Genomic DNA, 57501 nt, shown 5'->3' with positions numbered 1-57501 from the left:
CAGTGCGAAGTGGTGGGAGAGAGCGGCATCGCCAAATTGCCGGAACCGTCCCAGGTGCAACTGCGTAGCGAGGCGAAGCTGTCCAATGCGATCCTGATGGATTGGAAGGACCGCTTTATCGGTGCCTATGACGTGGAGTTGCAAGCCTTTATTGATAGCGTACGCGCCGGCAAGGTGGGCGGGCCGTCGGCGTGGGACGGCTATGCGGCGGCGGTGGCGGCGGATGCGTGTATCGAGGCGCAGGGCAGTGGGCAGATCGTCAAGGTCAGCTTGCCGGAGCGCCCACGCTTCTACGGCTGACACTCGGTCAAGGTGGGGAGGGCTGGTTCCTTCCCCCTTTGGATTGGGTTTGCACTTCAATCAAGGAGTCAATCATGCGAATTGGACTAGTTGGCTATGGCCATGGAGGGCGCTTCTTTCATGCGCCGCTGATTGCAACCTTGCCCGGTGCCACGTTTGTCGGCGTGGTCACCCGTTCCCCCGAACGGCGCCAGCAATTGAATGCCGACCACCCGGGTGTCCAGGCATTCAACAGCATCGGCCAGATCGTCGAAGCCGGTGTGGATGCCTTGGTGATTTCCACCACGCTTAAAGGTCGCCCGGCACTGGTGCTCGAAGCCATCGAGCACGGTGTGACGGTGGTCAGCGACAAACCTTTTGCCGCCAACGCCGAGCAAGCCCAGGCGCTGATTACCGCGGCTGAGCGCCAGGGTACGCTGCTCAGTGTTTATCAGAACCGCCGCTGGGACTCGGATTACCTGACCCTGCGCAAACTTATCGATGCCGGCGCCCTGGGCACTATCAGCCGCTTTGAATCGCGGGTGGAACGCTACAGCCCGCAGGCGGTGGGCAACGCCAGCGGTGGCGGTTGGCTGCGGGATTTAGGCAGCCACCTGGTGGACCAGGCGCTGCAACTGTTCGGCCCGGTGGACAGGGTATTCGCGCAATTGCACTACAGCGCCGAACATCCCCATGTCGACCACGGTTTTTTTGTGTCTCTGACCCATGCCAACGGGGTGATTTCCCACCTGTGGGGCAATGCCTTGCAAAACAGCCAGGCGCCGCGCTTTCGCGTCAGTGGCAGCGCCGGCTGTTACACCGTCGAGGGGCTGGACGGCCAGGAAGAAGCACTGATGGCCGGCAAATCGCCGAAAACCGAGGGCGAGCACTGGGGCGCCGAAGAACACCGACGCTGGGGCTGGTTCGAGCAGGGCCCGGAACGTGAACGCGTGCCGTCGGAGAAGGGCTGCTGGACCCAGTTCTATCGTCAGTTGCAAGCCGCCGTACAAGGCCAGGGACCGCTGCCGGTCAACGCCTATGACGCGCTGGAAACCACCCGTATATTGGACGCCGCACGCCTGAGCGCCGAGCGCCAGCAGGTGGTTTCAACAAAAATAGAATAAAATTCTAAAACAAGTTGATATGGAAATTATTTTCCAATAAAGTCTTTTCCAGGTTGCAAAAAGTACGTCGCGGGCTCGATCCGCACGGCTCAACAAAAACAAGATCAAAAACAACCAGGTACCGTCAGATGAAAATCTTCAACGCTGTACTGCGAGTTTTACGCCCCATCTCCGCGCCGCGCGGTCTGCCCAGCACCCGCCCGTTCTACTTCTCCTTCCTTAATGTGCTGTGTGTCGAAAATAACGACGCGCTGGTGTGCTGCATTCCCGGCGCGCCAGTCGTACGACTGCCCACCTCGCTCTGAACAACGCAACGTCCAACAAAACCAACAAGAAAGTGGAGACAGACCGTTCATGAAGACCCCGATCCGTTTTACCGCGCTGGCCTTGTCCATGCTGCTGGCCAGTGGGTTTGCCAGCGCCGCCGATATCAAAGTGGGCGTGAGCATGTCCGCATTCGATGACACCTTTCTGACCTACCTGCGTGAAGACATGGACAAGCAAGCCAAGTCGTACCCCAAGGGTGATGGCGTGCAGCTGCAGTTCGAAGACGCCCGCGCCGATGTGGTCAAGCAACTGAGCCAGGTCGAGAACTTTATCAGCCAGAAAGTCGACGCCATTATCGTTAACCCAGTGGACACCGCATCGACCGCCAACATCATCAAGGCCGCCACCGCCGCGAAAATCCCACTGGTGTTCGTCAACCGCCGGCCAGATCAGAAGGACCTGCCCAAGGATGTCGTGGCCGTGACCTCCGACGACGTCGAAGCCGGCAAGCTGCAAATGCAGTACATCGCCGAAAAACTCGGCGGTAAGGGCAAGATCGTGATCCTGCTGGGTGACCTGGCGAACAACTCCACCACCAACCGCACCAAGGGCGTGAAAGAGGTGCTGGCCAAGTATCCGGACATCAAGATCGAGCAGGAACAAACTGGGATCTGGCTACGCGACAAGGGCATGACGCTGGTCAACGACTGGTTGACCCAGGGCCGCGAATTCGACGCGGTGCTGGCCAACAACGATGAGATGGCTATCGGTGCGTCCATGGCCTTGAAATCAGCCGGCAAGGAAAAGGGCAGTGTGTTGATCGCCGGTGTCGACGGCACACCGGACGGTTTGAACGCGATCGCCAAGGGGGACATGGCTGCGTCGGCATTCCAGGACGCCAAGGGCCAGGCCGTCGGCTCGGTGGAAGCGGCGCGCAAGATGGCAAAAAACGAGGCGACGGAGCAGAACGTGGTGATCCCGTTCAAGCTGATCACTCCGGACAACGTCAAAGACTTCAAGTAGCCCCGACCTCACAATAATAAGCCGGCAGGGCGGTCGTGCCCGCCCTGTCGATGGAGTACCTGTCTATGCTCGCTCAAGCCACAGCCTCGCAGCCTGCGGGTATCCAGCCCCGTGCGCTGGACGAACCCTACCTGCTGGAAATCCTCAACATCAGCAAAGGCTTCCCCGGTGTCGTGGCCCTGGACGATGTGCAGCTGCGCGTGCGCCCCGGTTCCGTGCTGGCGCTGATGGGCGAGAACGGTGCGGGCAAATCGACGTTGATGAAGATCATCGCCGGCATCTACCAGCCCGACAGCGGCGAAATCCGCCTGCGAGGCGAGCCGATCGTATTTGACACCCCGCTGGCCGCGCAGAAGGCCGGGATTGCGATGATCCATCAGGAACTCAACCTGATGCCGCACATGAGCATCGCCGAGAACATCTGGATCGGCCGCGAGCAGCTCAATGGCCTGCGCATGGTCAACCACCGCGAAATGCACCGCTGCACCGCCGACTTGCTGGCGCGCTTGCGCATCAACCTGGACCCCGAGGAACAGGTGGGCAACCTGAGCATCGCCGAGCGGCAGATGGTCGAGATTGCCAAAGCGGTGTCCTACAACTCCGACATCCTGATCATGGACGAACCGACATCGGCCATCACCGAGAAGGAAGTGGCCCATCTGTTTTCGATCATTGCCGACCTCAAGTCCCAGGGCAAAGGCATCGTCTATATCACACACAAGATGGACGAAGTGTTCGCCATCGCCGATGAAGTGGCGGTGTTCCGCGACGGTCAGTACATCGGCCTGCAACGGGCCGACAGCATGGACAGCGACAGCCTGATTTCGATGATGGTGGGCCGCGAGCTGAGCCAGTTGTTCCCGGTGCGCGAAACGCCCATCGGCGAGCGCTTGCTGTCGGTGCGCAACCTGCGCCTGGACGGGGTGTTCAAGGATGTGTCGTTCGACCTGCACGCCGGGGAGATTCTCGGAATTGCCGGGCTGATGGGCTCGGGCCGCACCAACGTGGCCGAAACCTTGTTCGGTATCACCCCCGCCGACGGCGGCCAGATCACCCTCGACGGCGAGCCGGTGCGCATCACCGACCCGCATATGGCCATCGACAAAGGCTTTGCACTGCTGACCGAGGACCGCAAGCTCAGTGGCCTGTTCCCCTGTCTGTCGGTGCTGGAAAACATGGAAATGGCCGTATTGCACCACTATTCGGGCAACGGCTTTATCCAACAGAAAGCCCTGCGCGCACTGTGCGAAGACATGTGCAAGAAGCTGCGGGTGAAAACGCCGTCGCTGGAGCAGTGCATCGACACCTTGTCCGGCGGCAATCAGCAGAAGGCGCTACTGGCCCGCTGGCTGATGACCAACCCACGCCTGCTGATCCTCGACGAGCCGACCCGCGGCATCGACGTCGGCGCCAAGGCTGAGATCTATCGACTGATCTCGTTCCTCGCCAGCGAGGGCATGGCGGTGATCATGATTTCTTCGGAGTTGCCCGAGGTGCTGGGCATGAGCGATCGGGTGATGGTAATGCACGAAGGCGAACTGATGGGCACCCTGGACCGCAGCGAAGCGACCCAGGAAAAAGTCATGCATCTGGCCTCGGGTATGACCGCAGTCCACTGACGCACCGCCGCGCGGGCCGGCGGTTGGCCTGCGCTTCAGAATAAAAAAGGTGAATGGTTATGAACGCAATAACGGATAACAAGCCAGCCTCGGCGCCGGTCAAACATCGGCGTCGAATGCCCACCGAGCTGAGCATCTTCCTGGTGCTGATCGGCATCGGCCTGGTGTTTGAGGTGTTTGGCTGGATCGTGCGCGATCAGAGTTTCCTGATGAACTCCCAGCGCCTGGTACTGATGATCCTGCAAGTGTCGATCATTGGCTTGCTGGCCATCGGCGTGACCCAGGTGATCATTACCACGGGGATCGACTTGTCTTCGGGTTCGGTGCTGGCGCTGTCGGCGATGATCGCCGCCAGCCTGGCGCAGACGTCGGACTTCTCGCGGGCGGTGTTTCCCAGCCTGACCGACTTGCCGGTGTGGATTCCGGTCGCCATGGGCCTGGGAGTTGGGCTGCTGGCGGGAGCGATCAACGGCAGCATCATCGCCGTTACCGGGATCCCACCGTTTATCGCCACCCTGGGCATGATGGTCTCGGCCCGTGGCCTGGCCCGCTATTACACCGAAGGCCAGCCGGTGAGCATGCTGTCTGATTCCTACACCGCGATCGGCCACGGCGCGATGCCGGTGATCATCTTCCTGGTGGTGGCGGTGATCTTTCATATCGCCCTGCGTTACACCAAGTACGGCAAGTACACCTATGCCATCGGCGGCAATATGCAGGCGGCGCGAACGTCGGGGATCAACGTCAAGCGTCACCTGATCATCGTCTACAGCATCGCCGGTCTGTTGGCGGGGCTGGCCGGGGTGGTTGCCTCGGCGCGGGCCGCCACGGGTCAGGCCGGCATGGGCATGTCGTATGAGCTGGATGCGATTGCCGCCGCAGTGATCGGCGGGACCAGCCTGGCGGGCGGGGTAGGGCGCATCACCGGCACCGTGATCGGCGCGCTGATTCTGGGCGTGATGGCCAGCGGGTTTACCTTTGTAGGGGTGGATGCGTATATCCAAGACATCATCAAGGGCTTGATTATTGTGGTGGCGGTGGTGATCGACCAATATCGCAATAAGCGCAAGCTTAAACGCTGAGCTGTAAGGCACAAGGCACAAGGCACAAGCTGCAAGCTGCAAGTCCGACGAGCTCTACAGCTTGTCGCTTGCAGCTTGCGGCTTATAGCTGCTCTACGAACTTTCCTGCTATAAACGCACTCCGATGACCATTCGCCAAGCCCGTCCTGGTGTCTTTGGGGGTTATATCGGAAAAAATGCCTGTCTTTTCAGTTGCTGCGCCCTCAAGTCGGCCTTAGACTGCCGCCCCTCGTAAATTGAGTGCCGGGTGGCGCTTGGAATGGATGGCGCCCTTCCGAGACCTGCACAGGTCGGCCGGAACGCTCCCTTATTCGCCTTAATGCACGTATTTTTTATAGAGAAATCAATGACAAAGGAAAAGTTGCTGGCCATGCCGGCGGATGACTACATGAATGCCGAACAGCACGCTTTTTTCGAGAAGTTGCTGCAAGACATGAAAGTGGAACACCACGAGCGCATTGAACAGAACCGTATCGCCATTGAAAGCCTGGACACCCCGGCTGACCCGGCCGACGCTGCTTCCGTGGAAGAAGAGCGCACCTGGCTGGTCAACGCCATCGACCGCGACCAGCGCATGCTGCCGCAGCTTGAGCGTGCACTGGAACGCATCAAGGAAGATTCCTTTGGCTGGTGCGACGACAGCGGCGAGCCTATCGGCCTCAAGCGCCTGCTGATCAGCCCGACCACCAAGTACTGCATCGAAGCGCAAGAGCGTCACGAGCAGATCGACAAGCATCAGCGCCAAGCCTGATGCGGTGAAGCCGGGGAGCCGTCCGCATGGTTCCCCGCAGGAATACCCGCCACACCCCGTCTACTATTGATCTACTGCACGGCACCCCACTAAAGGCCCATGGACAATGGCCGGATAGTGGCGTTTAATGCCGTGACAATAAAGACAATCAGTGGGGGTGACGAAATGGCTGGGGACGGATCTCTGATGGGCGCAGCAGTGCCGCCACACGCGGTGGCGCGCCGGTTGCCCGGCTGGCTGACGCCGCTGTTGCAGAGCACTGCTCTGGTGCTGATATTGTTAGGCCTGGCATTCGCCCAGCTGCCGATCTACCTGTGTCTGCCCATCGCCCTGTTGGTGATCTGGCTGCCTCGCTTGCGCAGCCGCCCGGTCGGCCCTGCGCCGGTAGCCGTCGATGCGATTGGCGAACTGACCCGGGATCTGTCCTACACCACCAGCCATAACGCACTGTCCGCTGCCGGCGTGGCCTATTCGGTCAAGCAATTGGCCGCGCGCCTGCAGTCGCAATTGACGGCGGCCAAACAGATTGTCAGCAATGCCGAAGTCATGATCAGCACCGAACAGGTCACTTCCCAGCTCAGCCGCCAGGCCTTGGGGGCCGCCAGCCAGGCCCATCAGCGCAGTACCGAAGGCCGGGAAGTGCTGGTGCACTCCATCACCCGCATGCGTCAGCTCAGCCAGCGCGCCAATGCCAGCCGAGAGCTGATCGAAGCCTTGAGCCAGCGCAGCGAGGAAATCCAGCGGGTCACCCTGGTGATCCAGTCCATCGCCAGCCAGACCAACCTGTTGGCGCTCAATGCCGCCATCGAGGCGGCACGGGCCGGTGAGCATGGGCGCGGGTTTGCGGTGGTGGCCGACGAAGTGCGCGGGCTGGCCGGGCGTACCGCCACGGCCACCGATGAAGTCGGGGTGATGGTGGCGGATATCCAGCAGCGCACGGCTCAGGTCGTGGAGCAGATTCGCCAGTTATCGGCGGATTTGCACACCGGCGTCGAGCAGGTGGAGCACGCCGGCGAACAGTTGGAAAGCATTGCCAGCCTCGCCGCCGATGTGGAAGGCCAAGTCAATGAAATCGCCCAGGGCACCGACACCAACCAGGCGCAGCTCGACAGCCTGTTCCATGCGGTGGAACAGATGCGCTGCGATTTGAGCATCAGCGACGAGCAAACCCGGCAGTTGGCCGACGCCGCGATCCAGATGGAAGGGCAGGCCGAAACCATCAGCGAGCGTCTGGCGGCGGTGGGGCTGGACGACTATCACCAACGGATCTACGACCTGGCCCGCGAGGGCGCCAGCCGCATCGCTGCGCAATTCGAAGCGGATATACAGCAAAACCGCATCAGCCTGGATGACCTGTTCGACCGTACTTATACCCCGATTCCCAACACCAGCCCGAGCAAGTACTACACCCGCTTCGACAGTTACACCGACAAGGTGCTACCGGCGATCCAAGAGGCGCTATTGCCGCGTCACGAAGGCTTGGTATTTGCCATCGCCTGCACGCCACAGGGCTACGTGCCGACCCACAATAATGCGTTTTCCCAGCCGTTGACCGGCGATGCCAAAGTGGATGCGGTGCAGAACCGCACCAAACGTAAGTTCGACGACCGCACAGGCATTCGCTGCGGCAGTCATCAGCAGGCGGTGTTACTGCAGACCTACACCCGCGATACCGGCGAGCTGATGCATGATCTGTCGGTACCGATCATGGTCAACGGCCGGCATTGGGGCGGGTTGCGCCTGGGTTATAAACCGGAAAGCGCCAAGCGCTGAGGTCGGGCGTGGCGCTCGCGTTACGCCTTGGCGGGCTCATGCAACAGCGCGTTCAGGTCGTCCACCGCCGGCGCCCATTCGGCGTCGACGTGCAGTTGCTCTTTGAGAAAACTGGCCTGTTGCGCGCTCCAGAACGGGGCGTCGACCAATTTGACGTCGTCCGGCAGGCGGTGCTCGGCGGTGAACCGCTCAATACCTTCTTGGGATGAATCCAGGCCAAGTTGATCGAACAGGGTTTCCAGGGTAGGGGGGGTGGTGTCCATTGGTATCTCCATGCAAAGTGAGCAGCGTTATGCATGGGAGGGCCCTGACACGGCAGAGTTCGAATTTGTTCGTCAGCAGGTCAGTGCGCCGGCATCCACGGCCGTCTTGAGGGCCTGGGCCGACTCTTTGGCGGCGCTGGCAGCGGCCTCCACGGTCTTGAACCAACGGTCTTTTTCCACTTGGTGGGTGGTAGTAGTGGTCAGGGGCGGTTTGGCACGCATTACGATGACCGCTTGAAATTCACCGTCAACTTCCCTGGCTTCGCCACGGATAAAAAATTCGCCAATATCAAATTCCGTCACGTATCGCCTTCCCTTCGAGGTATTCAACTGCACTGATGAAACCTGACCCGCCGGCGGGGCAAACTTCAATGGACGGGTCAGTATGGCAGTTGTTGGAGGGCTGTGGCGCGGTAAAGTCAACCAGGTGACGAAACGATCCCATCGTGCAGACTGGCTTCCAGTTGTTTGGCCAGTTCACACGCCTTGATATGGTTGCTGCGGAAACCCCTGATTCGGCCACTGGTCACTTCCAGGATATGAAAGAAGTTCCTCCCGGCAGGTACCACTTGGTAAAGAACAGAATTGGAGTACCCTTCCAGGCCTGGCAAGCAGTAATATTGGCGCTCGTCTGGACATGATGAACGAGTGCCGGAAGACGTAGCCTGATAGTGACGTCGTTGCATGGTCAGCTCCTATCGATCTTGTGACTTACCGCAAACGGTTCGGGTGGTTTGAACCCTATCGCTGTTCTACCATTGTCGTCGCGGGTCGACACTCGGTTCCACGCCAAGTAATTTTTGTGTGAACTGTCGGAAACTACGTTTTTGATTGGGGTTATTCTCTGAAGCGGTGCGACCCGTATTCTCGGGTCGTTGAACCTGTGATTTCCTGTCAGTCCCGGTGACCTTGCATAAGGTCCATCGTGTGCGCCCGTACGAGGCGTGCAATACGACAGGAAGTTTCTTCAGTTTTTTCAATAAGTGCATCAGGTGATCGTGCCGTATTGGCCGTTTTAGTGTGCTGCCTGTTTCTGCAGGCCGTACTTTTTTCGATGTGGGGGCTTTTCCTTGGCAGTCAGTAATCTGGATATGCACGCATTGTTCGTGCTGGGTGATTTGCGCGCAAAGTTGGTCAAACAGTTCCAATCCCGTTTTGTTTACATCACTGAGCAGACGCCGGAAGGCATCTACGTCGCCGAAATCGACACCGAAACGGCGTTGGTGGTGGATGACAAACAGCGTCTTGAACTCAAAGTGGGCGACCATTTTCGCGCGGCGGTATTGCCCAGCCGCGAAGGCGGTAAGTTCGAATTGAAGTTCCGCGACATCAAGTTGACGGTATATGGCCTGGGTGATTACGCCTTTGTTTCTTCGGCCGAAGGCGAGGGCATCGTGTTCAAGGAAGGCCACAGTGTGATGCTGGTGTTCGCCGCCCATGAACAATTGCAGGAGGGTCTGACCAAAACCCTTAAAACCGTGACCGGCAAGGCCGCCAAGTGGCGCAAGGGCGAACTGGTCACCTTCAAGGCCAGCGAGTAAAGCGTCCACAGCACACGCGTGTGTCGTCTTCCGGAACCTCTACTACAGTTGAGTTGACTTAACTATTCAGAGGCTTCGCGCGTTCGCGGCAAAGCCATCCGCTATGGCTGCATTACGCGAGGTAAGGCATGAAAGGTTTGAGAACCCTGTTGGTGGCGTCCCTGACGAGCCTGAGTCTATCGATGGCTTCGTTGCCCGCGGCGGCCGAGCAAACGCCGGTGCATTTTGCCGACCTGAATTGGGAAAGCGGCAGCCTGATCACCGAAGTGCTGCGGTTTATCGTCGAGAAGGGCTATGACTTGCCCACCGACACGTTGCCCGGTACCACCATCACCCTGGAGACCGCCCTGGCCAAGAATGACATCCAGGTGATCGGCGAGGAGTGGGCTGGCCGTAGTCCCGTGTGGGTCAAGGCCGAGGCCGAAGGCAAAGTGGCCGGTCTGGGCGATACGGTCAAAGGCGCAACCGAGGGCTGGTGGGTGCCTGAATATGTGGTCAAGGGGGACCCCGCAAAGGGCATCAAACCGATGGCGCCGGACCTCAAGAGTGTAAAAGACCTGGCGCGCTACAAGGATGTATTCAAAGACCCGGAATCTCCCGACAAGGGGCGCTTTCTCAACAGCCCCATCGGCTGGACCTCGGAAGTGGTCAACCAGCAGAAGCTCAAAGCCTATGGCCTGGACGACAGCTACGTGAACTTCCGCAGCGGCTCGGGTGCGGCGCTGGATGCCGAAATCGCCTCCTCGATCCGGCGTGGCAAACCGGTGCTGTTTTACTACTGGTCGCCGACTCCTTTGATGGGGCGCTACAAACTGATCCAGCTCGAAGAGCCGCCATTCGATGCCGAGGCCTGGAAAACCCTGACCGACGCAGACAACCCCAATCCAAAGCCGACTCGTTCGCTGGCGTCCAAGTTGAGCATCGGGGTGTCTACGCCGTTTCAGAAGGCGCACCCACAGATCGCCGGGTTTTTCGAAAAAGTCGAGTTTCCCATTGAGCCGCTGAACAAAGCCTTGGCCACCATGAGTGAAAACCATACTCCGCCAAGGGAGGTGGCTCAGGCGTTTCTCAAGGCCCATCCCGAGGTCTGGAAGGCCTGGCTGACCGACGAGGTGGCGCAGAAGGTTGAGGCGAGCCTGAAGTAGCAGGCCGTTCGCTCCCCGACGAAATACCTGCAAAAAAACCTCGGACGACTATCCTTTCCCGGACCTTTTCAGGGAGAGCCCGTGATGAGTTTTGTGATCGCACGCTGGATCGTCGGCATATTCACCGGAATCAGTGTGATCCACCTGTACTGGGCCGCCGGCGGCAAGCTCGGCAGCCTGGCGGCCATCCCGCAGTTGCCCGGCGAATTTGCCAGCGGCCCGCGCCCAGCGTTCAAACCGTCGGCCCTGGGCACCTTTTTGGTGGCGATGGGGCTGGTGGGGATTGCGCTATTGGTCTGCCTGCGCGCCGGCCTGTATTTCCCTGCGGTATCCCACCATGCGTTGCAATGGGGTATCAGCGCCATCGCCGTGCTGATGTTCGCCAGGGCCATCGGCGACTCAGAACTGGTGGGTTTTTTCAAAAAAGTCGGAGGGTCGCGGTTTGCGCGTTGGGATACGTATTGCTATTCACCGTTGTGCCTGGCTCTGGGGGTAGGGTTGTTGGTAGTGGCTTGGGCCTGAGCCGCGCCTGGAAAGACCCGTGTGCTTGTTGGCAAGCAACTGTCAGCCAGCGCTGATTGATTCTCAAATAAAAACCCCTCGCATCCTTACCCGATTTTCCAAGCTGGCCGTCATGGTAGATAGAACCTCAATTACGCAGGATTTATCATGTCGCGTCTTGCTCGTCCCTTGCATCCGCTGGCTTTGTCGGTGGCGATGGCTTTTGCCGCTGTGCCGTTGTTGACCGTCCAGTCCTCCTTCGCCGAAGAAAGCAGCGCCCAGCGCGGCTTCCAGGTGCCGGCCGGTGATTTGAGCCAGGCGCTCAATAACCTGGCCGAGCAGGCGGGGCTGGTGCTGGCGTTCGATGCAGAGCTGACCCGAGGCAAGCGCAGCCCGGGCGTGAGCGGGCAGTACGATATCGATGGGGCGTTGAACCAATTGCTGGCCGGCACCGGTTTGCAGGCGCTGAAACTTTCCGGCGACCGTTATCGCTTGGAGGCGATCCCGGACAGCGGCGGGGCCATGCAACTGCAGGCCACCACCATCAACGCGGCTTACCAGGCCGAAAGCCCCACCGGTCCGGTGCCCGGTTATGTGGCCACGCGCAGCCTGTCGGCGACCAAGACCGATACCGCGCTGATCGAAACCCCGCAGTCGATCTCGGTGGTCACTAAAGACCAGATGCGTGCCCAGAACGCCGAAAGCCTCAATCAGATCCTGCGCTACAGCGCCGCCGTGGTGCCGGAAACCCGTGGCGCCACCGCCTCGCGCCTCGACCAGTTGACCATTCGTGGCTTCTTGCCCACCACTTACCTCGACGGCCTGCGCATGCCGTCCAGCCGCGATGCCTTGCCGCAGAAAGATGCGTTCGATTTGGAACGGGTCGAAGTGCTGCGTGGCCCCGCCTCGGTGCTATACGGCCAGGGTTCGCCCAGCGGTGTGATCAATATGGTTACCAAGCGGCCGCTGGATGTGCCGTTCCATGAAGTGGGCGTCGAATACGGCACCTTTGATAAAAAGCGCACCACCTTCGACCTCAGCGGCCCGCTTGACGATCAAGGGGTGTATTCCTACCGTGTCGCCGGTCTTTTCGACGATGCCGATGGCCAGGTCGAACACACCGAGACCCGTCGTCAGTCGTTGTCCAGCGCCTTTACCTGGCGCCCGGACGAGGACACATCGCTGACCTTGCTGGGGCACTTTCAGAAAGACCCCAAGGGCGCATCCTACGGCTCGGTACCGGCTTGGGGCTCGGTGCTGCACAGCCCCACCGGGCGCAAGATCGACGTGGACTACTACGACGGTGAAAAGAACTTCGAGAAAAGCGATCGTGAGTATTACTCCGTCGGCTACGCGTTCGAACACCATTTCAACGACGTGTGGACGCTGCGCCAGAATGCACGCTATCTGCGTGCCGAGGGCATCTATCGCAGCATCTACAACAGCTATCTGCAGGCCGATTACCGCACGTCTACTCGCTCGACCATTGCCACCGATGTGGACATGGATGCCTACAACCTCGACAACCAGGTGCAGGCCAAATTCGACACCGGGCCGTTGCAGCATACGCTGTTGATGGGCGCCGATTACCAGAACACCAGCACCGATACCAAGGCGGGTTATGGCTCGGGGCCTTCACTGGATATCTTCGATCCCGTATACGGCGCCCCGGTGACCACGCCGGCCTTCGCCACGGACGCCACTTCACGCAGCGAGCAAACCGGGGTTTACCTGCAAGAGCAGATGAAGTGGGACAACTGGGTGCTGCTGCTGGGCGGCCGGTATGACTGGGCCAGCACCGATGGCACTACCAAGACGCTGCGCACCGGTGCCAAGAGCAAGTCCTCCTTGGACAGTGAGGCGTTCACCGGGCGTGTAGGGCTGGTGTATCTGTTCGATAACGGCCTGGCGCCGTATGTGAGTTACGCGGAGTCGTTCAACCCGCAATCGGGGACCGGCTACGGCGGTTCGGTGTTCAAGCCGACCGAGGGCAAGCAATATGAACTGGGCATCAAGTATCAGCCGCCGGGCAGCAACAGTTTTATCACCGCGGCGATTTTCGACCTGCGCCAGAGCAACGTGCCGACCATGGACCCGGATCCGACCCACCTGTGTGGTAACGGTCGCTGCCAGATTCAGGATGGCGAACAGCAATCCCGCGGCTTTGAACTGGAGGGCAAGGCCAGCCTGAGCGATAACCTCGATATCACCGCCGCTTACGCTTACCTGGACAACCGCGCCTCCAAGTCAAACAGCACCGTGCGCTATGCGCCAATCAGCGATATTGGCGTCGGCCCGACGGTCCCGGTGGAAGGCACCACCACCTACGGCGTGCCACGGCATACCGCTTCGGCATGGGCCGACTACACCTTCCGCGACGGCCACCTCAAAGGCTTTGGCGCGGGGGCGGGTGCCCGCTATGTTGGCTCTTCCTGGGGCGATACCGCCAACACGTTGAAAGTGCCCGGCTACACCTTGTTTGACGCTGCGGTGCATTACGACATCCCAAATATCGTCAACCTCAACGACAAGCTGCGCCTGGCATTGAACGCCACCAACCTGGCCAATAAAGAGTACGTCGCGTCGTGCTACTCGTATTCATGGTGCTGGTATGGCTCGCAGCGCACGGTACAGGCGAGTGCCACCTACCAGTGGTAAAGACGTGACGTGTGCCAAGCTCGCGCCCCACAGGGAAGTGGGCGGGCCGAGGAGCCTGCGATAAGGCATTTTAATGGCCCCTTTGTAACAAAATCCTCGCCAGAATCGCGTTTATTTTCAGGTGGTTAGGTGGGATGCAAATGCGCAATGTTGGAATCATGCTGATCGCCTGCTCCCTGGCAGGCGGCGCGACGGCCGTGCAGGCACGTGAGTTGCGTGAGGGTGACAAGTACATGTGCAGTTGGGGCGCCGGCACCGCCGCCAGGGCCCAAGAGCTGAAACTGTCGGGTGTGTCGCTGTATGCCGCCCGTCAGAAAATCCAAACCCTTAAATTCAGCAAATCGTGGATGCGCATGATGGCCATGGGCATTACCGAGCAAACCTACGACAGCCGTTCGCGGCTCAAGCCTGAAGCCATTCGCCAGAGCTTTTATCAGGACTGCGTGCGTTACAAAGTGGCGCGTAAGTAAATACGCGCACCCGGATTACAAATCCACCACAAATCCAGTATGTCCGTTTGCATACAATTGCGTCGTGATTGCCACGAGAGCAGGGCGCAAACGGTCATGCAGCAGCCAGAACACTCCTCATCCAACAGCGTGCTCTACCTGGTCGCCGGCGTGGTCGGCGTGGCGCTGATGCTCGGCGCCTATTTCATGCAGATCAACGCCGAAGCGGACCGTCAGCGACAGAGCGCCGCCGAGCGTCTGACCCTGTGTCGGCAAGTGGCGCGGGTGGCTAGTGCGACGGCGTTCGGCGGGGCGGATGTGCGCGATACGTGCGAACAACTGAACGAAGAATCGAAGAAAGCGAGCGCGCCGTTATAAGTAATAACCCTTTTTTATAAGTGGACTAGTTGCACCAAAAGGTGGCACTTAATATCCGCTAAGACATAAAAAACATGTGGATATTGAAGCACTTACAGCGTTTTTAATCCGACGAAAGGACGTAAATAATGTTGTTACAGCTTTTTGCAATGGTTACCATAGCCGTGCGTTCACCTCCCACGGTTTATGCATTTTTAAATCCCAAGTTTCCATCAGCTACTTGGGATTTTTTTTGCCTGTGATTTGGCCGCAGGCCGGGTTCAATCGTCGGCAAACGCCGCACGCATGCGGCCATCATGCTTGGCCTGATACAGCAACTTGTCGACCTCCTCGACGAATTCCAGCGCTTCGCTACCCGCTGTGACTAGCCGCGTGCCGACACCCAGGCTCAACGTTAACAGGTGGGACACGGAGGAATGCGGATGTTCGATCTCCTGTTGGCAGATCAGGTGCAGGCAGCGTCGTGCCACTTGCCGGGCGGATGCAGCGTCGGTTTCCGGCAGCAACCACACGAACTCTTCGCCGCCGATCCGCGCGATAAAGTCCCTTGGCCGATTCGCGGCCAGTGCCAATGTGCGCGCTACTTGGCGTAGGCAGTCGTCGCCTTTGATGTGGCCGAAGTGGTCGTTGTACTGCTTGAAAAAATCGATATCCAAAATGATCAACGACAGCGGCAATTGGCTGCGCTGGGCGCTGGCCCATTCGCGTTCCAGCACGGTGTCGAACATGCGCCGGTTGGCGATGCCCGTCAGGCCATCCTGATAGGAGTATTCCTCAAGTTGCTTTTGCAGGCGGATCAAGTGCTCTTCGGTCTGCTTGCGCTCGCTGATATCGAACATAAAACCAATCAGTGCTTCGACTTCGCCGTCCTTGCGTATCACATGCACCACATCGCGAATCCACACGTAATCGCCATTCACCGTCAGGGCGCGGTAATCGGCCTCATGGTCGACGCCGGCACGGGACTGCGAGACGCAGAAGTTCACCACATACTCCCGGTCGTCCGGGTGCATGCGCTCGACCCAGTCGTCCACGCTGACCCAACTCTGCTGGCTCCAGCCCAGCACTGTTTCGATCTGCGGCCCGATGTAGCTGAAGGTCATGCTCTGCCACTCGATACGCCAAGGTATGGCTTTAGTGGACTCCAGCAGCGTTTTGTAGACATCACTGTCGGTTTGGCTCGAAGGAATATGGCTCATTACGGACTGCTCGAAATGATGGCTAAGTGCCAAGAGCCTCTTGTGATCCACGCCGGGAGTCAAGTGTTGCGCGAGGCAACGGACGGGAGGTCACGGGCGGTGCTGATCAGCGGTCGGCAGTGCGGAAGGATAGATAGTGGTTTGGAACTGGATGTTTCGAAGGCGCCACGAAGACGGTACTCGAAGATGCCCGGCACCCCGTCGGTCAGAGTAGGAAGGAAAAAAATATGAACAGTGTTTCCCCAGTGGCCGCCTCGGCATACGACCAGGTTCAATCCAACTCGTTGGATGCGATTACCGATTTTGGCGGTGAGCAGGTGGACAGCCTCCCGGAGCACATCCGGGTAAAACGTGACGATCAAGCGTCAAGCGATACCGCGTCTGCACCTCAGATTACCTATTGAGACCTGCTGCACGGCTCATCTGACTGCTGCGGTGGGAGCTTCAGCCGGCGCCCACCGCAGCGCCCGTTACTAGAGGCGCCGCAGAAAGGATTTGACGATATGACGCGTGGCATCCGTAGTGTCCAGCTGGTCCATGGCGGTATAGGCATGCCACTGGCAATCGACGATCTCGTTGCATGGCCGCGCGTCTTCAATGTTCACCACCGAAGCTTCGAACACATGGTGCACGGTGTCGCGGGCCTTGAGTTCCTGAAGGTACAGCAAGCCATCCACATTCAACCCGGTTTCTTCTTCCAGTTCGCGTTCGGCGGCGCCCACCGGGCGTTCGTCGCGTTCAACCTTGCCGCCGGGCAAGGCCCATTTTGATCGGGCTTTGCGCACGAAGAGGATACGCCCCTCGTGTTCGCAAATGACCGTTGCCCGGATTTTCATGGTCTGTGCCTCGTAAGAATCAACTGTCACAAAAGTGTAATGCAATTGTCATGCTAAGTGGTTATGGCGCGTGGCCGTGGGTATGTGGATACTGCCCGATTGATCAGAACGCACGAGGTAAACCATGACGACCGTACGCTGGGGCATGATCGGCTGTGGCAGTGTCACTGAAGTAAAGAGTGGACCCGCCTTTTACAAAGCGCCAGGTTCGGCCCTGGTCGCGGTGATGGGGCGCCGTGAGGAGGCCGTGCGCGATTATGCGGCACGTCATCAGATTGACCGCTTCTACACCGATGCCCAGGCGCTGATCAACGACCCCGACGTGGAGGCCGTGTACATTGCCACACCCCCCGACAGCCACTTGGAATACAGCCTGATGGTGGCCGCCGCCGGCAAGCATTGCTGCGTCGAAAAACCCATGGCCCTGAATGCCGAGCAAAGCGCGCTGATGCAGCGCACCTTCGAGCGCGCCGGGCTGCACCTGTTTGTGTCCTACTACCGGCGTTCCCTGCCGCGTTTCCAGCAGGTGCGGCAGTGGCTACAGGACGGGCGCATTGGTGAGCTGCGTCACCTCACCTGGACCCTATGCAAGCCACCGGGTGCCGAGGATGCCAGCGCCGCCAACTGGCGCACCGATCCGCTGATCGCCGGCGGTGGCTACTTTGCCGACCTGGCCAGCCATGGGTTTGATCTGTTTCAGTACCTGGCCGGGGATATCGTCGAAGTGTCCGGTTTTACCGCGCGTCAGGCCGGGCGCTATGCAGCGGAAGATGCTGTGACGGCCTGCTGGACTTTCGGCTCGGGCGCGCTGGGCATGGGCTGCTGGAACTTTGTCGCGGATCGCAAGGAAGACCGGGTCGAACTGATCGGCAGTCGTGGGCGCATTGTGTTCTCGGTGTTCGAGGAGCAACCGCTGCGCCTGGAAGGCGAATTCAACGAAGTGCTAGACGTGCCGTGCCACGCGCATATCCAGTGGCACCATGTGCTGGCCATGAATGCCCATATTCGCGGCGAGGCCGAGCACCCTTCGTTGGCCATCGAGGCGCTGAAGACCGATCGAATCTTGGATAAGGTGTTGCAACGTAACCCCAATCACCCTGGCTGAACGCGGTACACCTGGTTTTTTTCAAGGAATCGGTAGATGAAATACTGGATGTTGATTTGCCTGGTGCTCTCCACGGGCGCATTGGCGGCACCGCGTGATCAAGGCACGCCGGGGCAGTTTGATTTTTATGTGCTGTCGTTGTCGTGGTCGCCGACGTTTTGCCTGACCCACCCGGACAACGAACAGTGCTCGGGCAAGGGCTATGGTTTTGTGCTGCACGGGCTGTGGCCGCAATACGCACGGGGCGGTTGGCCGGCGTCGTGTGCGCCGCAATCGCAACTGAGCCGTGAGGCGCTGGACAAGGGTGCCACGTTGTTTCCGACCCGTGCGCTGCTCAGGCACGAATGGGCCAAGCATGGCACCTGCAGCGGCCTGGAACCGTTGGCGTATCTGGACAAAACCGACGCGGCATTAGGGGCAGTGGTGATCCCCGAGCAATTGCAGCCCTTCAACACGCCGCCGACGCTGCAGGCCCGCGATATCGAGGCGCTGTTTCGCGAAAGCAATCCACGCATGGGTAATCACGGGCTGGCAGTGATTTGCAAAGGTAAGGTGCTGTCGGAGGTGCGCGTGTGCCTGACCAAGGACCTGGCCTTCGCCGGCTGCCCACGCAGTGTGAAAAGCCAATGTCGCGGGGGCGATATCCGCATTCCGGCGCAACGCTAGAATGTCCAGGGTTCACTGGCTGGAAGTGATACAGGCGCTAAACTTTCAAAGACTGCCTTCAGGCAAAAGGAACATCGCTTGGACACTGACTTTGAAAGTAAGACAACCTTTCAGGGACTGACCTTCAAGTTGTATCGCGCAGAGGGTAGCGCACTACTGGCATTCGACTTGGCGCCAGACCTCGCTACCCGTGATTTTGTCGGCTTCAGCATCGAAGTGCGTTACCCCGGTGCCGACCACTGGGGTGCACTGCACAATCGCCTGCATTTCGACTACCCACCCACGCCGGAGCGGCCGCGCAGCTTTGCTTCTACCGAGGCGCCGTTCCAGAAATTCCGCTGGATTCACGTGCCCAGCCAGATCCTGCCGGGTGTCTATCGGTACCGGGTCACCGCCTGCTACATGGGCGCCGACGGCGCGTTGCGCAAGGGCGTGGCGGTGGAAAACCAGATTTGCCTTGAGGCCCAGACGATCAGTGGTTTCCTGAATGTCGGGTTTACCCGCGGTTTCGCCTCGTCCCAAGCCTACGGTGATCGGTTCGACAATGAGACCCGCATCCTGCCGCCGGCAGGGGCCGCCCCCAGGGCGTATCTGGATCTGGATATGGCGCCCTTCGAAGCCCATTACCAATGGCTGGGTTTCGAGGCGCGACGATTGATTTTGCAAGTTCTGGATCAGGTCGCCAACGACCCGCAGTTAACCCTCGATGCGCTGATCTACGAAAGCAAAGAACCCGACATCCTGCGCCGCCTGGAGCAACTCGGCCCGCGCCTGCGCGCGATCATTGACGACCACGGCGAGCAGGGCGCCGCCGACAGCTGTGAAAGCCTCAGCGCTGCGCGCCTCGCCAGCGCGGGGGCCCAGGTCAAGCGCCTGCATTTTTCCAGCCAGCAACACCATAAGGTGTTGATCGTAAGGCGTGACGGGCGGGCGATACGGGTGCTCGGCGGCTCCACCAACTTTGCGCTGCGTGGCTTGTATATCCAGGCCAACAACGTGTTGCTGTTCGACGATGAGCGCGTGGCCGGCAAGTTCTCCGAGGTATTCGAAGCTTACTGGGCCGCGCCCATGGCCTTTCGCAAGAACCCGCTGTCGCAACGCTGGTGGGTGGTGCGCGACCGGCCGGGCTCCAAGGTCTCGCTGTGTTTTGCGCCCCACGCCGACAGTGGCTTGTCCCTGGACGCGATTGCCGCCAGCATTGAGCAGGCCAGCAGTTCGGTACTGTACTCGGTGGTGTTTCTCAACCTGATCAGCGGCAATGTGCGCCATTCGCTGGATGAGTTGATGCAGCGCGCGCTGTTCTCCTACGGTGTTGCCCAGCGTAAGGGCCAGTTGGCTGTGCGTAAGCCGGATGGCTCAGTGGGCCTGCTGCCGTTCGCTTATCTGGCCAGCAATGCCCCGGCACCGTTCAAGGCCGAGTGGTCAGGCAATGCCGGGAACATGGTGCACAGCAAGTTCGTGGTCACGGATTTCAATGGCGTAAATCCCACGGTGTACACCGGTTCTTCCAACCTCGCCGAGGGAGGGGAGAAAAACAACGGCGACCACCTGATCCGCATCGAAGACCGCAGGATCGCCGTGGTGTACGCGGTTGAAGCGTTGCGCCTGTTCGACCATTTCCACTTCCGAGTCAATGCCAGTCAACCTGGCGCGCTGGATACCTTGCGCCTGGCCAAACCACCGGCACCCGGGGACAAACCCTGGTTCGATGCCTATTACCGCACCGGTCATGTGAAGATGCGGGACCGTGAGTTATTCGCGAAATAGCGCTTTAGGGGGGCATTTTATTCAATACCAGATGCCGTCGTCCCTTTACCGTGACGTTATCTTCACTGTCACAGGGATTCGTCATGAGCTTGATTCTTTCCATGGCCGCTTTCGCGCTGGCCACCTCCATCACCCCCGGCCCGGTCAATGTGGTGGCGCTCAGTTCGGGCGCGCGCTTCGGTTTTGCCGCCAGCCAGAAACATGTATTCGGCGCCGCCGTGGGCTTTACCGTGCTGTTGGTGCTGATTGGCCTGGGCCTGCATGAGGTGCTGCTGCGCTGGCCGATCCTGACTCAGCTGATTCAGTGGGGCGGGGTGGCCTTCCTGCTGTACATGGCTTGGAAACTGGCGGTGGATGATGGGCGCTTGGACGCCCAAGGCCGTGCTACCGCGCCATCGATGCTCTACGGCGCAATCATGCAATGGCTCAACCCCAAAGCCTGGCTGGCTTGTGTTGCGGGGATGGGGTTGTTTGTGGCGGACGGCGCCAGGGCGCAGGTCTGGGTGTTTGCCGGCCTCTATCTGGTGATCTGCTACCTGTCGGTGGCGTGCTGGGCCTACGCCGGCACCTTTTTGCGCCGCTACCTGAGCAACCCCCAGGGCGTGCGGGTGTTCAACCGTTCAATGGCCGCGTTGCTGGTGGCCAGTGTGGGTTATTTGCTGATGGCTTGAGGCGGTCGCGGTATTGCCCCGGCGTGGCGGCGAAGTGCTGCTTGAACGCGCGCTGGAAATGCGCCTGGTCGGCAAACCCGGCGGCCAGGGCCACATCGGCGATCAGCTCGCCCTGGCGCAATTGGGCGCGGGCAAATTGAATGCGTTGGTTAACCAAAAAGGCATGGGGCGTCAGCCCGTAATACTGCTTGAACGCACGGATCAAGTAAGAAGGCGACAGCTCGGCCGCCTGGCAAATAGCTTCGAGCTTCAACGCTTGAGTGCAGTGTTCCCGGATGTATTCGGCTGCCCGTTCCAGCTTGTGGTTCACCTCACGCACCGGCGTCGGCGACGGGTTCAGGCGTTGCTGCACGTCGCTGAAGTAACTCACCAGCGCGCTCTGCTTTTGCAGGTGTTCGGCCTGCTCATCCACGACGATGCGGTACAGCTCCAGCAAGCCACGGTACAGCAGTGGGTCGCGGGTATACGGTGTGTCGAATGGCCGGTAGCCCTGATCGGTGCTGAAACCCAACTGATATTGCAGCTCGGTGAGCCAGGGCGTGTCGATATACAGCATCTGGTAGGACCACTGCTCGTTGGCGATGGGGTTGCAGGCATGGACATCGCCGGGGTTCATCAACACCACGGTGCCAGCGCTGATTTCAAACGTGTCGGCACCGTAGTGGTAATAGCTGCGTCCGGTGGTGATCGCACCGATGGAAAAGTGCTCGTGGGCGTGCCGTGCATAAGTGACTTTGCGCCCGTCGGCGATGGTACGCGCTTCGATAAACGCCAGCGCTGGGTCGCGCCAGAAAACAGGGGCGGTCGCGGTGGTCATGGGCAGGGCTCCTGGCGCAGATCGAGTGAGCAACTTTATATCAAAGCGCCGACTGTTCAAGCGTCAGTCTGCCTTGAGCGCCATTTCCAGCAAAAAGTCGGCCCACGGGTCGGTGCCGCTTGCGGCTTCAAGCAGCGTCAGTGGTCGCTTGGCTTTTTCGCGCAAGGCCAGGCCATCGTGCAATGGGTGCTCCAGGATAACGTCGGCCACTGCATGGCTGCGCGGTGAGTCCAGCGTGCGTGGCACGCGTCTGCCCAGGCTATCCAGTGGCGGCACTTCGGGCGCCTGGGGCAGGTTATTGCCGAGCGGGGTGAGGAGCAAATCAGTGGTCGCTGTCGACGACCCTGGGTCTTGTGGCCACGCACCCTGTGCATAGGCTGCCCAGTCGAAGTGGCTGGCGGTGTCGACGCCCTGCGGCAATTGCCGGGCATCGAGGTCGAGGCGAGGGCGTATAAGCAGTTGCCTGGGGAAGCATTCGTAGACATACGTGGTGCTGACATAGGTGACGGCCATCAGCACACCGAATCGTCCCACTTGGGCGGCGGCACTGCTTGAGGCGCTGGGGCGGCTGAGCTGGAAAAATCGCACCTGACCGTATTCCAGCGCCTCTCGGCGCGGCAGGGTCAGTTGCGACAACCCAAAACAGATGGACTCGCGATAAGCCGCCTTGAGCTGTTGCAACTTGTGATCGAAGGCTTGGAAAAATACCTGGCTGACCGACCCCAGCAAATGAAAGCGCTTGGCCATCTGTCGATATTTGACGGCTGGCTGGGACGAGTGCCAATGCTGGGAGGTGGCGTCCAGGTCGCCGGCCATATGCAGATCGGTGAACGAATATTTAGGGCCGGTATGGATACCTTCGAAGCGCTTGTCTTCAGAAAATGGCGAGTCAAGCGGCAGCCACATCAGGATGCGCGCCTCCAGCCAGCCGTTGTCGGGATACACGCGGCGCAGGTCGTTCAGGGCGGTCTGGCGCAGCCATACCACGGGTTCGGCGAACGCTTCCAGGGTGCTGCGCAGGCGTGTCCGCTGGGCATTGATCGCATCGACCGCGTTTTTCACGGACTGTGTGCCATAGCGCCGTTGAGGCGCCAGCACGCCGTTGACCACGGCCCACTCCAGCACCGCCGTGGTGGCCTGAGGGCTGTCAAGAAAGGTCTGCCAGCGATCTTCGGGTGGCAGGTACGCGAGGGCCATGATCTGCGCGTGGGTGAATTGACGGGACGAGCCCGGCAGGCTTTTTTCCAGGTACATAACGTACTGACAGAACAGCGTCCAGGTATGTGAGCCCAGGTAGGGCTCGTCTTCGGGGATGTCGCGCACCAGCAACTGTGGGCCTTTTTCACTGAGGATCAAGTGCGCCGCCAGGGCCGCCGTGGGTCTGTCCAACACACCCATAGCGGTTTCGATGTCCCGGCGCACGAACGGTATGGACTCGCCCCAATAGAAGTCGCCGTGCCAGTCCAGCACCTGGATACCCGTGGGATGTGCCTCGAACCTTGGGTCCAGGCTCAGGATCAGCGCGGCCAGTATCAGCGCGTTGCGGCTGCCGCTTTCGCCCCGTTCGCTGGCGTGGCCGCCATGCCAGTGCAGGGTGTTGGACAGCACTTCGCCCAGTTGTTGGGCCAGGGGCGATGCGAGCAGGCACGGGATCAGGTAATCGGCTTCGGCTCTGACGTCAGCCACAGTCTTGCCGGTCAGCAGGGGCTGGCTCAGGTATTCGAACAGCGTGCCGGGCTGGCCCTGCATAAAGTCGAGGCTGAGCGCGACGAGCTGTTCACGCTCCTGCGGGGACAGGGTCCAGGCCGAAGGGCGCGCGTCGCGCGGCTTGAGTGCACGCCAATACGAGCCCTGGCTTGACCGTTGTGGCAGGCTGACTTCCAGGCGTTGCAGCACCCGCCGAGCATCCGCCAGGCTTTGCGGCACACGAAAACCGTACAACCGCAACGCCTGCTGCACGCTCACCGTGTCGTTGGTGCGCAACTGGCCACCCGTTCGGGCGGCCAGCGACCGCAATTGCGATACCCGCTCCAGCAGGTGGTCATGCTCGGCCACGGCATCGTTCAGGGACTTCCAGACGCCGTCCAAGTCGCGTGCCTCAATGTTGCCGGATTCGCTCAGCAGCACGTGGCTGGCGGGATCGATGCGCAGGCGGGTACGCAGGGCCAGAAAGGCCGGATCGTCGGTCACCAGGCGTAAGTGGCGGTAGGCACTCTTCACTGTGGCCCGGAGCGCGTCCGGGTCGCCACTGATCACCTGATCCAGGCCGTCAGGCCCTTGTAACAGGCCGCTGCCGATCATTTGCGTCAGCACGGTACGCAGGCGGTGGCGGTCATTCATCATGCCCACATAATGGCGAAAGCGTCTGAGTGTTGCCGCGGTACGCACAGCCTTGAGCACCACCGGTTGCGCGGGCGTCGGCCATTGGCGCAAGCGCTGGATCAACGCACCGATATGTGCGGGCCCTTGCACAGGTTCGAAGCCGTAGGCCGTCAGGGCGTCGGTGAGGTCGACGGAGTGATCGGGGTAGATGCGCACCCCCAGTTGCGCACCCAGCAGCACCAACCGTTCCCAATGTGGCGTCGGTGAGGGCAGCAGCGTGCGTTGTTCCTGGGCCGTATCGCGCTCGGTCACACAGATCAACTGGCGCGCGAAATCGTAGTGGGCCTGGGCATCGACGAGGTGGTGCTCATCCAGGATCAAGTACAACAGCAGCGCGGCTTCCTTGACGCTTTTGGCCAGCGTCGAGTGGGAGGTCAGGTCCACGCGGGTATGGCTGAGCTCGGTAGGTGTTCCGTCACATTGCTCCAGGGCAGTGGCCAATCGCTGAAAATCGAGCCGCTGTTGCGTCAGTTCCGCGTGGATGATCGATTTGCTGCGGCCGTTATCGTCAAACGCCGGAAAGGCTTGCAGCGCACGCAATTCCTCAATGATCGCCAGTGCCGCGAGGCGATTGGTTGGCATAGGGTAGCCATGGAACGCCAGTACGAGGTTCAGCGTCAGTGTGGTGATGCCGTCATTAGATTTGGTGCCGATGTATGGCATGCCCAGCGCGAGCGGGTCGAGCAGTTGGCTGATGAAAATGATGGGTTTGGCCAACGTCCACCATTTGGACGTGCCCGCCAGGGTAAACACCTTGGGCACGCCGTGTGCGGTGACGTGGAGGTTGCTGTCATGTACCCGCAGTGTGCTCAGCACCATGCCTTCTGTAGCGGCCCAGGCGATAAAGTCCTTGCTGTTGACGGCCTTGCTGAACGCCGCGCACCACTGACCCAGCAGGGATAGTTCGGGGATGGGTACCGGCGTGGTTGCGGCGGGCAAGGCTGCGTCTGTCGTGCCGGAGAGCAGGCTGATCAACCGCGCGATCAAGGCGGCGTCGCCGCTGGGGTGTGTCTGGGGCTCAAGCGGCGTGGCGCTGGAGGGACCGACGGTGACTGACATCGCAATGCCATCGTGCGGGTCGGCCCCGCTCAGGGCCAGGCTGGGGAAATCGTCCATGAAGAGGGCTCCGGGTGGCTAAACCCGGATCATCCCTCCGTTGGCGGTCGCTTCAGTAGCAGGGCTTTCCGCACCGGTTGTGGTGTGGTTCCGCCAGGGCAGTCAGGGAGCGCTATGCGTCGGGCAGTCGTCGGGCGCCGCCAGAAACGCGGCTTTGAGCAATTGCTGGGTATAGGCATGTTGTGGATCGGCAAAGATCGCCTGCGCATCACCTTGCTCCACCACTTGGCCCTGCTTGATCACCATCAATTGGTGACTCAGCGCCTTGACTACCGCCAAGTCGTGGCTGATGAACAGGTAGGTGAGGTTGTACTTGGCTTGCAGGTTGCGCAGCAGCTCCACCACTTGGCGCTGCACCGTGCGGTCGAGGGCCGAGGTGGGCTCGTCGAGCAGGATCAAGCGCGGCTTGAGCACCAACGCGCGGGCAATGGCGATGCGCTGGCGCTGACCACCGGAGAATTCGTGGGGGTAGCGATGGCGCGAGTCGGGGTCCAGGCCGACTTCCTTGAGCGCCGCGATAATCGCCGCTTCCTGCTCGGCCGGGGTGCCCATCTTATGGATGCGCAATCCTTCGCCGACGATCTCGCTGACGCACATGCGTGGGCTCAGGCTGCCGAACGGGTCCTGGAACACTACCTGCATTTCCCGGCGCAGCGGGCGCACCTGCTGCTGGTTGAGGGCGTCCATTTGCTGGCCTTCGAAACGAATGCCGCCGCGGCTGCCGATCAAGCGCAGAATCGCCAGGCCCAGGGTGGATTTGCCCGAGCCGCTTTCGCCGACGATGCCCAGGGTTTGGCCCTGGGGCAGGCTGAAGTGGATGCCGTCCACCGCTTTGACGTAATCGACGGTGCTGCGCAAAAAGCCCTTCTTGATGGGGAACCACACTTTGAGGTCATCCACCACCAGCAACGGCGGCCCGACGGCATTGGTCGCCGGCCCGCCGCTGGGCTCGGCGGCCAGCAGTTCCTGGGTATAGGGGTGCTGCGGGGCCTGGAACAGCGTCTGGCAATCGGCCTGCTCAACGATGCAACCTTGCTGCATCACGCACACGCGATGAGCGATGCGTCGCACCAGGTTCAGGTCGTGGCTGATCAGCAGCAAGGCCATGCCCAGGCGCGCCTGGAGTTCCTTGAGCAGTTCGAGGATTTTCAACTGCACGGTGACGTCCAGAGCGGTGGTGGGCTCGTCGGCGATCAGCAGTTCCGGCTCGTTGGCCAGGGCCATGGCGATCATCACGCGCTGCCGCTGGCCGCCGGACAATTCATGGGGCAGGGCCTTGAGGCGCTTGTGCGGTTCAGGGATGCCCACCAGCTCCAGCAGCTCCAGGGTGCGCTGGGTGGCGACGTTGCCGGTGAGGCCCTTGTGCAGGCCAAGCACCTCGTTGATCTGCTTTTCGATGTTGTGCAGTGGGTTCAGCGAGGTCATCGGCTCTTGGAAAATCATCGCGATGCGGTTACCGCGAATGTGCCGCAGGGGTTTTTCCTTAAGAGTCAACAGGTCCTGCCCCGCGTACTGGATGGTGCCGGACGGATGCCGCGCCAGCGGGTAGGGCAGCAGGCGCAGGATCGAGTGGGCGGTCACCGATTTGCCGGAACCGCTTTCGCCCACCAGCGCGAGGGTTTCACCGCGCTTGATATCGAAGCTGACGTTGCTCACCACCCGGTGATGATGCTCGCCGGTCACAAACTCGACGCTGAGGTCGCGGATTTCGATCAGATTGTCCTGATTCATCTCATTTCCTCGGGTCGAAGGCATCGCGAGCGGACTCGCCGATAAACACCAGCAAACTCAACATGATCGCCAGCACGGCAAAGGCACTCATGCCCAGCCACGGCGCTTGCAGGTTGGATTTGCCCTGGGCCACCAGTTCGCCCAGGGACGGCGAGCCGGCGGGCAGGCCAAAGCCGAGGAAGTCCAGGGCGGTGAGGGTGCCGATGGCGCCGGTGAGAATGAACGGCATAAAGGTCATGGTCGAAACCATGGCATTGGGCAGGATGTGGCGGAACATGATTGCGCCGTTCTGCATACCCAAGGCCCGCGCCGCACGCACGTATTCCAGGTTGCGCCCGCGCAGGAACTCGGCGCGCACCACATCCACCAGGCTCATCCACGAAAACAGCAGCATGATCCCCAGCAGCCACCAGAAGTTAGGCTGCACGAAACTGGCGAGAATGATCAGCAGGTACAGAACCGGCAACCCCGACCAGATCTCCAGAAAGCGCTGCCCGGCCAGATCGACCCAGCCGCCGTAGAAGCCCTGCAACGCGCCGGCGATCACGCCGATGATCGAGCTGAGTACGGTCAGCGTCAGCGCGAACAGCACCGACACGCGAAAACCGTAGATCACCCGCGCCAGCACATCGCGCCCCTGGTCGTCAGTGCCCAGCAGGTTGACGCTTGAGGGCGGAGCCGGCGCCGGCACCTTGAGGTCGTAATTGATGCTCTGGTAGCTGAACGGAATCGGCGCCCACAACGTCCAGGCGTCCTTGGCTTTGAGCAGTTCCTGGATATACGGGCTCTTGTAGTTGGCCTCCAGAGGGAACTCGCCGCCGAACGTGGTCTCCGGGTAACGCTTGAGCGCAGGGAAATACCAGCCGCCGTCGTAATGCACGGCCAAGGGCTTGTCGTTGGCGATCAGCTCGGCGCCCAGGCTGAGCACAAATAGAATCAAGAACAGCCACAGCGACCACCAGCCACGCTTGTTGGCCTTGAAGCGTTCGAACCGACGGCGATTGAGGGGGGACAGGTTCATCTCAATGCTCCCGGCTGGCAAAGTCGATACGCGGATCGACCAGGGTATAGGTGAGGTCGCCGATCAGCTTCACGATCAACCCCAGCAGGGTGAAGATAAACAGCGTGCCGAACACCACCGGATAATCGCGGTTGATGGCGGCTTCGAAGCTCATCAGGCCCAGGCCATCGAGGGAGAAAATCACTTCCACCAGCAACGAGCCGGTGAAGAAAATCCCGATAAACGCCGAGGGGAACCCAGCGATCACCAGCAGCATCGCGTTGCGGAATACGTGGCCGTAGAGCACGCGGTGATTGGTCAGCCCCTTGGCTTTGGCGGTGATCACATACTGCTTGTTGATCTCGTCGAGGAAGCTGTTTTTGGTGAGCAGGGTCATGGTGGCGAAGTTGCCGATCACCAGCGCCGTGATCGGCAACGCCAGGTGCCAGAAATAATCGAGGATCTTGCCGCCCCAGCTCAGCTCGTCGAAGTTGTTGGACGTCAGCCCGCGCAACGGGAACCAGTCGAAATAGCTGCCGCCGGCGAACACCACGATCAGCAGGATCGCAAACAGAAACGCCGGGATCGCGTAGCCGACGATGATCGCCGAGCTGGTCCACACATCGAAATGGCTGCCGTGCCGCGTGGCTTTGGCGATCCCCAGCGGGATCGACACCAGGTACATGATCAGCGTGCTCCATAAACCGAGGGAGATGGACACCGGCAGTTTTTCCTTGATCAGGTCGATGACCTTGGCGTCGCGGAAAAAGCTGTCGCCGAAATCCAGGCGCGCGTAGTTCTTGACCATGATCCACAAGCGTTCCGGCGCCGATTTGTCGAAGCCGTACATCTTCTCGATTTCCTTGACCAGCGCCGGGTCCAGGCCCTGGGCGCCGCGGTAGCTGGAGCCGGCCACGGAGACTTCGGCACCGCCGCCGGCAATTCGGCTGGTGGCGCCTTCGAAGCCTTCGAGCTTGGCGATCATCTGCTCCACCGGGCCACCGGGAGCCGCCTGGATGATGACGAAGTTGATCAGCAGAATTCCGAACAGCGTCGGGATAATCAGCAACAGGCGGCGAACAATATAGGCCAGCATTCAATCGCCTCCGCTTGCCGAGTCGGCGCTGGGGGTGGTGTTGTCGGGGGTTACCGGTTGGACCTCGGGTTTGGCCCACCAGGTGGCGGTGCCGACGTCGTAGCGCGGCGGTGTTTTTGGATGGCCGAGGTGGTCCCAGTACGCCACGCGGAAGGTTTTGATGTGCCAGTTGGGGATCACGTAGTAACCGAACTGCAGCACCCGATCCAGGGCCTTGGCATGGGCCACCAGGCTTTTGCGCGAATCGGCGTCGATCAACGCTTCCACCAGTTGGTCGATGGCCGGGTCCTTGAGGCCCATGTAGTTACGGCTGCCAGGCTTGTCCGCGCTGGATGACTTCCAGAACTCGCGTTGTTCGTTCCCCGGCGAGGTCGATTGCGGGAAGCTGCCCACCAACATGTCGAAGTCTCGCGAGCGCAGGCGGTTGATGTATTGCGACACATCGACGCGACGAATCACCAGGTCGATACCGAGGTCCGCCAGGTTGCGTTTAAATGGCAACAGCACGCGCTCGAACTCGGTCTGGGCCAGCAGGAACTCAATGGTCACCGGTTTGCCTTGGGCGTCGACCATCTTGTCGTCGACGATGCGCCAACCGGCCTCTTGCAATAGCTGATAGGCCTCGCGTTGCTGTGCGCGGATCATGCCGCTGCCGTCGGTCTTGGCCGGTTCGAAGGCTTGGGTAAAGACTTCGGGAGGGATTTTGTCCCGCAACGGCTCAAGGATGGCCAGTTCATCCGGGCCCGGCAGGCCGGTGGCGGCCATTTCCGAGTTTTCAAAATAACTACGGGTGCGGGTGTAGGCGCCGTTGAACAGCTGTTTGTTGCTCCATTCAAAATCCAGCAGCAGGCTGATGGCCTTGCGCACCCGCACATCTTGGAACATCGGTCTGCGCGTATTGAACACAAAGCCCTGCATGCCGGTTGGGTTGCCGTTGGGGATCTCTTCCTTGATCAGCCGGCCCTGGGTGACCGCCGGAATGTTGTAAGCGTTGGCCCAGTTCTTGGCACTCATCTCTTGCCAATAGTCGAACTGCCCGGCCTTCAGCGCTTCCAGTGCCACCGTGTTGTCGCGGTAATAGTCGGTGACACGGTAATCGAAGTTGTAAAAGCCCTTGGCCACCGGCAGGTCCTTGGCCCAATAGTCCTTGACCCGCTCGTAGCGAATCATGCGTCCGGCCTTGACCTCGGCGACCTTGTACGGTCCGCTGCCCAGGGGTATTTCCAGGTTGCCCCGGGAAAAGTCGCGAGTAGCCCACCAGTGCTTGGGCAATACCGGCAGTTGGCCGAGGATCAGCGGTAATTCGCGGTTATTGGTCCGTTTGAACTTGAACAGCACCCGCAGCGGGTCTTCGGCCACCACGTCGTCGACATCGGCGTAGTAGGTGCGGTAGATCGGTGCGCCGTCCTTGATCAGGGTCTGGAAGGTAAACACCACGTCTTCGGCACGGATAGGGTGGCCATCATGGAAGCGCGCTTCGGGGCGCAGGTAGAAGCGTACCCAGCTGTTGTCCGGGGCTTTTTCGATCTTGCCGGCCACCAGGCCGTACTCGGTGATCGGTTCGTCCAGGCTTTGCATGGCCAGGGTGTCGTAGATCAGGCTGATATTGTCGGCGGGCACGCCCTTGCTGATGTACGGGTTGAGACTGTCGAAGCCGCCCATGCTCGATTCGCGGAAAGTGCCGCCCTTGGGCGCATCCGGGTTCACGTAATCGAAGTGTTTGAAATCGTGGGGGTATTTCGGCGGTTCGTTATACAGCGTCAACGCATGTTGTGGCGCGGCGTGGGCCGCGGTGCACAGCAACAGGCTGACGAGTGCAGTACGCAAATACATCATTGGGCTTTCTCCGAAGCTTTCAGCCACCACGCGCTCAGACCCAGGCTATAGGGCGGCGTGGTGACAAAGGCGAACCGGTTGCGGTAGGCCAGGCGATGATAGTTGAGGTACCAGTTGGGAATGCTGTAGTGCTGCCACAGCAGCACCCGGTCCAGGGCGCGCCCCGCGGCCAGTTGTTCTTCGCGGGTTTGGGCCGCCAGCAGCTGTTCCAGCAGATGGTCGACCACCGGGTTGGCGATGCCCGCGTAGTTCTTGCTGCCCTTGATCGCGGCTTGGCTGGAGTGGAAGTACTGCCATTGCTCCAGGCCCGGGCTGAGGGTCTGGTTGAGGGTGATCAGGATCATGTCGAAGTCAAACTGATCCAGGCGTTGCTTGTATTGCGCACGGTCGACGGTACGCAGGCGCGCATCGACGCCGATGCTGATCAGGTTCTCGACGTAGGGCTGCAGAATCCGCTCCAGGTTCGGGTTGACCAGCAGGATCTCGAAGCGCAGCGGCTGCCCGTCCTTGTTCAGCAGACGCTGCCCCGACAATGTCCACCCAGCTTCACCGAGCAGGGCCAGGGCATGGCGCAAGGTCTCGCGCGGGATACCGCGTCCGTCGGTTTGGGGCAGGCTGAAGGCTTGGGTGAACAGGTTAGGCGGCAGTTGATCGCGATAGGGCGACAGCATCAGCCATTCATGCCCGACCGGCAGGCCGGTCGCGGCGAACTCGCTGTTAGGGTAGTAACTCAAGGTGCGTTTATAGGCGTTGCTGAACAGCGTGCGGTTGGTCCACTCGAAGTCGAACATCAGGCCCAGGGCTTCGCGCACTTTGATCTGGCTGAAGGTCGGGCGCCGCGTGTTCATGAACAGGCCTTGGCTCTGGGTCGGGATCTGGTGGGCAATCTGTGCCTTGATCACCTCACCACGGTTGACTGCCGGGAAGTTGTATCCATTGGCCCAGTTTTTGGCCTGGTGTTCGATATAAATGTCGAACTCGCCGGCCTTGAAGGCTTCGAAGGCCACGTCGCTGTCGCGGTAGAACTCTACGTCGACCTTGTCGTAGTTGTAGAACCCCCGGTTGACCGGCAGATCCTTGCCCCAGTAGTCCTTGACCCGTTCGAACACCAGTTGCCGGCCCGGCGTGACCTTGCTGATACGGTACGGGCCACTGCCCAGCGGCGGCTCGAAGGTGGTGGCCTTGAAATCGCGATTTTTCCAATAGTGCTGGGGCAGCACCGGTAACTCCCCCAGGCGCAGGATCAGCAACGGGTTGCCGGCGCGCTTGAACACAAAGCGGATTCGATGGGGGTTGAGCACATCCACACGCGCCACTTCCTGCAGATTGGTGCGGTATTGCGGGTGGCCTTCGGTCAGCAGGGTGCGATAGGAAAACGCCACATCGTCGGCGGTGATCGGCTTGCCGTCATGGAAGCGCGCTTGCGGACGCAGATTGAACACCACCCAACTGCGGTCATCGCTGTATTCCACCGACTGCGCAATCAGGCCGTAGCTGGATGTGGGTTCATCGCCGGACGGCGCATATTCGCCAGTGCCGACCATCAGCGGCTCGTTCAGCTCATTGATGCCGTATTGCGAGAAGTTGGGCGTGGAAACCGGGCTTGAGCCCTTGAAAGTATAGGGGTTGAGAGTATCGAAGGTGCCAAACCCCATCACCCGCAAAGTGCCGCCTTTAGGCGCCGCAGGGTTTACCCAGTCGAAGTGGGTGAATTTGGCCGGGTACTTGAGCGTGCCGAACTGCGCATAACCGTGGCTTTCGGTAATCGTCGCGTTCGCAGCGAAGCTCAAGGCCAGACTTATTAGTAGAAGGAGGGGACGCTTCAAGTCAGAGATCCGATCCAGGCGGCTTGGGCTTTATGGTCGGTACAGTAACAGCTTGTTCCGGTTGGAAAAAGGCAGTCGCAAACACTGGAGAGCAATGTGGGAGGGGGCTTGCCCCCGATGACAGTGTGCCAGTCACCAGATTCACTGGCTGACACACCAATATCGGGGGCAAGCCCCCTCCCACATGGTTTCTGCGGCGTTCTTCAGGCGTTAGCGCGGCCCAGACACCACCAGCATTTGCCCTGGCTTCAGTGCCTGGCCGGTGCGCGGGTTCCAGCGCTTGAGATGCTGCATCTCGACGTTGAAGCGCTTGGCGACGATGTACAGCGAATCACCTTTCTTGACCTTGTACTGCACCGGTTTCTTGCTGTCGGCCTTGGCCACCACCTTGCGGGTGTCCTGCATCACCAGGGTCTGGCCGACTTTTAGGGCCTGGCCGTTGAGCTGGTTCCAGCGCTGCAGGTCGTGCACATCGACTTTATTGGCTTTGGCGATCAGCGTCAGGTTATCGCCACTGCGCACTTTATAGGTGCGGGTGCGGCCGGCCACCCGCGCGGTCTCGACTTCGTCGAATACCTGTTTTTTCGGACGCATCGCCAGCAATTCTTCAGGCTTCATCGTCGACAGGGTGCTGGTGAGCAGTTGCGCCTTGGAACTGGGCACCAGCAAATGCTGCGGCCCGTCCAGGGTGGTTCGTTGTTTCAACGCCGGGTTGAGCTGGAACAGCTCGTCTTCGTCGATTTCAGCCAGCGCGGCGACCCGGGACAGGTCCATGCTTTGCTTGACTTCAACCACTTCGAAGTACGGCGTGTTGGCAATCGGGTTCAGGTTGACGCCGTAGGCTTCGGGCGCCAGCACCACTTGGGACAGCGCCAGGAACTTGGGCACGTAGTCCTTGGTTTCCTGGGGCAGCGGCAGGTTCCAGTAATCGGTTGGCAGGCCGAGCTTTTCGTTGCGTTCGATGGCGCGGCTGACGGTGCCTTCGCCGGCGTTATACGCGGCAAGGGCCAGCAGCCAATCGCCGTTGAACATGTCGTGCAGACGGGTCAGGTAGTCCAAGGCGGCGGTGGTGGAGGCGGTGATGTCGCGACGGCCGTCGTAGGCGCGGGTTTGGCGCAGGTTGAAGTAGCGCCCGGTGGAGGGGATGAACTGCCACAGGCCGACCGCATCACTGCGCGAATAGGCCATTGGGTTGTAGGCACTTTCGATCACTGGCAGCAGTGCCAGCTCCAGGGGCATGTTGCGTTCTTCAAGACGTTCGACAATGTAATGAATGTAGAGGCTGCCGCGCTCACCGGCGTTTTCGAGAAAGGAAGGGTTGCTCGCGAACCACAGACGCTGTTGCTCGATGCGCGGGTTGACGCCTACACCCTCCTGCAATTGGAAGCCTCGGCGCATGCGCTCCCAGACGTCCTGGGGTACTTCAGGGCTGGGCTTCTCGGAGAGCCAGATAGGTTTCTGTTTGATTTTGGCGGCAAGATTGGGTTTGGGTTGCACGGTGGATTGTGCGGCGAAATTCGTCGATTGGCAGCCCGCCAGTGTGGCGGACACGGCCACCGCCACAGCTTGAGCCAGGCGGGTCAATGCGTCTGAATGGTTGGATTTACGAATAGATGACGACATTGGCTGGAAGTAAGTTCCGGGCAAAAATGTCGGGCGATTCTAGAAAGCACTTAGGTTCCGGTCAACCATTCAGAAATTGCGTATCAGATTGCATCGACTTAGAACTTATCTTTCCATGCCCTCAAGCTGGCAAACACCTCGGCCCCAGAGCGGTTGTCGCGTCCGTTCCGTTCGTCCGCTTTTTGTTTAACGGATGTTTCAGCGGTGCGCAAAAAGGGGTTGGTACGCTTTTCCAGGGCCAGATTGGACGGCAGCGTCATTTCATTGCGAGACCGTAGCTGGCGCACATGCTCCACTCGTTCGGCAATGTCGGTGTTGTCCGGCTCCACCGCCGCGGCAAACTTGAGGTTGCTCTGGGTGTACTCATGAGTGCAGTACACCTGCGTGTCGTCGGGCAAGGCGGCCAGGCGTTGCAGCGAGGCGTGCATCTGCTCGGGGGAGCCTTCGAACAGGCGCCCGCAACCGGCGGCAAACAGGGTATCGCCACAGAACAGCACGCCCTCATGGTAGTAGGCGATATGGCCGAGGGTATGGCCGGGTACGGTATATACGTCGAAATCCCAGCCCAGCACGCTGACGCGGTCGTTGTCGCGCAAAGCCACATCCCGCGCCGGGATGTTTTCATCTGCCGGGCCGTAGACGGTGGCCTCTGTTGCACTTTTCAAACGCTCGACACCGCCGACATGGTCGTGGTGGTGGTGAGTGATGAGGATATCGGTGAGGGACCAACCTGGATGCTGCTGCAACCAAGCCAGTACCGGCGCGGCATCGCCGGGGTCGACCACCGCGCAGCGCTGGGTGCCGGGGTCTTGTAACAACCAGATGTAGTTATCGGTGAAGGCGGGCAGGGCACTGATCTGTATCATTCTTCGATTCGCCAAGCTGAACACATTGGTGCATCTTAGAACGTCTAGGCAAGTTGGAGAATGCAATGACTGATAAAGCGTTCGCCCAGGCCGATCCTGAGTGGCTGGCTCTGATCAGCGCGGCCCGTGAATGGTTGTCCGGACCGGTCGGGCAATTTTTGCTGGATGAAGAGCGGCGCATGCTCGAAGACGAGTTGGGCCGGTTTTTCGGTGGTTATCTGGTGCATTACGGCCCCTCGGCCCAAACACCGCCCGCCGCGCCGCAGGTGCAGCGCAATGTGCGTCTTGGCGCGCCATTGCCGGGCGTGGAAATTGTCTGCGAGGAACAAGCCTGGCCGTTGAGCGAGCACGCCGCCGATGTGGTGGTGTTGCAGCATGGCCTGGATTTCTGCCTGTCACCCCATGGCTTGCTGCGCGAAGCGGCGAGCAGCGTCCGCCCTGGCGGGCATCTGCTGATTGTCGGCATCAACCCCTGGAGCAGTTGGGGCCTGCGCCATGTGTTCGCTCACGATGCCCTGCGCCAGGCGCGCTGCATCTCCCCCTCGCGGGTGGGGGACTGGCTCAACCTGCTGGGCTTCGCGCTGGAGAAACGCCGCTTCGGGTGCTATCGTCCGCCGCTTGCCTCGGCCAAGTGGCAGGCTCGCCTGGCGGGCTGGGAGCGCAGGGCGGGTGCCTGGCAGTTGTCGGGCGGCGGCTTCTATTTATTGGTGGCGCGCAAGATCGCGGTCGGGTTGCGACCGGTACGCCAGGCGCGACGCGAACCCCTAGGCAAGCTGGTGCCAATGCCGATGGCCAAGGTCAACCGCAAGCAAAGCCAATCGTAAAACTTCTTTTGATTTCAGACCGAGCAACCGATGACCGATAGCGTAGAACTCTTCACCGATGGCGCCTGCAAAGGCAATCCCGGCCCAGGCGGCTGGGGCGCCTTACTGGTTTGCAAGGGTGTCGAGAAGGAATTGTGGGGCGGCGAAGCCAACACCACCAACAACCGCATGGAACTGATGGGCGCCATTCGCGGCCTCGAAGAACTCAAGCGTCGCTGCAACGTGTTGCTGGTGACCGACTCGCAGTACGTGATGAAGGGCATCAACGAGTGGATGGTCAACTGGAAGAAGCGCGGTTGGAAAACCGCCGCTAAGGAGCCGGTAAAAAATGCCGACTTGTGGCAATTGCTCGATGAGCAATGCAATCGCCATGACATCACCTGGAAATGGGTGCGCGGGCACATCGGCCATCCCGGTAACGAACGCGCCGACCAACTGGCCAACCGGGGTGTCGATGAAGTGCGTGGCTACAAGCAGGGCTGATGCCGGTCGACATGTTAATATCGCGCGCTTTGAACCACCCCACACCGTTGAGAGCTGAACCCTGATGGCCATTCGATCTGTTGTACTCGATACCGAAACCACCGGCATGCCGGTGACCGACGGCCACCGGATCATTGAAATCGGCTGCGTCGAACTGATGGGGCGCCGCCTTACCGGTCGTCATTTTCACGTCTACCTGCAACCGGATCGCGACAGCGACGAAGGCGCGATTGCCGTTCACGGCATCACCGACGAATTCCTCAAAGGCAAACCGCGTTTTGCCGAAGTGGCCGATGAATTTTTCGAATTCATCAACGGCGCCCAGTTGATCATCCATAACGCGGCGTTCGACGTAGGCTTCATCAATAACGAGTTCGCCCTGATGGGGCAGACCGACCGCGCTGACATCTCCCAGCACTGTTCGATCCTCGACACCCTGATGATGGCCCGTGAACGGCATCCGGGGCAGCGCAACAGCCTGGATGCCCTGTGCAAACGCTATGGCGTCGACAACTCCGGCCGTGAACTCCACGGCGCCTTGCTCGACTCGGAAATCCTCGCCGACGTTTACCTGACCATGACCGGCGGGCAGACCAGCCTGTCCCTGGCCGGTAACGCGTCCGATGGCGCCGGCTCGGCCGAAGGTTCAGGCAATCGCCCTTCGGAGATTCGCCGCCTGCCAGCCGACCGCAAGCCCACCACTATCATTCGCGCCAGCGAGCAGGACCTGGCAGAGCACGCGGCACGCCTGGAAGCCATTGCCAAGTCGGCCGGGGCGCCGGCGTTGTGGACCCAACTGACCCAACAGTAATGCGCGAGGGGGGCTCGCTCCCTTCCATCGCTGACCGTCAAAATCTTCATTCGCCACATCCGCTCCCAGCTTCTACCCTTGAGTGCATAGCCCTCAGGACTACAAGCTCTCATGTACAAAGACCTGAAATTCCCCATCCTTATCGTGCACCGCGACATCAAGGCCGACACCGTTGCCGGTGACCGGGTAAGGGGGATTGCCCAGGAGTTGGAACAAGAGGGGTTCAGTATTTTCTCCGCCGTGGACTACGCCGAAGGTCGGCTGGTGGCGTCTACCCATCACGGGCTGGCGTGCATGCTGATCGCCGCCGAAGGTGCCGGTGAAAACACCCATCTGCTGCAATACATGGTAGAGCTGATCCGTCTGGCCAGGTTGCGTGCGCCGAACTTGCCGATCTTCGCCTTGGGTGAGCAGGTCACTCTGGAGAACGCCCCGGCCGATGCCATGAGCGAACTCAACCAATTGCGCGGCATTCTCTATCTGTTCGAAGACACCGTGCCGTTCCTGGCCCGGCAAGTGGCGCGTGCGGCGCGCACCTACCTGGATGGCTTATTGCCGCCGTTCTTCAAGGCGCTGGTGCAGCACACCGCCGACTCCAATTATTCCTGGCACACCCCCGGCCATGGCGGCGGCGTGGCCTATCGCAAAAGCCCGGTGGGGCAGGCGTTCCATCAGTTTTTCGGGGAAAACACCCTGCGCTCGGACTTGTCGGTCTCGGTGCCCGAACTCGGGTCGTTGCTGGACCACACCGGCCCTCTGGCCGAAGCCGAGGCCCGTGCTGCGCGCAATTTCGGCGCCGACCATACCTTTTTCGTGATCAACGGCACCTCCACCGCCAACAAGATCGTCTGGCATTCCATGGTCGGTCGCGATGATCTGGTGCTGGTGGATCGCAATTGCCATAAATCGGTACTGCATTCGATCATCATGACCGGCGCCATTCCCCTGTACCTGTGCCCGGAGCGCAATGAGCTGGGGATCATCGGCCCCATCCCGCTCAGCGAGTTCAGCCCCGAGTCGATCCGCGCCAAGATCGATGCCAGCCCCTTGACCCGAGGTCGGCCACCCAAGGTGAAGTTGGCGGTGGTGACCAATTCCACTTACGACGGCCTGTGTTACAACGCCGAACTGATCAAGCAGCAACTGGGCAGCAGCGTCGAGGTGCTGCATTTCGATGAAGCCTGGTACGCCTATGCGGCGTTTCACGAGTTCTTCGCCGGACGTTACGGCATGGGCACCTCGCGCACCGTAGACAGCCCGCTGGTGTTCACCACCCATTCCACCCACAAGCTGCTGGCGGCCTTCAGCCAGGCGTCGATGATCCATGTGCAGGACGGCGGCGCGCGCCAGTTGGACCGCGATCGGTTCAACGAAGCGTTCATGATGCATATCTCCACCTCACCGCAATACAGCATCATCGCCTCGCTGGATGTCGCCTCGGCCATGATGGAAGGCCCGGCCGGCCGCTCGCTGTTGCAGGAAATGTTCGATGAGGCCCTGAGTTTTCGCCGCGCCCTGGCCAATCTGCGTCAGCATCTTCCGGCCGAGGATTGGTGGTTTTCCATCTGGCAACCGCCCTCGGTGGCCGGCATCGACCGTGTTGCCACGGCGGATTGGCTGTTGCATCCCGAAGATGACTGGCATGGCTTCGGCGACGTGGCCGAAGACTACGTATTGCTCGATCCGATCAAAGTCACCTTGGTCATGCCCGGTCTCACGGCCGGCGGTGCGTTGAGCGATTGCGGGATTCCCGCCGCAGTGGTCAGCAAATTCCTCTGGGAGCGTGGGCTGGTAGTGGAAAAGACCGGGCTGTATTCCTTCCTCGTGCTGTTTTCCATGGGCATCACCAAAGGCAAATGGAGTACCTTGCTCACCGAGTTGCTGGAGTTCAAACGCAACTACGACGCCAATGTCAGCCTGGCCAGTTGTCTGCCCTCGGTATTTGCCCAGGGGCCGGTGCGTTATCAGGGGCTGGGGTTGCGCGACCTCTGCAACCAATTGCACAGTTGCTACCGCAGCAACGCCACGGCCAAGCATCTCAAGCGCATGTACACGGTGTTGCCGGAGATCGCCATGAAACCAGCCGACGCCTACGACCAGTTGGTCCGGGGCGAAGTCGAGGCCGTTTCCATCGATGCCTTGCCAGGGCGCGTCGCAGCGGTGATGCTGGTGCCGTACCCGCCGGGCATCCCATTGATCATGCCGGGCGAACGCTTTACCGAGTCCACCCGGTCGATCATCGACTACCTGGCAATTGCCCGCACGTTCGATAGCAGTTTCCCTGGGTTTGTCGCGGATGTTCACGGGTTACAACACGAAGACGGCGGCAGTGGTCGTTGTTACACCGTCGATTGCATCAAAGGTTAAGGATGTCTATGCAAGCTGTAACGAACCCGAAGTATCCAGGGCTCAGTGTGCGGGTCGCCGATGCAGGCTTTGACGCTTATGTCTGGGGCAATGATTTCAGCTTCGAAGTCAGTGGCTATGGCGTGCCGCAGATGGGTAAGCGGGTCGATCAATGGCCGGTGGAGCGTATCCTGCCGTACCGCAAGTGCTATGGCATCGACCCGGAGGAGTTCGCCAGTTTCCGCAACGCCCCCGACAGCGCCATCTTTATGGCCTACCTGGATGACGAGCCGGTGGGGCACATCGTCGTCAGCACCAATTGGAACGGCTTTGCCCATGTCGACGAGCTGGCGGTGGCGCTGCAAGCACGCCGGCACGGGGTGGCCAAGGCGCTCCTGGATGTGGCGCAGTTCTGGAGCCGCAAGAAAAGCCTGCCGGGCATGGTGCTGGAAACCCAGAACAACAACCTCGGCGCGTGCCGCCTGTATGAGCGCTGCGGCTATGTGATGGGCGGGATCGACCACCTGCGCTATCGCGGCATCGACCCGCAGACCCGCGAAGTGGCGATTTTCTGGTATCGGCTGTTCAAAAGCGAAGTCGACAAGGCTTAGTCAGCCCAGCAGGGCTTGCGCCTTGTGCGTGACGATCTCCAGCAACGCATTCAAGGCCGGGGAGGGCGTGGCGTCCTTGAGCGTCAGCGCATACAGACTGACCATGATCGGCGGCGACACCGGGCAGGCATCCAGTCCGGCCTCCCGAGCGCCGTATGCGGTGAAGGGGTCGACGATCGCCAAGCCTTCACCCGCCTCTACCATGCTGCGCATCATCTGATAGGTCTGGACCCGCGTCTGCACCACGGGCAACGGGCGCAGGGCTTGCAGCTTGGCGTCCAGCAGACGACTGAGCGGGTCTTGCCCTTCAAGGCCAATCATTGACTGGCCGGCCAGTTCCTGCAGGGCGATGTACTTCTGCTTGGGCTTGAGCCAGCCATGGGGCGCGAGCAGTTGCAGCTTGCCTTGGGCCAGCACATTGCATTGGATCTGCGGGTGCTCGGGGTCGTGCAGGCTCAGGCCGACTTCGGCCTCGCGCAGCAACAGGCTTTTGACGATCTCCCGCGTCGGCTGGCTGGACAGATTGCACGGCGTGTCCTGAAAACGCCGGCGCAATGCGGCAATGCTTTGCGGCAGTAGTTGATTGGCCAGGGGCGGAGTGCACAGGGCGCGCAGGGTGGGTGCGTGATGGAGTTTGAGGCGGCTGGCCAGGCGTTGCACCGGCTCCAGGGCTTCGTAGAGCAAGGCGATGTCGGCTTGCAACTCCAGGGTTTCGCGCGTGGCCTGTAGGCGCCCGCGCACGCTGGCAAACAACATGAAGCCCAGTTGATGCTCGGCATCCTTGAGCGTTGCGTCCACATCGCCCACGGGGAGTTGCAACCACTCGGCGGCCGTGCCGAGGTGTCCGGTCTGCAAAATGGCCTGAATCACTTCGATATGACGTAAACGCATCGCCGGAGTCTATGTGCAGCGCCGTGGGGTTTCAATGGCGCGGGCCTCGATGCGCAAAAAAGACTGCGCGGGTCGCTCACACCTATGGCTTTCGGCCATGACCCCACTAGAATGGCGCGTCCGAACATCGATGACCAAAGCCGCCAACGGCACTTACAACAAAAACAGGTCGGGTCTCACATGCCAATCCCCTCGCGCTTTTTTGGGGTAACGGCCAAGCAACTCCTGGTGCTTCTGACCGTGGGGTGCACGGCTGCTTATCTCTTGAGTAGTCACGACGAACCCTTGCCGCAGAGTCTGGCGCTGGAAACCTTTATCCGTTCCCAGGAGCAGGTGAGCGAGCAGGTGGGGGCGGTGCTGGGCATTGCCCTGGTGCGTCAGGTGCAGGCGTATCCGGCTTATGGCGCGCCGGGTTACACGCGATCACTGTATGCGGTCGAAGGGGAGCGAGGGCAATTGATGGTCACGCTCAAACAGGTCGAGGGTGAGGCTGATGCCGAAGTGACGGAGATCCGCCGACCGTGATCGCCCAGCCCAGTCAATGCCATCAATGGCCAGGACTGAGCAGGCAGAAACGGCGCGATCTTAAGAAGCGAGGGTGGTTTGCGACTCGCGGACCAGAATCGTCCCCGATTGAATCAGTTTGAATTCGTCGCCTTCCAGTTTTTCTACACGATCGCCAATGGCCAGCTTGTAGGTGGTGGTAGGCGCCGAGCCAGCCAGGTCGCCTTGGGCCGGGTTGGATTCCTGGAACTCATGCACCGAATACACGCGTCCTTCTGCATCTCTGGCATGGAACTGTCCGACAAGTACTGCTGCCATCTGTTTAGAACCTCTGGAGATAAACACTCGATTTACGTTTGTGTAGACCGTCAGCGAGCGGGGTAGTTTACCTATAAGAAAAAAATACTATTCGTAGGCTTTATCAGAAGCTTCCTACGCTGCGTGGCGCCATACAAACCTCTAGAAACACTGCAAAACCTGCTGGTGAACGCGCGGCGAAGACTCTATAACTACAAGCTCCTTTAGTCAGACGTCGGGAAACCTCAATGAGCAAGGTCTACACGATTGCCGTCCTGGTTGGCAGCTTGAGAAAAGACTCCATCAACCGCAAAGTCGCGTTGGCGTTGGCCGAACTGGCCCCTGCCAATCTGAAGTTGAACATCGTGGAAATCGGCGATCTGCCGCTCTACAACGAGGACATCGATGGTGCTTCACCGCCGGCAGCCTACAGCACTTTCCGTCAGCAGGTGAGTTCATCCGACGCGGTGCTGTTCGTGACCCCCGAATACAACCGCTCAGTGCCGGCGCCGTTGAAGAACGCGATTGACGTGGGTTCGCGCCCTTACGGTAAAAGCGCCTGGAGCGGCAAGCCAGGGGCGATTATCAGTGTGTCGCCGGGGGCGATTGGCGGGTTTGGCGCCAACCACCATTTGCGCCAGTCGTTGGTGTTCCTGGATGTGTGGTGCATGCAGCAGCCGGAAGCCTACCTGGGCGGCGCGGGCAGCGTGTTTGACGACAGCGGCAAGGTGTCGGAAAAGACCAAGCCATTCTTGCAGGCGTTTATCGATGCCTACGGCCAGTGGGTAGAAAAACAGCGGGGCTGAATTACGCGCCTGAGGGGTGTGGGGGATTGCTCCCACACGCCCCTACAGATACGGCTTATCGTAGCCAGTTGGTGCGCGCCAACTCGATCACCTCATCGCCACGCCCGCTCATCACCGCCTTGAGCATGTACAGGCTGAACCCTTTGGCCTGTTCCAGCTTGATGCTGGGCGGCATCACCAGTTCCTGGGTCGCGGTGACCACATCCACCAGCACCGGGCCATCATGGGCCAGGGCACGGCGCAACGCCGGCTCCAGGTCTTCGGATTGCTCCACGCGAATACCGAGAATGCCCATGGCATTGGACATGGCGGCAAAGTCCGGGTTTTTGAGATCGGTGCCGGCCTCCAGGTAACCGGCGGCCTTCATCTCCATGGCGACAAACCCCAGCGACGCGTTATCGAACACGATGACTTTGACCGGCAGCTTCAATTGCGCCAGTGAAATGAAATCCCCCATCAACATGGCAAAGCCACCGTCGCCGGACATTGAGATCACTTGGCGTCCAGGGAACGCTGCCTGTGCGCCGATGGCCTGGGGCATGGCATTGGCCATTGAGCCGTGGTTGAACGAGCCGATCAGGCGGCGCTTGCCGTTCATCTTCAGGTAACGCGCGGCCCACACGGTGGGCGAACCGACGTCAGCGGTGAAGATGGCATCGTCGTCCGCCAGTTCGCTGAGCAGGCGTGCGACGTACTGCGGATGAATCGGCCGATTGGCTTTGGACGGCTGCGCCAGATCGTCCAGACCCTGGCGGGCTTTTGCATAGTGCTTCAACGACGTGTCGAGAAAGCTGCGGTCGGTTTTGCGGGTCAGGTGCGGCAGCAGGGCGTCCAGGGTCTCGCTGACGTCGGCGGCGATGCCCAAGTCCAGGGTGGCGCGTCGGCCGAGGGCCTGGGGGTCGCGGTCGATCTGGATGATCGTAGCGTCAGTGGGGTAGAACTGGCGATAGGGGAAGTCGGTGCCGAGCATGATCAGCGTGTCGCAGTCGAGCATGGCGTGGTAGCCGGAGCTGAAGCCGATCAGGCCGGTCATGCCCACGTCGAACGGGTTGTCCCACTCCACATGCTCCTTGCCGCGCAACGCATGCACCACCGGCGCACCGAGGGTGTCGGCCAGGGCGACGACTTGGTCATGGGCGCCGGCGCAGCCGCTGCCGCACAGCAGGGTGACTTTCTGGCTGCTTTGCAGGATCTCCACCAGGCGTTGCAGGTCCTGCTCCGCCGGCAAGGTGCGCGGCGCGTGCAGGGCGGGCCAGGGTTTGAGCTTGTCCTCGACTTCCAGCAGCGACACATCCCCCGGAATCACCACCACCGCCACGCCGCGATTGAGAATCGCCGAACGCATGGCGCGGTGCAGCACCTGGGGCATCTGCTCAGGGTTGCTGACCAGCTCGATAAAGTGGCTGCATTCCTTGAACAGCTCTTGGGGATGGGTTTCCTGGAAGTAATTCAGGCCGATCTCGGACGATGGGATCTGCGCGGCAATCGCCAGCACCGGTACGTGGTTGCGATGGCAGTCGAACAGACCGTTAATCAAATGCAGGTTGCCCGGCCCGCAACTGCCGGCGCATACGGTCAGCTCTCCGGTGGCGGCCGCTTCGGCGCCCGCAGCGAACGCGGCCACTTCTTCGTGACGTACGTGCATCCACTCAATGCTGTCCATGCTGCGCAAGGCGTCGGTCAGCCCATTGAGGCTGTCACCGGTCAAACCCCAGATGCGCTTGATGCCCGCCTGTTCCAGGGTGGTCGCCAATTGCTGGGCCAGGTTGATTTTCGCCATGAAGAACTCCAATCGTCAGTGAGGTTAAAAGCTGCTGATCAATAGGGGACAGTTCGATCACGGCGAATGCTCCGCCTTTAATGTGAAGATTGCGTCATGCTTGCGCGGTACTGCCGAGTGCGCCGAGCGATAAACCACTGATCACGCACCAGCGCCAGGCACGGTGCAACCTTGGGCTTGGGCTGGTGGCCGCGGCTCAGGCGGCGCATCTGGTCGCGTACCACGGCCAGGGTGGCGAGGGCGGCAAGCGGCTTGCGCTGCCACTGGATCGGTTTGAGTTGCGGGTTGGGGTCGCGGCCTTCGCGCCAGTGCTTGAGCAGCTGCGGCTCCAGGGTCAGCGCGGTGGCGATGCCCGCCATGGCGATGCCGCTGTCCAGCACTTGCTGCACGATGGGCAGGCGACGAATGCCGCCGGTCACCATCAACGGCATGGTGGCGATGCTTGCCAGTTCCTTGGCAAATTCCAGGAAGTACGCTTCGCGCGCCAGGGTACGCCCATCCCGCGCTTCACCCTGCATGGCCGGCGCTTCATAGCTGCCGCCGGACAATTCGAGCAAGTCGATGGGCAAGGGGTTGAGCATCTCCACCACGCCCCGCGCATCCGCCGCATCGAAGCCGCCGCGCTGGAAGTCCGCCGAGTTGAGCTTGACTGCCACGCAGAACGACGGGCTGACACTGGCGCGCACGGCGTGGATCACTTCCAGCAGCAGGCGTGCGCGGTTTTCCAGGGAGCCACCCCAGCGGTCGGTGCGGTGGTTGCTCAGAGGCGAGAGAAATTGGCTGATCAGGTAACCGTGTGCGCCGTGGATCTGCACGCCGCTGAACCCGGCTTTCTCAGCCAGGCGCGCGCTGGTGGCGAAGCGCTGGATCACGTCCTGGATATCCTCCTCGGTCATGGCCCGAGGGGTGGCGAACATCTTCGAGAAACTGCCCAAGTCCATCGCGATGGCCGACGGCGCCAGGGCTTGCTGGCCGAGGTTGGCCATGGTCTGGCGGCCCGGGTGGCTGAGTTGAACCCAGAAATGCACGCCCTTGGCCCGTGCCACATCGGCCCACTCGCGGAAGCTGTCCAGGTGTTCTTCGTTTTCCAGCGCGACGCCGCCAGGGCCGGTCATGGCGCGGCGATCAATCATCACGTTGCCGGTCAGCAACAGGCCCGGCTCGCCGTCCGCCCAGGCTTTGTACAGTTGCTTGAGCGCACGGGAGGGTGCTTGGTTGAGATCGGCCATGTTTTCTTCCATCGCGGCTTTGGCGATGCGGTTGGCGATGATTTGGCCGTTGGGCAGGTGCAAGGGTTCAAACGGTGACATGGGTTGACTCCTGAGCGGGGGAGGCCTCAGGCTAAGCTTAAAGTTAACTTTAATGTCAAGCAGGCATCGCAATGAATATCGGAGAACTGGCAAAACAGAGTGGATTAGCCGCGTCGCGCATTCGTTTTTACGAAGCCGAAGGGCTGATCAGCCAGGTCGGGCGTCAGGCCAACGGCTATCGGCGCTATGCACCGGAAGCCTTACAGACCTTGCAGTTGATTCAGAGCGCGCAACAGGCCGGGTTTACCTTGCAGGAGCTCAAGGCACTGATGCCGGCGCCGGGGGAACACAAGCGCGAAGAGTTGATCGAGGCGCTGGAACGCAAGGTGCAACAGATCGAAGAGATGCAGGCCCATTTGGCCCACAGCAAGACGCAGTTGTTGGGGGTGATCGAAGCGGTACGGGCGCAGCCGGAAGGCGTGCCGTGTTCGATGGGGCAGAAGCAGGTGCTGGCGTCGATCAACCTCAACCGATAAAAAAGCCCTGGCATGCCAGGGCTTTTTCATGTGCGCCAACTCAGCGGCGACGGAACAGCGGCAGCGGCTCGTCAGTGGCGGCCTGGTAGGTCACCGAGAAGTCCTTGAGGCTTTCCAGCGCTTCGTACGGGTCTTTGTCGGCGCGCAAGGCGAAGGCATCGAAGCCGCAACGGTGCAGGTAGAACAGCTGATCGCGCAGTACATCGCCAATCGCTCGCAGTTCGCCCTTGTAACCGTAGCGGTCACGCAGCAGGCGGGCGTTGGAGTAGTTGCGGCCATCGGTGAAGGCCGGGAAATTCAGGGCGATGACCTGGAAGTGTTGCACGTCCGCGCCGATCTCTTCGGCTTCTTCATCGGCGTCCAGCCATACGCCCAGGCCGCCGTCGCGAGCCTTGAGGGCGTGGCCGTGTTCGCGCCACAGCGCCAATGGCACGATCAGGTCGTCGCAGTTGGAAATGCCGTCGAAGCTCGCGTCCTTGGGCAGCAGGTGCCAGGTTTCGTCGACGACTTCGTTGTTCTTAATGATTCGCTGCATAGACGCGCTCCTTGAACAGGTCGATGCCGATACGCTGATAGGTGTCGATGAAACGCTCATCTTCGGTGCGCTGTTCGATGTATACGTCGATCAGTTTGCCGATCACGTCAGGCATGGCTTCCTGGGCGAAAGACGGGCCAAGGATCTTGCCCAGGCTCGCATCGCGGCTGGCGCTGCCACCCAGGGACACTTGGTAGAATTCTTCGCCTTTCTTGTCCACGCCCAGGATGCCGATATGGCCGACGTGGTGGTGACCACAGGCGTTCATACAGCCGGAGATGTTCAGGTCAAGCTCACCGATGTCGAACAGGTAGTCCAGGTCGTCGAAACGGCGCTGGATCGATTCGGCGATTGGGATCGACTTGGCGTTGGCCAGGGAGCAGAAATCCCCGCCCGGGCAGCAGATGATGTCAGTCAGCAGGCCGATGTTCGGCGTGGCGAAACCGCTCTCGCGTAGCTCGCCCCACAGGGTGAACAATTGGCTCTGCTCAACGTCCGCCAGGATGATGTTCTGCTCGTGGGAGGTGCGCAGCTGGCCGAAGCTGTAGCGCTCGGCCAGGTCGGCAACGGCGTCCAGCTGTTTGTCGGTGATGTCGCCTGGGGCCACGCCGGTCGGCTTGAGCGACAGGGTCACGGCCACATAGCCTGGCTTCTTGTGCGCCAGGGTGTTGCGGGTACGCCAGCGGGCGAAGCGAGGATGCTGCTGGTCGAGGGCGGCGAGTTCGGCGTCCTGATTGCTCAGGGCCTTGTACTCGGGGTCGACGAAATGTTTGGCGACGCGGTGCACTTCGGCGTCGGTCAAGGTGGTCTGGCCGCCGCGCAGGTGTTCCATCTCGGCGTCGACCTTTTGGGCGAACACCTCAGGGGTCAGCGCCTTGACCAGGATCTTGATCCGGGCCTTGTACTTGTTGTCGCGACGGCCGTAGCGGTTGTAGACGCGCAGGATGGCGTCCAGGTAGCTCAACAGGTCCCGCCACGGCAGGAACTCGTTGATAAACGCGCCGACGACCGGGGTACGGCCCAGTCCGCCACCCACCAGTACGCGGAAACCCAGCTCGCCAGCGGCGTTGTACACCGGCTCCAGGCCGATATCGTGAACTTCGATGGCGGCACGGTCCGAGGTCGAGCCATTGACGGCGATCTTGAACTTGCGCGGCAGGTAGGCGAATTCGGGGTGGAAGGTGGTCCACTGGCGAATGATTTCACACCAGGGGCGCGGGTCGATCAGCTCATCGGCGGCTACCCCGGCGAACTGGTCAGTAGTGACGTTGCGCAGGCAGTTACCGCTGGTCTGAATCGCGTGCATCTGCACGGTGGCCAGTTCCGCCAGGATGTCCGGCACATCTTCCAGGGCCGGCCAGTTGAACTGAACGTTCTGGCGGGTACTGATGTGGGCGTAGCCTTTGTCGTAGTCGCGGGCAATCTTGGCCATCATGCGGGTCTGGCGCGAGGTCAGTTGGCCGTAAGGCACGGCCACGCGGAGCATCGGCGCAAAGCGCTGAACATAAAGGCCATTTTGCAGGCGCAGAGGGCGGAACTCTTCTTCGCTCAGTTCACCTGCCAGATAGCGTCGGGTCTGATCACGGAACTGCTTGACGCGGTCCTCGATGATGCGCTGATCGTATTCGTCGTATACGTACATATAGGTCCTGTTCTCGGCAAATCTGCGCGCACGGCCGCGCACTCCCAACGGAGCCGGCGCACGATACCAGTTTGCGTTTATGCGCAAAAGTGATGTTTGAGTATATGCACATAACCAAAATGACTAATGAGACGGGTTATCACGATATCCATATTTGTCATGCGGGCAATCATCGACTTTACTGTCGTCGAGTCTTAATGCAATCACCTATAAAACCGACAAGAGGCGATGCGATGAGCAATCCTACAAAAGCCCGTAAACCCGACAGCACCGTGGATGCCTGGGCCATTCTGTTCCTGATCATCCTGGTGGTGGGCACTGCGGTATTCTGGGTCAGCCACCAATAAACCCTGTTGATTGAGCCTCGATTGTCGGGCGCATCGCCTTTATCCTAGGCGGCTTATTTTCAAGGCTCAAATCACCATGTTGAAGGTTTTGCTGGCGTGTGTGTATTTGCTGGGTTCTGCGTATGCGGCGACGGCTCAAGCCACGTCCGTGGTGTTCCTCAACCCTGGCAAGTCGACGGAAACCTTCTGGGTCGATTACGCGCAATTCATGCAGGCCGCCGCCAAGGATCTCGGCCTGGAGTTGCGCGTGCGTTATGCCGAGCGCGAAATCCAGAACACCCTCGTGCAGGCCCGTGAGGCACTGCAAGGCGACAAGCGCCCGGATTATCTAGTGCTGGTCAACGAGCAGTACGTCGCCCCGCAGATCATGCGTATGGCCCAGGGCAGTGGGGTCAAGCTGCTGCTGGTGAATAACGCGCTGACCGCCAGTCAAGCACAATGGCTGGAGGCTCAGACCGATGTCGATGAGATCGGCACCCTGGTAGCCGAAGACGATACCGCCGGCTACTTGATGCTCATCGACTTGCTGCGCCAGCACGGCCCCGTCGCGCCGGGACATACCCTCGATCTGCTGGCCTTCTCCGGCGCCCAGCACACCCCGGCCGCACAGTTGCGCGAGCAAGGCCTGCACCGCGCGCTGGCCGAACATCCCGAAGTGCGCCTGCGTCAGCTGGTCTACGGGGAGTGGAGCCGCGAACGTGCGTTTGAGCAAGCTACGCAGTTGTTCAAGCGTTATCCGCGCACGGCCTTGGTGTGGTCGGCTAACGACGAGATGGCTTTGGGCGCCATGCGCGCCCTTCAGAACAGCGGACGAACACCAGGCAAGGATGTGCTGTTCAGCGCTGTCAATAGCTCACCGCAAATCCTTCGGGCGCGCCTGGACGGGCGACTGAGCACGCTGGTGGCCGGGCATTTCACCCTGGGTGGATGGGCGATGGTGCTGATCCATGACGATGCCAGCGGCGTCGACATCCGCGCCCACGGCGGGCTTGAGCGCCAGAAAGCACTGTTTCAGTTGATCGATGCGCAGCAGGCGCAACGCTTGCTGCGGCCTTTGCCTGCGGTGGATTTCCGTGCGCTGTCCGCCCAGGGCAAACCGGCGTCCTACCGTTACCCGTTCAGCCTGCAGTGGCTGCTGCGTTAAACACCGGCCAGGTGCAGCACCAGCTTGACGATACCGAACAGGGTCAACGCAAATACCACCGTGAACAGGATGCCCAGAACCACAAAGTGGCTGGGCTTGCCGTGGGTGAAGTCACGGGCGCGGTTCTTGCCGCTTTGTACGCCAAAAGCGGCGGCCACCACGCTGTGCAGCATTTGCCAGAAGGTCGGCGGTTTGTGCTCGTCCATAGGTCCCTCGACACTCAGTGTGTGAGGGACAGCATAGACAATCGGCCAAATTTGAAAGCACGCCAGGTTTAGCTGTCGTAGCCCAGGTTCGGCGCCAGCCAGCGTTCGGTCACGGTCAGATCCTGGCCCTTGCGTGCGGTATAGCTGGCGACTTGGTCTTTATCGATCTTGCCCACGGCAAAGTATTGCGCCTGGGGATGGGCGAAATACCAGCCGCTGACGGCCGCTGCCGGGAACATCGCATAGTGCTCGGTAAGGAACACACCGCTGCGCCCGGCGTGCATTTCGCGGGCTTCGGGGTCCAACAGTTGGAACAGTTGGGCTTTCTCGGTGTGGTCCGGGCACGCAGGGTAGCCGGGGGCAGGGCGGATGCCGCTGTACTGCTCTTTGATCAGCGCCTCGTTGTCCAGTTGTTCATCCTTGGCGTAACCCCAGTGCTCCTTGCGCACCTGCTGGTGCAGCCACTCGGCGCAGGCTTCGGCCAAGCGGTCGGCGAGGGCTTTGACCATGATTGAGTTGTAGTCGTCGCCTGCGTCCTGGTACGCCTTGGCCACTTCTTCGGCGCCGATGCCAGCGGTAGTGATAAAGCCACCGATGTAGTCGGTCACGCCGCTGCTCTTGGGGGCGACGAAGTCGGCCAGGGAGAAGTTCGGCTTGCCGTCGGTCTTGATGATCTGTTGGCGCAGATGATGCAGCTTGGCGAGGGGCTGGCCATCGTCGCCGTAGACCTCCAGGTCATCCTCGTCGACCTGGTTGGCCGGCCAGAAACCGAGCACCGCACGGGCGCTGATGAGTTTTTCGTTGATCAACTTATCGAGCATGGCCTGGGCATCGGCGTACAGCGCGGTTGCCGCTTCGCCCACCACTTCATCGGTGAGGATGCGCGGGAATTTGCCCGCCAGGTCCCAGGAAATAAAGAACGGCGTCCAGTCGATGTATTCGGCCAGCACCCTCAGGTCGATATTGTCCAGGACCTTGGCGCCAGTGAAAGTCGGCGTCACTGGGGTGTAGTTGGCCCAGTCGAACTGCGGCTTCTTGGCGATGGCGGCCGCGTAGCTCAGGCGCTCGGTGCGCGCACTGCGGTTGGAGGTGCGTTCGCGCACTTCGATGTAGTCCTGGCGGGTTTTCTCGACAAAACCAGCCTTCAATTCCTTGGACAGCAGTTGCGTAGCCACGCCCACCGCGCGAGAGGCGTCGGTCACATAGATCACTGCATCGTTGCTGTACTTGGGTTCGATCTTCACCGCCGTGTGTGCCTTGGAGGTGGTGGCGCCGCCGATCATCAGCGGCAGGTGGAAGTCCTGACGCTGCATTTCGCGCGCCACATGCACCATCTCGTCCAGGGACGGCGTGATCAGCCCCGACAGCCCGATGATGTCGCACTTCTGTTCCTTGGCCACTTGCAGGATTTTCTCCGCCGGCACCATCACACCCAGGTCGACGATGTCATAGCCGTTGCAACCCAATACCACACCGACAATGTTCTTGCCGATGTCGTGCACGTCGCCTTTGACGGTAGCCATCAGGATTTTGCCCTTGGCTTCCGGCTTATCGCCTTTTTCCAGCTCGATAAAGGGGATCAAGTGGGCCACGGCCTGTTTCATCACCCGGGCGGATTTCACCACCTGGGGCAGGAACATTTTGCCGGCGCCGAACAGGTCGCCGACGATGTTCATGCCGGACATCAGCGGGCCCTCGATCACTTCGATCGGGCGCGCGAACGACAGCCGCGATTCCTCGGTGTCTTCGACGATATGGGTGGTGATGCCCTTGACCAGCGCATGCTCCAGACGCTTGTTGACGTCCCAGCCGCGCCATTCTTCGGTCTCGGCTTCCTTGACGCTCCCGTCGCCCTTGTATTTGTCGGCAATGGCAAGGAGGGCGTCGGTGCCGTCCGGGGTGCGGTTAAGGACCACGTCTTCCACCGCGTCGCGCAGCTCGGCGGGGATCTGATCGTAGATCTCCAACTGGCCGGCGTTGACGATGCCCATGGTCAAGCCATTGCGGATCGCATGCAGCAGGAACACCGAGTGGATCGCCTCGCGCACCGGGTTGTTGCCGCGGAACGAAAACGACACGTTGGACACACCGCCGGAACTCAGCGCATACGGCAACTCATCGCGGATGTAGGCGCAGGCGTTGATAAAGTCGACCGCGTAGTTGTTGTGCTCCTCGATACCGGTGGCGACCGCAAAGATGTTCGGGTCGAAGATGATGTCTTCCGGCGGGAAACCCACTTCATTGACCAGAATGTCGTAGGAGCGTTTGCAGATTTCTTTCTTGCGCGCTTCGGTGTCGGCCTGGCCGGCCTCGTCGAACGCCATCACCACCACCGCCGCGCCGTAGCGCTTGCACAGTTTGGCGTGGTGGATGAACTGCTCGACGCCTTCCTTCATGCTGATGGAGTTGACGATGCCCTTGCCCTGGATGCACTTGAGGCCGGCCTCGATCACTTCCCACTTGGAGGAGTCGATCATGATCGGGACGCGGGAAATGTCCGGCTCGCCGGCAATCAGATTGAGGAAGGTCACCATGGCCTTCTTCGAATCGAGCATGCCCTCGTCCATGTTGATGTCGATCACCTGGGCGCCGGCTTCCACCTGCTGCAGGGCGACTTCCAGGGCTTCGGTGTAGTTGTCCTCACGGATCAGCCGGGCGAACTTGGCGGAACCGGTGATGTTGGTGCGTTCGCCGACGTTGACGAACAGCGAGTTGCGATCGATGGTGAACGGCTCCAGCCCCGACAGGCGGCAGGCCTTGGGAATGTCCGGGATCACGCGCGGCGCATAACCGGCCACGGCCTTGGCGATGGCTTCGATATGGCCCGGCGTGGTGCCGCAGCAACCGCCGACGATATTGAGAAAGCCGCTCTGGGCGAATTCTTCGATGACCTTGGCGGTCTGCGCCGGCAACTCGTCGTACTCGCCGAATTCGTTGGGCAGGCCGGCGTTGGGGTGCGCGGACACATGGGTGTTGGCCTTGTTGGACAACTCTTCCAGGTACGGGCGCAGTTCGCTGGCCCCGAGGGCGCAGTTCAGGCCCACGGAAATCGGCTTGGCGTGGGCTACCGAGTTCCAGAACGCTTCGGTGGTCTGGCCCGACAGGGTTCGGCCGGAAGCGTCGGTGATGGTGCCGGAGATCATGATCGGCAGCTCAAGGCCCAGTTCCTCGAACACCCCTTGCACCGCGAAGATCGCGGCTTTGGCGTTGAGGGTGTCGAAGATGGTTTCGATCAGGATCAGGTCGGCGCCGCCTTCGATCAAGCCCTTGGTGGCCTCGGTGTAGTTCTCCACCAGTTCATCGAAGGTTACGTTGCGGTAGCCGGGGTTGTTCACGTCGGGCGACAGCGAGCACGTGCGGCTGGTCGGGCCGAGTACGCCGGCGACAAAACGCGGCTTGTCCGGGTTCTCGGCGGTCTTGGCATCGGCAATCTTGCGCGCCAGGCGTGCGCCTTCGACGTTCAGCTCATAGGCCAGTTCTTCCATGCCGTAGTCGGCCATGGAAATCCGCGTGGCATTGAAGGTATTGGTTTCGAGGATGTCGGCGCCGGCATCCAGATAAGCCTTTTCGATCCCGCCGATCACGTCGGGGCGGGTGATCACCAGCAAGTCGTTGTTGCCCTTGACGTCGCTGGGCCAGTCGGCGAAACGTTTGCCACGGTAGTCGTGTTCTTCCAGTTTATAGCTCTGGATCATCGTGCCCATGCCGCCGTCGAGGATCAGGATGCGTTCCTTGAGGGCGTGGTGAAGAGCTTGCAGACGAGCGCTACGATCGGACATGGGACTACTCTGGTCAGGCATTACGGAGGGCGTGGATCATAGCAAACCTGTGCGGATTTGGAGCATGCCTGGGTTTTGCATGAATATCGTTCATGTTGCCAGCAGGCATGGCCCGGTAGAATCACCGGCAATTTTTCAGCGTACCCCTTGAATCGGGACCGATCCATGTTACTTCGTTCACTCGTCTGCGCCGCATTGGCCTTGCTCGCCAGCACCGTCCACGCCCAGAGTCCCGTTCCGGCAATCTCCTACACCCGCGATATCCAACCGATTTTCACCGAGAAGTGCGTGGCCTGCCATGCGTGCTACGACTCCGCCTGCCAGTTGAACCTGGGCAGTGGCGAAGGTGCGGCGCGGGGCGCGAGCAAAGTACCGGTCTACGATGGCGAACGCAGCCAGGCAACCAAGCCGACCCGCCTGTTCTATGACGCCTTCGGCAAAGCCGCCTGGCAGCGCGAAGGGTTCAGTTCGGTGCTCGATGCCCAGGGCAGTCAGGCTGCCTTGATGGCGCGCATGCTGGAGCTGGGACATCGTCGTACGCCCTTGCAGCCTAATGGCAAGCTGCCCGACGACATTGTGCTGGGCCTCAATCGTGAAAACATGTGCCCCTTGCCGGGGGAGTTCGACGCCTATGCCGGCGCCCATCCCAATGAAGGCATGCCGCTGGCGGTCACCGGGCTGACCGACCAGCAATACCAGACACTGCAACGCTGGCTGGCCTCCGGGGCGCCCATCGACGAGCAAGGCGTGGCACCCAGTGCCCGCGAAGCGGCGCAGGTGCTGCAATGGGAAAATCTGCTCAACGCCCCCGGCGCCCGCGAAAGCCTGGTGGCGCGCTGGCTGTTCGAGCACCTGTTTATCGCCCATCTGTACTTCGAGGGCGGTGAGCCGGGGCATTTCTTTCAGTGGGTGCGCTCGCGCACGCCCAGCGGCCAACCGATTGACCTGATCAACACCCGTCGCCCCAACGACGACCCGGGCACGCGGATTTACTACCGTTTGTGGCCGATCCAGGGCGTGATCGTGCATAAAACCCACATCACCTATCCGCTCAGTGCGCAGAAAATGGCGCGGATCAAAGCCTTGTTCTATGGCAGCGACTGGCAGGTCAGCGCGTTACCGGGCTACGGCCCAGGGCGGCGTGCCAACCCGTTCGAAACCTTCGAGGCGATTCCGGCCCAGGCGCGCTATCAGTTCATGCTGGATAACGCCGAATACTTCGTGCGTACCTTTATTCGCGGGCCGGTGTGCCGTGGGCAGATCGCCACGGACGTGATCCGCGACAACTTCTGGGCCTTGTTCCAGGCCCCGGACCATGACCTGTACATCACCGATGCGCGCTATCGCGGCCAAGCCACACCGTTGCTGGCGATGCCGGGGCAGAACGATGACGTGGGCAGCGTGCTTAGCCTGTGGCTCAAATACCGCGACAAACGCAACCAGTACGAAGCCCTGCGCCGCGATAGCTACGCAGACCTGCCGGCGCCCAGTTGGTCGACCCTGTGGGCCGGCAATGACAATGCGCTGTTGAGCATCTTCCGTCACTTCGACAGTGCGTCGGTCAATAAGGGCCTGATCGGCGAGGTGCCGCAGACGATGTGGCTGTTCGATTACCCGCTGCTGGAGCGCACCTATTACCAGTTGGTGGTCAATTTCGATGTGTTCGGCAATGTCTCGCACCAGGCCCAGACTCGCCTGTATTTCGACCTGATCCGCAATGGCGCCGAGCAGAACTTCCTACGCTTGATGCCGGCGGACTCTCGCGAGGACTACCTCGACGACTGGTACCAGAACAGCGGGAAGCTCAAGCTGTGGCTGGACTACGAAGCCATCGACGACGATAAGCCCACTGGCCTGCACCTGGCTAAGAAGGACCCGAAACGCGATTTCGCCCAGCAGTTGCTCGCCCGCTACGGCGACTTGAACGTCAGCCCCGACCCGATCAACCGTTGTACCGGTGCGTACTGCTCGCGTGAGGGCATCGATCCGGCGCTGCAGGACGTCGACCAGGCCCTCAGCCGCCTTGCGTCGCGTCCGGCGGCTGGGCTCAAAGTGATCAATCAATTGCCCGAAGCCACGATGCTGCGCGTGGAAACCCCAAGCGGCAAACGTGAGGTCTACAGCCTGTTGCGCAACCGTGCCCACAGTAACGTGGCGTTCCTGCTAGGGGAGGCGTACCGCTACCAGCCGGGGCTGGACACGCTGACGGTCTACCCTGGGGTGATGAGCAGCTACCCGAACTTTATGTTCAATATTCCCGCCGGAGACGTGCCGGAGTTCGTCTCCCGCATGGAGCAGGCCCAGGACGCCGAGAGCTTTGAGAAGATCGTCGATCGCTGGGGCGTGCGTCGCAGCCATCCGCAGTTCTGGGCGTATTTTCACGACCTGTCGCGCTACCTCCACGAGACCACTCCACTGGAAGAGGGCGTGCTGGACATGAATCGTTATCAAAACCTCTGACCTGCGTGACCGGCTTTTCCGACAAAAATACTGGGACTTTGTAACTCTGTAATGATTTGGCGTAAACTGCCGGCAAGCCTGTGAGGAGTTTCCATGACTGCCATAACCATTACCGACGCCGCCCACGATTACCTGGCCGACCTGCTGTCCAAGCAGAACACCCCAGGCATCGGCATCCGCGTCTTTATCACCCAGCCCGGCACCCAATACGCCGAGACTTGCATTGCCTACTGCAAGCCCGGTGAAGAGAAACCTGAAGACACTGCCCTGGGGCTGAAAAGCTTCACCGCATACATCGATAGCTTCAGCGAAGCGTTTCTCGACGACGCGGTGGTGGACTACGCCACCGACCGTATGGGCGGCCAGTTGACCATTAAGGCGCCGAACGCCAAGGTGCCGAACGTCAACGCCGACAGCCCGGTGAACGAGCGTATCAACTACTACTTGCAAACCGAGATCAACCCAGGACTGGCCAGCCACGGCGGTCAGGTGAGCCTGATCGACGTGGTCGAAGATGGCATCGCTGTGTTGAAGTTCGGCGGCGGCTGCCAAGGCTGCGGCCAGGCCGACGTAACCTTGAAGGAAGGCATCGAGCGCACCTTGCTGGAGCGTATCCCGGAGCTCAAGGGTGTGCGTGACGTGACCGACCATACGCAGAAAGAAAACGCCTACTACTGAGTAAGGCGTTCGCTGCGAACAAAAAAACGGCGCCCCGTGAGCGCCGTTTTTTTTGGTTTAAATTCAGTTGGTTGAGATATTTATCTCATAAATCAGATTAAGTGATGAAAAGGCTTGCCTAAGATTGTAGTGAGTCAGCGTGGCCTTCAACTACTGGAAGTCCCTATCGGGGGCAAGCCCC

At 60.6% G+C, this 57501-nt stretch carries 52 protein-coding genes (1 of these 52 only partly in view); 30 read left to right on the top strand and 22 right to left on the bottom strand.

Annotated elements, in window-relative coordinates; translation table 11 throughout:
• The 8 genes from YA0848_RS21110 to YA0848_RS21075 form a co-directional block, all read left to right on the top strand.
• On the top strand, positions 1–300 hold the end of the coding sequence (locus tag YA0848_RS21110; protein ID WP_047881900.1) for a Gfo/Idh/MocA family protein. The gene continues 711 nt to the left of window position 1, outside the view; 300 of the gene's 1011 nt are visible here — the last part of the coding sequence; its start codon lies beyond the left edge, outside the window; it ends in the stop codon at positions 298–300.
• 74 nt (positions 301–374) lie between these two features.
• Positions 375–1403, top strand: a complete 1029-nt coding sequence (locus tag YA0848_RS21105) for a Gfo/Idh/MocA family protein (protein ID WP_034137884.1) — start codon at positions 375–377, stop codon at positions 1401–1403.
• Positions 1404–1531: 128 nt separating this feature from the next.
• Positions 1532–1708, top strand: coding sequence for a hypothetical protein (locus YA0848_RS21100; protein ID WP_167389885.1), 177 nt, complete (start codon positions 1532–1534; stop codon positions 1706–1708).
• 49 nt (positions 1709–1757) lie between these two features.
• Positions 1758–2693 (top strand): sugar ABC transporter substrate-binding protein, encoded by a 936-nt coding sequence (locus YA0848_RS21095; RefSeq protein ID WP_034097002.1) that lies wholly within the window; start codon positions 1758–1760, stop codon positions 2691–2693.
• 65 nt (positions 2694–2758) lie between these two features.
• The gene (locus tag YA0848_RS21090) at positions 2759–4312 is read left to right on the top strand and encodes a sugar ABC transporter ATP-binding protein (protein ID WP_169903188.1); all 1554 of its coding nucleotides are present in this window, start codon (positions 2759–2761) and stop codon (positions 4310–4312) included.
• Between the two features lie 59 nt (positions 4313–4371).
• Positions 4372–5394, top strand: coding sequence for an ABC transporter permease (locus tag YA0848_RS21085; protein WP_034097004.1), 1023 nt, complete (start codon positions 4372–4374; stop codon positions 5392–5394).
• A 346-nt stretch (positions 5395–5740) separates the two neighbouring features.
• A complete protein-coding gene (locus tag YA0848_RS21080; protein ID WP_003191666.1) occupies positions 5741–6145 on the top strand; it encodes a TraR/DksA family transcriptional regulator in 405 nt (134 codons plus the stop codon).
• A 99-nt stretch (positions 6146–6244) separates the two neighbouring features.
• A complete protein-coding gene (locus YA0848_RS21075) occupies positions 6245–7918 on the top strand; it encodes a methyl-accepting chemotaxis protein (RefSeq protein ID WP_416146534.1) in 1674 nt (557 codons plus the stop codon).
• 20 nt (positions 7919–7938) lie between these two features.
• Here the strand turns inward: YA0848_RS21075 and YA0848_RS21070 are convergent, their stop codons facing one another.
• From YA0848_RS21070 to YA0848_RS21060, 3 genes are all read right to left on the bottom strand, one after another.
• Complete coding sequence (locus tag YA0848_RS21070; protein WP_034097006.1) at positions 7939–8181, bottom strand: DUF2789 domain-containing protein; 243 nt, start codon at positions 8179–8181, stop codon at positions 7939–7941.
• A 72-nt stretch (positions 8182–8253) separates the two neighbouring features.
• Positions 8254–8484 (bottom strand): hypothetical protein, encoded by a 231-nt coding sequence (locus YA0848_RS21065; protein WP_034097007.1) that lies wholly within the window; start codon positions 8482–8484, stop codon positions 8254–8256.
• Between the two features lie 116 nt (positions 8485–8600).
• Positions 8601–8867 (bottom strand): hypothetical protein, encoded by a 267-nt coding sequence (locus YA0848_RS21060; RefSeq protein WP_080758719.1) that lies wholly within the window; start codon positions 8865–8867, stop codon positions 8601–8603.
• Between the two features lie 405 nt (positions 8868–9272).
• On the opposite strand from YA0848_RS21060, the gene YA0848_RS21055 reads away from it, so the two are divergent.
• The 6 genes from YA0848_RS21055 to YA0848_RS21030 all read left to right on the top strand — a co-directional run bounded on the left by YA0848_RS21055 (position 9273) and on the right by YA0848_RS21030 (position 14853).
• Entirely contained in the window at positions 9273–9722 is a 450-nt protein-coding gene (locus tag YA0848_RS21055) for a hypothetical protein (RefSeq protein ID WP_034113139.1), read from the top strand.
• Positions 9723–9850: 128 nt separating this feature from the next.
• Positions 9851–10867: an ABC transporter substrate-binding protein gene (locus YA0848_RS21050; RefSeq protein ID WP_047881903.1), complete on the top strand. Its 1017-nt coding sequence runs from the start codon at positions 9851–9853 to the stop codon at positions 10865–10867.
• An 84-nt stretch (positions 10868–10951) separates the two neighbouring features.
• Positions 10952–11389, top strand: coding sequence for a DUF3995 domain-containing protein (locus YA0848_RS21045; protein ID WP_034097010.1), 438 nt, complete (start codon positions 10952–10954; stop codon positions 11387–11389).
• A gap of 147 nt (positions 11390–11536) precedes the next feature.
• Positions 11537–14026: a TonB-dependent siderophore receptor gene (locus YA0848_RS21040; RefSeq protein WP_169903189.1), complete on the top strand. Its 2490-nt coding sequence runs from the start codon at positions 11537–11539 to the stop codon at positions 14024–14026.
• A 140-nt stretch (positions 14027–14166) separates the two neighbouring features.
• Positions 14167–14496, top strand: coding sequence for a hypothetical protein (locus YA0848_RS21035; protein WP_034097359.1), 330 nt, complete (start codon positions 14167–14169; stop codon positions 14494–14496).
• A 96-nt stretch (positions 14497–14592) separates the two neighbouring features.
• A complete protein-coding gene (locus YA0848_RS21030) occupies positions 14593–14853 on the top strand; it encodes a hypothetical protein (RefSeq protein WP_034097012.1) in 261 nt (86 codons plus the stop codon).
• A 260-nt stretch (positions 14854–15113) separates the two neighbouring features.
• Here YA0848_RS21030 and YA0848_RS21025 read toward each other — a convergent pair whose 3' ends face one another.
• Positions 15114–16052 carry a sensor domain-containing diguanylate cyclase gene (locus tag YA0848_RS21025; RefSeq protein WP_034097013.1) on the bottom strand — a complete coding sequence of 313 codons (939 nt, stop codon included), beginning with the start codon at positions 16050–16052 and terminating at the stop codon, positions 15114–15116.
• Between the two features lie 227 nt (positions 16053–16279).
• Here YA0848_RS21025 and YA0848_RS21020 point away from each other — a divergent pair, with 227 nt between their 5' ends.
• Positions 16280–16456, top strand: coding sequence for a hypothetical protein (locus YA0848_RS21020; RefSeq protein WP_158231154.1), 177 nt, complete (start codon positions 16280–16282; stop codon positions 16454–16456).
• Between the two features lie 69 nt (positions 16457–16525).
• Here the strand turns inward: YA0848_RS21020 and YA0848_RS21015 are convergent, their stop codons facing one another.
• Complete coding sequence (locus YA0848_RS21015; protein WP_169903190.1) at positions 16526–16888, bottom strand: NUDIX hydrolase; 363 nt, start codon at positions 16886–16888, stop codon at positions 16526–16528.
• Positions 16889–17012: 124 nt separating this feature from the next.
• Here YA0848_RS21015 and YA0848_RS21010 point away from each other — a divergent pair, with 124 nt between their 5' ends.
• The 4 genes from YA0848_RS21010 to YA0848_RS20995 all read left to right on the top strand — a co-directional run bounded on the left by YA0848_RS21010 (position 17013) and on the right by YA0848_RS20995 (position 21097).
• Positions 17013–17993: a Gfo/Idh/MocA family protein gene (locus YA0848_RS21010; RefSeq protein ID WP_198712574.1), complete on the top strand. Its 981-nt coding sequence runs from the start codon at positions 17013–17015 to the stop codon at positions 17991–17993.
• Positions 17994–18029: 36 nt separating this feature from the next.
• A complete protein-coding gene (locus YA0848_RS21005; protein ID WP_169903192.1) occupies positions 18030–18659 on the top strand; it encodes a ribonuclease T2 family protein in 630 nt (209 codons plus the stop codon).
• Between the two features lie 78 nt (positions 18660–18737).
• Entirely contained in the window at positions 18738–20426 is a 1689-nt protein-coding gene (locus tag YA0848_RS21000) for a phospholipase D-like domain-containing protein (RefSeq protein ID WP_169903193.1), read from the top strand.
• A gap of 83 nt (positions 20427–20509) precedes the next feature.
• A complete protein-coding gene (locus YA0848_RS20995; RefSeq protein WP_040268046.1) occupies positions 20510–21097 on the top strand; it encodes a LysE family translocator in 588 nt (195 codons plus the stop codon).
• Here YA0848_RS20995 and YA0848_RS20990 read toward each other — a convergent pair.
• From YA0848_RS20990 to gloB, 9 genes are all read right to left on the bottom strand, one after another.
• The gene (locus YA0848_RS20990) at positions 21039–21914 is read right to left on the bottom strand and encodes an AraC family transcriptional regulator (RefSeq protein ID WP_169903194.1); all 876 of its coding nucleotides are present in this window, start codon (positions 21912–21914) and stop codon (positions 21039–21041) included. The two genes, YA0848_RS20995 and YA0848_RS20990, sit on opposite strands and share 59 nt — an antisense overlap.
• Positions 21915–21977: 63 nt before the next feature.
• Positions 21978–25412 carry a hypothetical protein gene (locus YA0848_RS20985; RefSeq protein WP_034097021.1) on the bottom strand — a complete coding sequence of 1145 codons (3435 nt, stop codon included), beginning with the start codon at positions 25410–25412 and terminating at the stop codon, positions 21978–21980.
• Between the two features lie 102 nt (positions 25413–25514).
• Positions 25515–27143 carry an ABC transporter ATP-binding protein gene (locus tag YA0848_RS20980; RefSeq protein ID WP_169903195.1) on the bottom strand — a complete coding sequence of 543 codons (1629 nt, stop codon included), beginning with the start codon at positions 27141–27143 and terminating at the stop codon, positions 25515–25517.
• 1 nt (position 27144) lies between these two features.
• Entirely contained in the window at positions 27145–28164 is a 1020-nt protein-coding gene (locus YA0848_RS20975) for an ABC transporter permease (protein ID WP_012723835.1), read from the bottom strand.
• 1 nt (position 28165) lies between these two features.
• Positions 28166–29239: a microcin C ABC transporter permease YejB gene (locus YA0848_RS20970; RefSeq protein ID WP_034097024.1), complete on the bottom strand. Its 1074-nt coding sequence runs from the start codon at positions 29237–29239 to the stop codon at positions 28166–28168.
• A complete protein-coding gene (locus tag YA0848_RS20965) occupies positions 29240–31075 on the bottom strand; it encodes an extracellular solute-binding protein (protein ID WP_198712573.1) in 1836 nt (611 codons plus the stop codon).
• On the bottom strand, positions 31072–32901 hold the full coding sequence (locus YA0848_RS20960) for an extracellular solute-binding protein (protein ID WP_047881911.1): 1830 nt from the start codon (positions 32899–32901) through the stop codon (positions 31072–31074). The genes YA0848_RS20965 and YA0848_RS20960 overlap by 4 nt, the downstream gene beginning before the upstream one ends.
• 210 nt (positions 32902–33111) lie before the next feature.
• Positions 33112–34524, bottom strand: a complete 1413-nt coding sequence (locus YA0848_RS20955; protein ID WP_034097027.1) for a lytic transglycosylase domain-containing protein — start codon at positions 34522–34524, stop codon at positions 33112–33114.
• Positions 34525–34622: 98 nt separating this feature from the next.
• A complete protein-coding gene (gene gloB / locus YA0848_RS20950; protein ID WP_034097028.1) occupies positions 34623–35390 on the bottom strand; it encodes a hydroxyacylglutathione hydrolase in 768 nt (255 codons plus the stop codon).
• A gap of 65 nt (positions 35391–35455) precedes the next feature.
• On the opposite strand from gloB, the gene YA0848_RS20945 reads away from it, so the two are divergent.
• From YA0848_RS20945 to YA0848_RS20925, 5 genes are all read left to right on the top strand, one after another.
• Entirely contained in the window at positions 35456–36214 is a 759-nt protein-coding gene (locus YA0848_RS20945) for a methyltransferase domain-containing protein (RefSeq protein ID WP_034097029.1), read from the top strand.
• Between the two features lie 30 nt (positions 36215–36244).
• A complete protein-coding gene (gene rnhA, locus YA0848_RS20940) occupies positions 36245–36697 on the top strand; it encodes a ribonuclease HI (protein WP_034097030.1) in 453 nt (150 codons plus the stop codon).
• Positions 36698–36767: 70 nt separating this feature from the next.
• Entirely contained in the window at positions 36768–37508 is a 741-nt protein-coding gene (gene dnaQ, locus YA0848_RS20935) for a DNA polymerase III subunit epsilon (RefSeq protein WP_167389906.1), read from the top strand.
• Positions 37509–37619: 111 nt separating this feature from the next.
• Positions 37620–39875: an Orn/Lys/Arg decarboxylase N-terminal domain-containing protein gene (locus YA0848_RS20930; RefSeq protein ID WP_198712572.1), complete on the top strand. Its 2256-nt coding sequence runs from the start codon at positions 37620–37622 to the stop codon at positions 39873–39875.
• A gap of 8 nt (positions 39876–39883) precedes the next feature.
• Entirely contained in the window at positions 39884–40465 is a 582-nt protein-coding gene (locus tag YA0848_RS20925) for a GNAT family N-acetyltransferase (protein WP_034113161.1), read from the top strand.
• Here YA0848_RS20925 and YA0848_RS20920 read toward each other — a convergent pair whose 3' ends face one another.
• Positions 40466–41356: a LysR substrate-binding domain-containing protein gene (locus YA0848_RS20920; protein ID WP_034113162.1), complete on the bottom strand. Its 891-nt coding sequence runs from the start codon at positions 41354–41356 to the stop codon at positions 40466–40468.
• Between the two features lie 180 nt (positions 41357–41536).
• Between YA0848_RS20920 and YA0848_RS20915 the strand changes: the two genes are divergently transcribed.
• Positions 41537–41881, top strand: coding sequence for a hypothetical protein (locus YA0848_RS20915; protein ID WP_040269478.1), 345 nt, complete (start codon positions 41537–41539; stop codon positions 41879–41881).
• 60 nt (positions 41882–41941) lie between these two features.
• Here the strand turns inward: YA0848_RS20915 and YA0848_RS20910 are convergent, their stop codons facing one another.
• On the bottom strand, positions 41942–42178 hold the full coding sequence (locus YA0848_RS20910) for a hypothetical protein (RefSeq protein ID WP_016979714.1): 237 nt from the start codon (positions 42176–42178) through the stop codon (positions 41942–41944).
• A gap of 227 nt (positions 42179–42405) precedes the next feature.
• On the opposite strand from YA0848_RS20910, the gene YA0848_RS20905 reads away from it, so the two are divergent.
• Positions 42406–42963 (top strand): NADPH-dependent FMN reductase, encoded by a 558-nt coding sequence (locus tag YA0848_RS20905; protein WP_034097035.1) that lies wholly within the window; start codon positions 42406–42408, stop codon positions 42961–42963.
• Between the two features lie 55 nt (positions 42964–43018).
• Here the strand turns inward: YA0848_RS20905 and poxB are convergent, their stop codons facing one another.
• Together poxB and YA0848_RS20895 are read right to left on the bottom strand one after the other, a co-directional pair.
• Positions 43019–44743, bottom strand: coding sequence for a ubiquinone-dependent pyruvate dehydrogenase (gene poxB, locus YA0848_RS20900; RefSeq protein WP_034113166.1), 1725 nt, complete (start codon positions 44741–44743; stop codon positions 43019–43021).
• A gap of 77 nt (positions 44744–44820) precedes the next feature.
• Positions 44821–46053 (bottom strand): NADH:flavin oxidoreductase/NADH oxidase family protein, encoded by a 1233-nt coding sequence (locus YA0848_RS20895; RefSeq protein ID WP_034097037.1) that lies wholly within the window; start codon positions 46051–46053, stop codon positions 44821–44823.
• 71 nt (positions 46054–46124) lie between these two features.
• On the opposite strand from YA0848_RS20895, the gene YA0848_RS20890 reads away from it, so the two are divergent.
• The gene (locus YA0848_RS20890; RefSeq protein ID WP_034097038.1) at positions 46125–46529 is read left to right on the top strand and encodes a MerR family transcriptional regulator; all 405 of its coding nucleotides are present in this window, start codon (positions 46125–46127) and stop codon (positions 46527–46529) included.
• Positions 46530–46569: 40 nt separating this feature from the next.
• On the opposite strand, the gene YA0848_RS20885 is transcribed toward YA0848_RS20890, so the two are convergent.
• Together YA0848_RS20885 and YA0848_RS20880 are read right to left on the bottom strand one after the other, a co-directional pair.
• On the bottom strand, positions 46570–47064 hold the full coding sequence (locus tag YA0848_RS20885) for a DUF934 domain-containing protein (RefSeq protein ID WP_034097039.1): 495 nt from the start codon (positions 47062–47064) through the stop codon (positions 46570–46572).
• A complete protein-coding gene (locus YA0848_RS20880) occupies positions 47048–48706 on the bottom strand; it encodes a nitrite/sulfite reductase (protein ID WP_198712571.1) in 1659 nt (552 codons plus the stop codon). The genes YA0848_RS20885 and YA0848_RS20880 overlap by 17 nt, the downstream gene beginning before the upstream one ends.
• 423 nt (positions 48707–49129) lie before the next feature.
• Between YA0848_RS20880 and YA0848_RS20875 the strand changes: the two genes are divergently transcribed.
• Entirely contained in the window at positions 49130–50197 is a 1068-nt protein-coding gene (locus YA0848_RS20875) for an ABC transporter substrate-binding protein (RefSeq protein WP_169903198.1), read from the top strand.
• Here the strand turns inward: YA0848_RS20875 and YA0848_RS20870 are convergent.
• Together YA0848_RS20870 and metH are read right to left on the bottom strand one after the other, a co-directional pair.
• Positions 50194–50403, bottom strand: a complete 210-nt coding sequence (locus tag YA0848_RS20870; RefSeq protein ID WP_034097042.1) for a DUF2970 domain-containing protein — start codon at positions 50401–50403, stop codon at positions 50194–50196. The genes YA0848_RS20875 and YA0848_RS20870 overlap by 4 nt on opposite strands.
• A gap of 68 nt (positions 50404–50471) precedes the next feature.
• On the bottom strand, positions 50472–54182 hold the full coding sequence (gene metH, locus YA0848_RS20865) for a methionine synthase (RefSeq protein WP_169903199.1): 3711 nt from the start codon (positions 54180–54182) through the stop codon (positions 50472–50474).
• A gap of 165 nt (positions 54183–54347) precedes the next feature.
• Between metH and YA0848_RS20860 the strand changes: the two genes are divergently transcribed.
• Positions 54348–56642, top strand: coding sequence for a fatty acid cis/trans isomerase (locus tag YA0848_RS20860; RefSeq protein WP_169903200.1), 2295 nt, complete (start codon positions 54348–54350; stop codon positions 56640–56642).
• Between the two features lie 93 nt (positions 56643–56735).
• Entirely contained in the window at positions 56736–57320 is a 585-nt protein-coding gene (gene nfuA / locus YA0848_RS20855; protein ID WP_034097045.1) for a Fe-S biogenesis protein NfuA, read from the top strand.
• Positions 57321–57501: the final 181 nt, after the last annotated feature.

Source organism: Pseudomonas sp. S4_EA_1b, assembly GCF_016307435.1.
In the GTDB taxonomy this organism is placed as follows: domain Bacteria; phylum Pseudomonadota; class Gammaproteobacteria; order Pseudomonadales; family Pseudomonadaceae; genus Aquipseudomonas; species Aquipseudomonas rhodesiae.
This window is presented reverse-complemented; position numbering and strand designations above follow the sequence as displayed.

Coding starts and splice junctions, on each gene's coding strand:
- poxB (WP_034113166.1), bottom strand. CDS start 44,743: ATGGCGAAAATCAACCTGGCCCAGCAATTGGCGACCACCCTGGAACAG.
- YA0848_RS20890 (WP_034097038.1), top strand. CDS start 46,125: ATGAATATCGGAGAACTGGCAAAACAGAGTGGATTAGCCGCGTCGCGC.
- YA0848_RS20955 (WP_034097027.1), bottom strand. CDS start 34,524: ATGTCGTCATCTATTCGTAAATCCAACCATTCAGACGCATTGACCCGC.
- YA0848_RS20925 (WP_034113161.1), top strand. CDS start 39,884: ATGCAAGCTGTAACGAACCCGAAGTATCCAGGGCTCAGTGTGCGGGTC.
- YA0848_RS21090 (WP_169903188.1), top strand. CDS start 2,759: ATGCTCGCTCAAGCCACAGCCTCGCAGCCTGCGGGTATCCAGCCCCGT.
- YA0848_RS21010 (WP_198712574.1), top strand. CDS start 17,013: ATGACGACCGTACGCTGGGGCATGATCGGCTGTGGCAGTGTCACTGAA.
- YA0848_RS21045 (WP_034097010.1), top strand. CDS start 10,952: ATGAGTTTTGTGATCGCACGCTGGATCGTCGGCATATTCACCGGAATC.
- YA0848_RS21080 (WP_003191666.1), top strand. CDS start 5,741: ATGACAAAGGAAAAGTTGCTGGCCATGCCGGCGGATGACTACATGAAT.
- YA0848_RS21095 (WP_034097002.1), top strand. CDS start 1,758: ATGAAGACCCCGATCCGTTTTACCGCGCTGGCCTTGTCCATGCTGCTG.
- YA0848_RS20910 (WP_016979714.1), bottom strand. CDS start 42,178: ATGGCAGCAGTACTTGTCGGACAGTTCCATGCCAGAGATGCAGAAGGA.
- YA0848_RS21020 (WP_158231154.1), top strand. CDS start 16,280: ATGAACAGTGTTTCCCCAGTGGCCGCCTCGGCATACGACCAGGTTCAA.
- YA0848_RS21040 (WP_169903189.1), top strand. CDS start 11,537: ATGTCGCGTCTTGCTCGTCCCTTGCATCCGCTGGCTTTGTCGGTGGCG.
- YA0848_RS21105 (WP_034137884.1), top strand. CDS start 375: ATGCGAATTGGACTAGTTGGCTATGGCCATGGAGGGCGCTTCTTTCAT.
- YA0848_RS20995 (WP_040268046.1), top strand. CDS start 20,510: ATGAGCTTGATTCTTTCCATGGCCGCTTTCGCGCTGGCCACCTCCATC.
- YA0848_RS21070 (WP_034097006.1), bottom strand. CDS start 8,181: ATGGACACCACCCCCCCTACCCTGGAAACCCTGTTCGATCAACTTGGC.
- YA0848_RS21035 (WP_034097359.1), top strand. CDS start 14,167: ATGCGCAATGTTGGAATCATGCTGATCGCCTGCTCCCTGGCAGGCGGC.
- gloB (WP_034097028.1), bottom strand. CDS start 35,390: ATGATACAGATCAGTGCCCTGCCCGCCTTCACCGATAACTACATCTGG.
- YA0848_RS21060 (WP_080758719.1), bottom strand. CDS start 8,867: ATGCAACGACGTCACTATCAGGCTACGTCTTCCGGCACTCGTTCATCA.
- YA0848_RS20985 (WP_034097021.1), bottom strand. CDS start 25,412: ATGGACGATTTCCCCAGCCTGGCCCTGAGCGGGGCCGACCCGCACGAT.
- YA0848_RS20920 (WP_034113162.1), bottom strand. CDS start 41,356: ATGCGTTTACGTCATATCGAAGTGATTCAGGCCATTTTGCAGACCGGA.
- YA0848_RS20930 (WP_198712572.1), top strand. CDS start 37,620: ATGTACAAAGACCTGAAATTCCCCATCCTTATCGTGCACCGCGACATC.
- YA0848_RS21015 (WP_169903190.1), bottom strand. CDS start 16,888: ATGAAAATCCGGGCAACGGTCATTTGCGAACACGAGGGGCGTATCCTC.
- nfuA (WP_034097045.1), top strand. CDS start 56,736: ATGACTGCCATAACCATTACCGACGCCGCCCACGATTACCTGGCCGAC.
- YA0848_RS20860 (WP_169903200.1), top strand. CDS start 54,348: ATGTTACTTCGTTCACTCGTCTGCGCCGCATTGGCCTTGCTCGCCAGC.
- YA0848_RS21085 (WP_034097004.1), top strand. CDS start 4,372: ATGAACGCAATAACGGATAACAAGCCAGCCTCGGCGCCGGTCAAACAT.
- YA0848_RS21025 (WP_034097013.1), bottom strand. CDS start 16,052: ATGAGCCATATTCCTTCGAGCCAAACCGACAGTGATGTCTACAAAACG.
- YA0848_RS21030 (WP_034097012.1), top strand. CDS start 14,593: ATGCAGCAGCCAGAACACTCCTCATCCAACAGCGTGCTCTACCTGGTC.
- metH (WP_169903199.1), bottom strand. CDS start 54,182: ATGTCCGATCGTAGCGCTCGTCTGCAAGCTCTTCACCACGCCCTCAAG.
- YA0848_RS21050 (WP_047881903.1), top strand. CDS start 9,851: ATGAAAGGTTTGAGAACCCTGTTGGTGGCGTCCCTGACGAGCCTGAGT.
- YA0848_RS20945 (WP_034097029.1), top strand. CDS start 35,456: ATGACTGATAAAGCGTTCGCCCAGGCCGATCCTGAGTGGCTGGCTCTG.
- YA0848_RS20990 (WP_169903194.1), bottom strand. CDS start 21,914: ATGACCACCGCGACCGCCCCTGTTTTCTGGCGCGACCCAGCGCTGGCG.
- YA0848_RS20970 (WP_034097024.1), bottom strand. CDS start 29,239: ATGCTGGCCTATATTGTTCGCCGCCTGTTGCTGATTATCCCGACGCTG.
- YA0848_RS20880 (WP_198712571.1), bottom strand. CDS start 48,706: ATGTACGTATACGACGAATACGATCAGCGCATCATCGAGGACCGCGTC.
- YA0848_RS20905 (WP_034097035.1), top strand. CDS start 42,406: ATGAGCAAGGTCTACACGATTGCCGTCCTGGTTGGCAGCTTGAGAAAA.
- YA0848_RS21055 (WP_034113139.1), top strand. CDS start 9,273: ATGCACGCATTGTTCGTGCTGGGTGATTTGCGCGCAAAGTTGGTCAAA.
- YA0848_RS20885 (WP_034097039.1), bottom strand. CDS start 47,064: ATGCAGCGAATCATTAAGAACAACGAAGTCGTCGACGAAACCTGGCAC.
- YA0848_RS21005 (WP_169903192.1), top strand. CDS start 18,030: ATGAAATACTGGATGTTGATTTGCCTGGTGCTCTCCACGGGCGCATTG.
- YA0848_RS21075 (WP_416146534.1), top strand. CDS start 6,245: ATGGACAATGGCCGGATAGTGGCGTTTAATGCCGTGACAATAAAGACA.
- YA0848_RS20965 (WP_198712573.1), bottom strand. CDS start 31,075: ATGATGTATTTGCGTACTGCACTCGTCAGCCTGTTGCTGTGCACCGCG.
- YA0848_RS20980 (WP_169903195.1), bottom strand. CDS start 27,143: ATGAATCAGGACAATCTGATCGAAATCCGCGACCTCAGCGTCGAGTTT.
- YA0848_RS20895 (WP_034097037.1), bottom strand. CDS start 46,053: ATGTCACCGTTTGAACCCTTGCACCTGCCCAACGGCCAAATCATCGCC.
- YA0848_RS21100 (WP_167389885.1), top strand. CDS start 1,532: ATGAAAATCTTCAACGCTGTACTGCGAGTTTTACGCCCCATCTCCGCG.
- YA0848_RS20975 (WP_012723835.1), bottom strand. CDS start 28,164: ATGAACCTGTCCCCCCTCAATCGCCGTCGGTTCGAACGCTTCAAGGCC.
- rnhA (WP_034097030.1), top strand. CDS start 36,245: ATGACCGATAGCGTAGAACTCTTCACCGATGGCGCCTGCAAAGGCAAT.
- YA0848_RS20915 (WP_040269478.1), top strand. CDS start 41,537: ATGCCAATCCCCTCGCGCTTTTTTGGGGTAACGGCCAAGCAACTCCTG.
- YA0848_RS20875 (WP_169903198.1), top strand. CDS start 49,130: ATGTTGAAGGTTTTGCTGGCGTGTGTGTATTTGCTGGGTTCTGCGTAT.
- YA0848_RS20870 (WP_034097042.1), bottom strand. CDS start 50,403: ATGGACGAGCACAAACCGCCGACCTTCTGGCAAATGCTGCACAGCGTG.